General features: G+C 45.2%; 55 protein-coding genes and 4 pseudogenes (2 of these 59 running past the window's edge). 18 read left to right on the plus strand and 41 right to left on the minus strand.

Annotated features, from left to right (window positions below):
• Positions 1-107: the 3' portion of a transglycosylase domain-containing protein gene (locus BJQ97_RS16655; protein WP_160157433.1), read on the plus strand. It extends 1,939 nt beyond the left edge of the window; only the last 107 of its 2,046 coding nucleotides appear in the window; the start codon falls outside the window, past its left edge; its stop codon occupies positions 105-107.
• Positions 108-239: 132 nt separating this feature from the next.
• Here BJQ97_RS16655 and BJQ97_RS16660 read toward each other — a convergent pair whose 3' ends face one another.
• Positions 240-755 carry a YwhD family protein gene (locus BJQ97_RS16660; RefSeq protein WP_144329630.1) on the minus strand — a complete coding sequence of 172 codons (516 nt, stop codon included), beginning with the start codon at positions 753-755 and terminating at the stop codon, positions 240-242.
• Positions 756-774: 19 nt separating this feature from the next.
• Entirely contained in the window at positions 775-1,443 is a 669-nt protein-coding gene (locus BJQ97_RS16665; protein WP_144329655.1) for a site-2 protease family protein, read from the minus strand.
• A 131-nt stretch (positions 1,444-1,574) separates the two neighbouring features.
• Here BJQ97_RS16665 and BJQ97_RS16670 point away from each other — a divergent pair, with 131 nt between their 5' ends.
• Entirely contained in the window at positions 1,575-1,763 is a 189-nt protein-coding gene (locus tag BJQ97_RS16670) for a 2-hydroxymuconate tautomerase (RefSeq protein ID WP_066232289.1), read from the plus strand.
• A gap of 345 nt (positions 1,764-2,108) precedes the next feature.
• Here BJQ97_RS16670 and BJQ97_RS16675 read toward each other — a convergent pair whose 3' ends face one another.
• The 3 genes from BJQ97_RS16675 to BJQ97_RS16685 form a co-directional block, all read right to left on the minus strand.
• Positions 2,109-2,627, minus strand: a complete 519-nt coding sequence (locus BJQ97_RS16675; RefSeq protein WP_160157434.1) for a YwgA family protein — start codon at positions 2,625-2,627, stop codon at positions 2,109-2,111.
• Positions 2,603-3,940 carry an HD domain-containing protein gene (locus tag BJQ97_RS16680; RefSeq protein WP_160157435.1) on the minus strand — a complete coding sequence of 446 codons (1,338 nt, stop codon included), beginning with the start codon at positions 3,938-3,940 and terminating at the stop codon, positions 2,603-2,605. Before BJQ97_RS16680 ends, BJQ97_RS16675 begins: the two co-directional genes overlap by 25 nt.
• A 144-nt stretch (positions 3,941-4,084) precedes the next feature.
• Positions 4,085-4,312, minus strand: coding sequence for a YuzB family protein (locus BJQ97_RS16685; protein ID WP_011232879.1), 228 nt, complete (start codon positions 4,310-4,312; stop codon positions 4,085-4,087).
• 175 nt (positions 4,313-4,487) lie between these two features.
• On the opposite strand from BJQ97_RS16685, the gene BJQ97_RS16690 reads away from it, so the two are divergent.
• Positions 4,488-5,141: an RsfA family transcriptional regulator gene (locus BJQ97_RS16690; protein WP_160157436.1), complete on the plus strand. Its 654-nt coding sequence runs from the start codon at positions 4,488-4,490 to the stop codon at positions 5,139-5,141.
• A 163-nt stretch (positions 5,142-5,304) separates the two neighbouring features.
• Here the strand turns inward: BJQ97_RS16690 and lipL are convergent, their stop codons facing one another.
• Entirely contained in the window at positions 5,305-6,162 is an 858-nt protein-coding gene (gene lipL / locus BJQ97_RS16695; protein WP_144329626.1) for an octanoyl-[GcvH]:protein N-octanoyltransferase, read from the minus strand.
• A 124-nt stretch (positions 6,163-6,286) separates the two neighbouring features.
• Entirely contained in the window at positions 6,287-7,267 is a 981-nt protein-coding gene (pta, locus tag BJQ97_RS16700; protein WP_160157437.1) for a phosphate acetyltransferase, read from the minus strand.
• 240 nt (positions 7,268-7,507) lie between these two features.
• On the opposite strand from pta, the gene hemQ reads away from it, so the two are divergent.
• Positions 7,508-8,254 (plus strand): hydrogen peroxide-dependent heme synthase, encoded by a 747-nt coding sequence (gene hemQ / locus BJQ97_RS16705; RefSeq protein ID WP_011232883.1) that lies wholly within the window; start codon positions 7,508-7,510, stop codon positions 8,252-8,254.
• A 110-nt stretch (positions 8,255-8,364) separates the two neighbouring features.
• Positions 8,365-9,530 (plus strand): IS3 family transposase gene (locus BJQ97_RS16710; protein ID WP_160157438.1). Its coding sequence is split into 2 segments (ribosomal slippage): positions 8,365-8,623 and positions 8,623-9,530, totalling 1,167 coding nucleotides; the frame shifts between segments, so codons are not numbered across the junction.
• Positions 9,531-9,728: 198 nt separating this feature from the next.
• Here the strand turns inward: BJQ97_RS16710 and BJQ97_RS16715 are convergent.
• From BJQ97_RS16715 to BJQ97_RS16800, 20 genes and pseudogenes are all read right to left on the minus strand, one after another.
• Positions 9,729-10,850, minus strand: a complete 1,122-nt coding sequence (locus BJQ97_RS16715; protein WP_160157651.1) for an IS110 family RNA-guided transposase — start codon at positions 10,848-10,850, stop codon at positions 9,729-9,731.
• A gap of 45 nt (positions 10,851-10,895) precedes the next feature.
• Complete coding sequence (gene istB, locus BJQ97_RS16720) at positions 10,896-11,648, minus strand: IS21-like element helper ATPase IstB (RefSeq protein WP_021322668.1); 753 nt, start codon at positions 11,646-11,648, stop codon at positions 10,896-10,898.
• Complete coding sequence (gene istA, locus BJQ97_RS16725; RefSeq protein WP_160156529.1) at positions 11,645-13,150, minus strand: IS21 family transposase; 1,506 nt, start codon at positions 13,148-13,150, stop codon at positions 11,645-11,647. The genes istB (BJQ97_RS16720) and istA (BJQ97_RS16725) overlap by 4 nt, the downstream gene beginning before the upstream one ends.
• Positions 13,151-13,507: 357 nt before the next feature.
• The gene (locus BJQ97_RS16730; RefSeq protein WP_023633822.1) at positions 13,508-15,175 is read right to left on the minus strand and encodes an IS1634 family transposase; all 1,668 of its coding nucleotides are present in this window, start codon (positions 15,173-15,175) and stop codon (positions 13,508-13,510) included.
• Between the two features lie 414 nt (positions 15,176-15,589).
• A complete protein-coding gene (gene yfmH, locus BJQ97_RS16735) occupies positions 15,590-16,879 on the minus strand; it encodes an EF-P 5-aminopentanol modification-associated protein YfmH (RefSeq protein ID WP_160157439.1) in 1,290 nt (429 codons plus the stop codon).
• Between the two features lies 1 nt (position 16,880).
• Positions 16,881-18,146 (minus strand): EF-P 5-aminopentanol modification-associated protein YfmF, encoded by a 1,266-nt coding sequence (gene yfmF, locus BJQ97_RS16740; protein WP_160157440.1) that lies wholly within the window; start codon positions 18,144-18,146, stop codon positions 16,881-16,883.
• Between the two features lie 64 nt (positions 18,147-18,210).
• Positions 18,211-18,620, minus strand: a pseudogene (locus BJQ97_RS17810) (IS982 family transposase); the annotation flags it as partial.
• A 500-nt stretch (positions 18,621-19,120) separates the two neighbouring features.
• Positions 19,121-19,660 carry an IS630 family transposase gene (locus BJQ97_RS17985; protein WP_268892780.1) on the minus strand — a complete coding sequence of 180 codons (540 nt, stop codon included), beginning with the start codon at positions 19,658-19,660 and terminating at the stop codon, positions 19,121-19,123.
• Positions 19,657-20,187 (minus strand): IS630 family transposase, encoded by a 531-nt coding sequence (locus BJQ97_RS17990; RefSeq protein WP_201451656.1) that lies wholly within the window; start codon positions 20,185-20,187, stop codon positions 19,657-19,659. The genes BJQ97_RS17985 and BJQ97_RS17990 overlap by 4 nt, the downstream gene beginning before the upstream one ends.
• Before the next feature lie 611 nt (positions 20,188-20,798).
• Entirely contained in the window at positions 20,799-21,386 is a 588-nt protein-coding gene (locus BJQ97_RS16750) for a GNAT family N-acetyltransferase (protein WP_015375298.1), read from the minus strand.
• A 1,430-nt stretch (positions 21,387-22,816) separates the two neighbouring features.
• Positions 22,817-23,890 carry a CapA family protein gene (locus BJQ97_RS16755; protein WP_160155568.1) on the minus strand — a complete coding sequence of 358 codons (1,074 nt, stop codon included), beginning with the start codon at positions 23,888-23,890 and terminating at the stop codon, positions 22,817-22,819.
• Positions 23,891-23,988: 98 nt separating this feature from the next.
• Complete coding sequence (istB, locus tag BJQ97_RS16760) at positions 23,989-24,741, minus strand: IS21-like element helper ATPase IstB (protein WP_021322668.1); 753 nt, start codon at positions 24,739-24,741, stop codon at positions 23,989-23,991.
• Positions 24,738-26,243, minus strand: coding sequence for an IS21 family transposase (gene istA, locus BJQ97_RS16765; RefSeq protein ID WP_160155172.1), 1,506 nt, complete (start codon positions 26,241-26,243; stop codon positions 24,738-24,740). Before istA (BJQ97_RS16765) ends, istB (BJQ97_RS16760) begins: the two co-directional genes overlap by 4 nt.
• 186 nt (positions 26,244-26,429) lie before the next feature.
• The gene (locus tag BJQ97_RS16770) at positions 26,430-27,692 is read right to left on the minus strand and encodes an MFS transporter (RefSeq protein ID WP_160155569.1); all 1,263 of its coding nucleotides are present in this window, start codon (positions 27,690-27,692) and stop codon (positions 26,430-26,432) included.
• On the minus strand, positions 27,683-28,717 hold the full coding sequence (locus tag BJQ97_RS16775; protein WP_160155570.1) for a HesA/MoeB/ThiF family protein: 1,035 nt from the start codon (positions 28,715-28,717) through the stop codon (positions 27,683-27,685). Before BJQ97_RS16775 ends, BJQ97_RS16770 begins: the two co-directional genes overlap by 10 nt.
• Before the next feature lie 479 nt (positions 28,718-29,196).
• Positions 29,197-30,189 (minus strand): peptidase M16 family protein, encoded by a 993-nt coding sequence (locus BJQ97_RS16780; protein WP_160157441.1) that lies wholly within the window; start codon positions 30,187-30,189, stop codon positions 29,197-29,199.
• Positions 30,190-30,891, minus strand: a complete 702-nt coding sequence (locus tag BJQ97_RS16785; RefSeq protein ID WP_160157442.1) for a SagB/ThcOx family dehydrogenase — start codon at positions 30,889-30,891, stop codon at positions 30,190-30,192.
• Between the two features lie 202 nt (positions 30,892-31,093).
• Positions 31,094-32,932: a YcaO-like family protein gene (locus tag BJQ97_RS16790; protein WP_160157443.1), complete on the minus strand. Its 1,839-nt coding sequence runs from the start codon at positions 32,930-32,932 to the stop codon at positions 31,094-31,096.
• Positions 32,933-33,000: 68 nt separating this feature from the next.
• Positions 33,001-34,104 carry a radical SAM/SPASM domain-containing protein gene (locus BJQ97_RS16795; protein WP_160157444.1) on the minus strand — a complete coding sequence of 368 codons (1,104 nt, stop codon included), beginning with the start codon at positions 34,102-34,104 and terminating at the stop codon, positions 33,001-33,003.
• A gap of 396 nt (positions 34,105-34,500) precedes the next feature.
• On the minus strand, positions 34,501-36,117 hold the full coding sequence (locus BJQ97_RS16800; RefSeq protein WP_160157445.1) for a B12-binding domain-containing radical SAM protein: 1,617 nt from the start codon (positions 36,115-36,117) through the stop codon (positions 34,501-34,503).
• A gap of 847 nt (positions 36,118-36,964) precedes the next feature.
• Between BJQ97_RS16800 and BJQ97_RS16805 the strand changes: the two genes are divergently transcribed.
• Positions 36,965-38,134 (plus strand): ISL3 family transposase, encoded by a 1,170-nt coding sequence (locus tag BJQ97_RS16805; protein WP_160157446.1) that lies wholly within the window; start codon positions 36,965-36,967, stop codon positions 38,132-38,134.
• Positions 38,135-38,671: 537 nt separating this feature from the next.
• On the opposite strand, the gene BJQ97_RS16810 is transcribed toward BJQ97_RS16805, so the two are convergent.
• On the minus strand, positions 38,672-38,953 hold the full coding sequence (locus tag BJQ97_RS16810) for a hypothetical protein (RefSeq protein WP_160157447.1): 282 nt from the start codon (positions 38,951-38,953) through the stop codon (positions 38,672-38,674).
• 255 nt (positions 38,954-39,208) lie between these two features.
• On the opposite strand from BJQ97_RS16810, the gene BJQ97_RS16815 reads away from it, so the two are divergent.
• From BJQ97_RS16815 to BJQ97_RS16830, 4 genes are all read left to right on the plus strand, one after another.
• The gene (locus BJQ97_RS16815) at positions 39,209-40,462 is read left to right on the plus strand and encodes a DNA polymerase IV (protein ID WP_160157448.1); all 1,254 of its coding nucleotides are present in this window, start codon (positions 39,209-39,211) and stop codon (positions 40,460-40,462) included.
• On the plus strand, positions 40,459-40,806 hold the full coding sequence (locus BJQ97_RS16820) for a YolD-like family protein (protein ID WP_160157449.1): 348 nt from the start codon (positions 40,459-40,461) through the stop codon (positions 40,804-40,806). Before BJQ97_RS16815 ends, BJQ97_RS16820 begins: the two co-directional genes overlap by 4 nt.
• 62 nt (positions 40,807-40,868) lie before the next feature.
• Positions 40,869-41,186, plus strand: coding sequence for a helix-turn-helix domain-containing protein (locus BJQ97_RS16825; protein WP_236567311.1), 318 nt, complete (start codon positions 40,869-40,871; stop codon positions 41,184-41,186).
• Positions 41,183-41,983 carry an IS3 family transposase gene (locus BJQ97_RS16830; protein WP_160157450.1) on the plus strand — a complete coding sequence of 267 codons (801 nt, stop codon included), beginning with the start codon at positions 41,183-41,185 and terminating at the stop codon, positions 41,981-41,983. The genes BJQ97_RS16825 and BJQ97_RS16830 overlap by 4 nt, the downstream gene beginning before the upstream one ends.
• An 8-nt stretch (positions 41,984-41,991) precedes the next feature.
• On the opposite strand, the gene BJQ97_RS17995 is transcribed toward BJQ97_RS16830, so the two are convergent.
• Both BJQ97_RS17995 and BJQ97_RS18000 read right to left on the minus strand, forming a co-directional pair.
• A complete protein-coding gene (locus BJQ97_RS17995) occupies positions 41,992-42,531 on the minus strand; it encodes an IS630 family transposase (protein WP_268892780.1) in 540 nt (179 codons plus the stop codon).
• Positions 42,528-43,058 (minus strand): IS630 family transposase, encoded by a 531-nt coding sequence (locus tag BJQ97_RS18000; protein ID WP_201451656.1) that lies wholly within the window; start codon positions 43,056-43,058, stop codon positions 42,528-42,530. The genes BJQ97_RS17995 and BJQ97_RS18000 overlap by 4 nt, the downstream gene beginning before the upstream one ends.
• A gap of 84 nt (positions 43,059-43,142) precedes the next feature.
• On the opposite strand from BJQ97_RS18000, the gene BJQ97_RS18215 reads away from it, so the two are divergent.
• The 3 genes from BJQ97_RS18215 to gerQ all read left to right on the plus strand — a co-directional run bounded on the left by BJQ97_RS18215 (position 43,143) and on the right by gerQ (position 44,781).
• Positions 43,143-43,262: an IS3 family transposase gene (locus tag BJQ97_RS18215; protein WP_160157451.1), complete on the plus strand. Its 120-nt coding sequence runs from the start codon at positions 43,143-43,145 to the stop codon at positions 43,260-43,262.
• A 469-nt stretch (positions 43,263-43,731) separates the two neighbouring features.
• The gene (locus BJQ97_RS16845; protein ID WP_011232884.1) at positions 43,732-44,178 is read left to right on the plus strand and encodes a cell wall hydrolase; all 447 of its coding nucleotides are present in this window, start codon (positions 43,732-43,734) and stop codon (positions 44,176-44,178) included.
• Positions 44,179-44,196: 18 nt separating this feature from the next.
• Positions 44,197-44,781, plus strand: coding sequence for a spore coat protein GerQ (gerQ, locus tag BJQ97_RS16850; RefSeq protein WP_160157452.1), 585 nt, complete (start codon positions 44,197-44,199; stop codon positions 44,779-44,781).
• Positions 44,782-44,875: 94 nt separating this feature from the next.
• Here the strand turns inward: gerQ and BJQ97_RS16855 are convergent, their stop codons facing one another.
• The 4 genes from BJQ97_RS16855 to BJQ97_RS16870 all read right to left on the minus strand — a co-directional run bounded on the left by BJQ97_RS16855 (position 44,876) and on the right by BJQ97_RS16870 (position 47,413).
• Positions 44,876-45,247: a DUF423 domain-containing protein gene (locus BJQ97_RS16855; protein ID WP_144329621.1), complete on the minus strand. Its 372-nt coding sequence runs from the start codon at positions 45,245-45,247 to the stop codon at positions 44,876-44,878.
• Positions 45,248-45,835: 588 nt separating this feature from the next.
• Positions 45,836-46,135: a YwdI family protein gene (locus BJQ97_RS16860; RefSeq protein ID WP_044732876.1), complete on the minus strand. Its 300-nt coding sequence runs from the start codon at positions 46,133-46,135 to the stop codon at positions 45,836-45,838.
• Positions 46,136-46,152: 17 nt separating this feature from the next.
• The gene (locus BJQ97_RS16865; RefSeq protein ID WP_066232256.1) at positions 46,153-46,842 is read right to left on the minus strand and encodes a uracil-DNA glycosylase; all 690 of its coding nucleotides are present in this window, start codon (positions 46,840-46,842) and stop codon (positions 46,153-46,155) included.
• Positions 46,843-47,017: 175 nt separating this feature from the next.
• Positions 47,018-47,413, minus strand: coding sequence for a YkvA family protein (locus BJQ97_RS16870; RefSeq protein WP_160157453.1), 396 nt, complete (start codon positions 47,411-47,413; stop codon positions 47,018-47,020).
• Positions 47,414-47,541: 128 nt separating this feature from the next.
• On the opposite strand from BJQ97_RS16870, the gene BJQ97_RS16875 reads away from it, so the two are divergent.
• Genes BJQ97_RS16875 through BJQ97_RS16885 form a run of 3 tightly spaced genes read left to right on the plus strand, consistent with a single transcriptional unit; the run spans position 47,542 to position 49,107 of the window.
• The gene (locus tag BJQ97_RS16875; RefSeq protein ID WP_160157454.1) at positions 47,542-47,892 is read left to right on the plus strand and encodes an STAS domain-containing protein; all 351 of its coding nucleotides are present in this window, start codon (positions 47,542-47,544) and stop codon (positions 47,890-47,892) included.
• Positions 47,889-48,377, plus strand: coding sequence for an anti-sigma B factor RsbW (gene rsbW / locus BJQ97_RS16880; RefSeq protein ID WP_160157455.1), 489 nt, complete (start codon positions 47,889-47,891; stop codon positions 48,375-48,377). The genes BJQ97_RS16875 and rsbW overlap by 4 nt, the downstream gene beginning before the upstream one ends.
• Positions 48,337-49,107, plus strand: a complete 771-nt coding sequence (locus BJQ97_RS16885; protein ID WP_160157456.1) for a sigma-70 family RNA polymerase sigma factor — start codon at positions 48,337-48,339, stop codon at positions 49,105-49,107. The genes rsbW and BJQ97_RS16885 overlap by 41 nt, the downstream gene beginning before the upstream one ends.
• A gap of 24 nt (positions 49,108-49,131) precedes the next feature.
• On the opposite strand, the gene BJQ97_RS16890 is transcribed toward BJQ97_RS16885, so the two are convergent.
• The 5 genes from BJQ97_RS16890 to BJQ97_RS16905 all read right to left on the minus strand — a co-directional run bounded on the left by BJQ97_RS16890 (position 49,132) and on the right by BJQ97_RS16905 (position 55,607).
• Positions 49,132-51,042, minus strand: a complete 1,911-nt coding sequence (locus BJQ97_RS16890) for a SpoIIE family protein phosphatase (RefSeq protein ID WP_160157457.1) — start codon at positions 51,040-51,042, stop codon at positions 49,132-49,134.
• Between the two features lie 209 nt (positions 51,043-51,251).
• A complete protein-coding gene (locus tag BJQ97_RS17515; RefSeq protein ID WP_201451709.1) occupies positions 51,252-51,401 on the minus strand; it encodes a hypothetical protein in 150 nt (49 codons plus the stop codon).
• 285 nt (positions 51,402-51,686) lie between these two features.
• Complete coding sequence (locus BJQ97_RS16895) at positions 51,687-53,069, minus strand: glycine--tRNA ligase (RefSeq protein ID WP_160157458.1); 1,383 nt, start codon at positions 53,067-53,069, stop codon at positions 51,687-51,689.
• 288 nt (positions 53,070-53,357) lie between these two features.
• A complete protein-coding gene (locus tag BJQ97_RS16900) occupies positions 53,358-54,188 on the minus strand; it encodes a glycosyltransferase family 2 protein (RefSeq protein WP_160157653.1) in 831 nt (276 codons plus the stop codon).
• A gap of 222 nt (positions 54,189-54,410) precedes the next feature.
• Positions 54,411-55,607, minus strand: coding sequence for an MFS transporter (locus BJQ97_RS16905; RefSeq protein WP_160157459.1), 1,197 nt, complete (start codon positions 55,605-55,607; stop codon positions 54,411-54,413).
• Positions 55,608-55,987: 380 nt separating this feature from the next.
• On the opposite strand from BJQ97_RS16905, the pseudogene BJQ97_RS16910 reads away from it, so the two are divergent.
• Positions 55,988-56,182 (plus strand): annotated as a pseudogene (locus tag BJQ97_RS16910) (DUF4277 domain-containing protein); the annotation flags it as partial.
• Positions 56,183-56,390: 208 nt separating this feature from the next.
• Here the strand turns inward: BJQ97_RS16910 and BJQ97_RS16915 are convergent.
• Together BJQ97_RS16915 and BJQ97_RS16920 are read right to left on the minus strand one after the other, a co-directional pair.
• A pseudogene (locus BJQ97_RS16915) lies at positions 56,391-57,190 on the minus strand (ExeA family protein).
• Positions 57,183-57,363, minus strand: a pseudogene (locus tag BJQ97_RS16920) (IS481 family transposase); the annotation flags it as partial. The pseudogenes BJQ97_RS16920 and BJQ97_RS16915, both read right to left, overlap by 8 nt.
• Before the next feature lie 143 nt (positions 57,364-57,506).
• Between BJQ97_RS16920 and istA (BJQ97_RS16925) the strand changes: the two are divergent.
• Positions 57,507-57,671 carry the 5' portion of an IS21 family transposase gene (istA, locus tag BJQ97_RS16925; RefSeq protein WP_160155207.1) on the plus strand. 1,341 nt of this gene lie beyond the right edge of the window, so 165 of the gene's 1,506 nt are visible here — the first part of the coding sequence; its start codon is at positions 57,507-57,509; its stop codon lies beyond the right edge, outside the window.

The following is a 57,671-nucleotide window of genomic DNA, read 5'->3' on the forward strand; positions in this document are numbered from 1 at the left end:
TCGTCGGTACAGAACCGACCGACTATTGCACCGACCATTTGGAAAAGAAAAAGAAGAAAAAAGAAGACGGAAAAAGCTGGTTCGAGAAATGGTTCCCATGGTTTTAAGCAAAGAAAATCCCCTGCGTGCATACGCAGGGGATTTTCTTGTCCTAGTTTTCCTGTGTTATACATGTAGATTTAGTTTATCCCTTTTTCCAAACAAGAACAAGCCCTTGAACAAATATGTTCACAAAACCGTCACAATTCGCCTTCGAGCCCTTTTTTCAGTTCATCGCTCGAACGGTTCCACATCCCAATGTCGTGCCCTTTCAAAAAGTCAGCGAGCACCCGTTTTGATTTTGCGTCCATATGATCGACAATAATGTGCCGCTTTAGCGATTTATCGAGCCGGTTCACATGTTCCGGCAATAACTTATAGCCGCGGCGCGCCTCACGGTCGACCGTCATTTCGCACGCCGTCACCCCAGCGTAATACGGACCGTCCTCGCCGCGTTCGATCGTCACCCAGACGATCCAATACGGCTTGCCGTTTGGCACGGCGGAACGGTCCGGCAAAAACTTGATGCCGCGCTCAACGGCGCTGCGCGCATGCATCGCCCCCATATCGACAAACGCTTCGCCCGCTTCGACGTCAATGATGACCGGCGACACGTTTTCTAAGCTCAACGCCCCAGCGCCAAAGCCGCGGTGCCCGTCGGTCGGATCATCTTTGATGATATTAAAGCCGGTGGTTTTTTTCTTTTTTTGCTCCATTCCGCTTGTTCCTCCTTCCTTACATAAACAAATTGGCGACCAACGACTGCAAATTTTCCAATACAAACGGCAGCGCCACTTGAAACACCGGCTCAATCGTATATCGGTCAAGCGGCGTGAGCACAAGGATGAGAAAAATGAGCGCCCCGTAGCTTTCCCATTGCGTCATTTTCGCCCGCAGCCCATCCGGCGCCAAGTCTTCAATAATACGATACCCGTCAAGCGGCGGAAACGGCAATAAATTAAACAAAAACAAAACAGCGTTCAAGCTGATAAAAATTTGGAAAAACAGATCAAATCCAGCGGCGAACCAATCCGGCAGCGCCCGCATGATGCCGAAGTCGATCATCGCGTACCAAATGACAAATCCAAGCCCGGCAAGCACGAGATTACTCAGCGGCCCGGCAACCGACACGAGAACGCCGGCAAGGCGCGGATTTTTGAAGTAAAAGCGATTGACCGGCACCGGACGCGCCCAGCCAAATCCCGCGAGAAAAATAAGCAGGGTTCCAAGCAAATCCAAATGGGCAAACGGGGACAGCGTCAACCGCCCTTCGTTTTTCGCCGTCGGATCGCCGAACTTGTAGGCGACATATGCATGAGCGAACTCATGCACGGAAAACGCTAACGCCAGCGTCAAGAGCACGTACGGAATTTCGCTTAACGAATACGGCAAAATTTGATCCACTTTCATAAGCCCCTTTTCCTTATATTCACTATCTTTAGTATACATGATTAGCGGAAAAAAGTGGACTCAACTTCCTCACCCCGTGGTATAATAAGCGCGACAGCACCCGACAATGAAATGGAGGGACAACCGTGCCGTACGTAACGATCAAAATGCTTGCCGGCCGCACAGATGAACAGAAGAAAGCACTTGTTGAAAAAGTGACGGACGCCGTCGTCGAGACGACAGGGGCGAAGCGGGAGAGCGTTGTCATATTCATTGAAGAAATGACAAAAGACCATTATGCGATCGCCGGAAAACGGCTGAGCGATGCCGAGTAAGGCGAAGGGCGGGAGCGCTATGAGGCGCTCCCATTGCTTTTTGGAACGAAAACGAATATTATTATATTTGGTTTTCAATATTGTTCGTTTTTTAGGAGGTTGCCCATGATTCGCTTTCTACGAAAATCGGTTGACCGGAAAACAGAATTTCTCGCCGGCTTGACGACGTTTGCTTGCGGTGTTGTTCTTTTTGCAGCTGGCGTTTTTGGTGCATTAACGACAAGAAGGTATCCCGTTGTCTTCGGGACACCTTTTCTTTTCAGGATCAACCGGTCGTATTTTGGGCAACGAGGATTGCATGTTGAGGCAACTCCTTCTGCCGGCTGGCACATTAACAAAGCCCGCCTACACGCGGGCTTTGTTGTGGCATCGGCTGCGCAGCGTGTCAATGTACGCGTACGCCTCCTCGATTTCTTCTTCCGTATAGCGCTGTTTGCTTTTCAACACCGCAATTTTCGCTTTCACTTCGTCTCTCGGCAAATGTTCGAAATACAGCACGGTGGACACAAGTTCCAAAAAGCGGGCGTTTTGTTCATTCAACGCCTGCATGCATTCAGCAAGCCCCGGCATGTCCCAGTCGTAATGGCGCAAAAACTGCTCCCCCGCCTCGGTGAGCGTATAACGGTATTGCACATAACCGCTTTTTTTCTCTTTCACTTCATGTAAAAAGCCGAGCGCGCACAGCTCCTCGATGCGGCATGTCAGCTCTTCCGAATACGGGCCGTAAAAGTGGAAATCGAATTTCTCGTAAAACGGAAAGTCGAGCTTTTTCGCGATGTAAATCATTTTTTGCAGCTTTTTGCGGCCGGCAATTTCCCCCGCGGCGGCCAGCGCCTTCATCACTTTCGCATGCTCTGTGAGCACTCTCCGTCATCTCCTAACCACTTTAAAATTTCCATAATCTTTTTCTTCACTGTCCGCTTCGTCGACAAGTCTTCCAGGAAATCAGCCGGGAAATACAGTTTATGGTCGGTGCGCCGTTTCCCTGAAATGGCGTCAACGAGCACCGATTCACGCGACAGCTCGCGAAGCTCCCCGTTTGGCATCAACAAATAAATCGGCAGGCGCTCGCCTTCCTCGCCCGGCCGATAAAAGTCATACGGCAAATCGGACGACGAATCGACGACCAAGTAGTAGTCCGGGTCAATGCCCGCTTTTTTAAACAAACCGGTCAGCTCAATGAGCTTCGCCATTTGCTCGTTCGTCGGATGAAACTCCGTATATTTGAACAGGCGGCGGCGGACAAACCGCTGGCACAAATCGCTTAAAATCGGATCCCGTTCGTATTGCCATTGCTGGAAGTAAAACAAGATGACTGCCTCATCCAGCGCCAAGTAATCGCCGAGCGACACATTGCCGGCAAAAAACGACAAAAAGTGGACCGGCTTCGTCTGAAAACGATACCCCTCTTCATACAGCTTTTTCGCCCGATGCAAAATTTTCGTCAAAATGACTTCCGCACTGCGCGTCACGGGATGAAAGTACACTTGCCAGTACATTTGGTAGCGGCTCATGATGTAATCCTCAACCGCATGCATGCCGCTTCGTTTGATGACGACTTGGTCTTCGCGCGGGCGCATGACGCGCAAGATGCGTTCCATGTCAAAATAGCCGTAGCTGACGCCGGTGTAGTAGGCATCACGTAACAAATAATCCATCCGGTCGGCGTCAATTTGGCTCGAAATGAGGCTCACAACAAGCTTGTTCGGGTACGTTTTGGCGATCACTTCCGCCACTTTTTGCGGAAAATCGTCGCCCACTTTGCGCAAGGCGGCGTTCACTTCTGTATCGCCTAAAATGATGGCCTGTGTAAAATCTTCGTGGTCGAGGCGAAACACTTTTTCAAAAGAATGGGAAAACGGGCCGTGCCCTAAATCGTGCAAGAGCGCCGCGCATAGGCAAAGAAGGCGCTCGCGATGATCCCAATGATCGCGGCCGACAAACACGTCGTCAATGATGCGGCGGATGATTTCGTAAACGCCGAGCGAATGGTTGAACCGGCTATGCTCGGCGCCGTGAAACGTCAAATATGTCGTGCCGAGCTGCTTGATGCGGCGCAGGCGCTGAAATTCTTTTGTGCCGATCAAATCCCAAATCACTTTGTCGCGAACATGTATGTATCGGTGCACCGGATCTTTAAACACTTTTTCTTCGTCAAGCTGCCCGCCGGAATACATCGCATCCTCCTCTTCCGTCTCCAACATACATCTATTATACGCCGTTTCTGGCTGCAAAGAAATAGTTGACTTTTTTCTCCGCCTTTCTCCATTATTGACGGAAAAAACAAAAAATCACCTTCTTTCGGCAAAGAAGGTGATTGGTTACCGTTTTTTCAGCCTTTCGGCAATTTTATCGATCAGTTCGTCTTCCGTCAGCGCCGCCACCGGACGGTTGTTGACGAAGGCGAACGTCTTTTTCCGCCCCGGGCCGCAATACGACTGGCAGCCGATTTTGATGACCGCGTCCGGGTCCAGCTTTTTGAGGCGCGGAATCAATGTTTTTAAATTCGGCGCCTTGCAGTCGTCGCAAACGCGAAACTCATTCGCCATCACTCGTCATCCCTTTCTGTGGCGTTTGCTTTGTGTATTCTACCGCTTTCGCGGGAAAATTGCAAGTTGGCATGCTTTCACCCTTGTAATTTGCCAATCCCTTAAACTTGCAACGTATATTTTTTTTCCTTTTGGTCCACCCTTTTACTAGCATGGGAAAAAGGAGTGGAGAACAATGAAACAACGGCAAGACGCTTGGACGGAAGAAGATGATTTATTGTTGGCGGAAACGGTATTGCGCCATGTGCGTGAAGGGAGCACCCAGCTGAACGCGTTTGAAGAAGTCGGCGACAAGCTGAATCGGACATCGGCCGCCTGTGGCTTTCGCTGGAATGCCGTCGTCCGCCATCAGTACGAAGAAGCGCTGCAGCTGGCGAAAAAGCAGCGAAAAGAGCGGTTGCGGCTGCTGGCCAAACAAGGAGGCGCAAGAAAGCGGCGCCTGTATGAACCGCCGATGCCGTCATTAGAGGAGTTGGGCGATGTGATGCAGCTGCCGGCCGTCGTCCCATCCTCTCCGCCGCAACAAGTGACGCTCGACCAAGTAATCGCGTTTTTAAAAACGTTCCAATCGCATGAACGGAAGCGGGAGGCGCTCGTCAAGGAAAACGAACGGCTGCGCCGCGAAATTGAAGAATTAAAGCAAAAAAATAAAGAACTTGAAGAAAAGGTTGCGAAATTAGAAGAAAATTCGTCGACCGTTCAAGAAGATTTTGAGACGCTCGTGAAAATCATCAATCGGGCGCGCAAAATGGTGTTAAAAGAGGAAGAAGAGCGGGGGCTGAAATTCCGGATGGACCCGAATGGAAACCTAGAGAAAATCGCCGAGTAACGAAAAAGGATGCCGGGTGAAAAGCCGGGCTGATCCCAACACGCATTTGCGTGTTGGGATCAGCCCTTTTTTGTTGGCGAACGTCCATCATTCGCGCCAATGTTTGGCAGAGCATGGGCCGCGGTCAGCAGCGACGAAGCGCTTCATCGAAGCTAAAAGGGCTTTACGGCTCGACTTCTCTCATCGACTCTCCTGAAGATACGTTGGCATTTCGTTCGACGATGCGCGCCCAATACTGCTCATACCAATTCCATTCGCCGCCCTCGAGGGCAGACGAATATAGCTCGCCGCCAAACGACTGCAGCGTGCGCCAAAGGGCGACAAGCAGCTCATCGATCGACAACTCGCAGCCGAGAAGCTCAGACAGCGACGCCATGACAGCTGGGACAACATCGGGGTAGGCGAATTTCGTTTTCTCTCCTTGGCGGCCAATCTCATAAAAGCGGCGAATAAGCTCAGCCCGCGCGGCTCCGCTCCCGTTGACGCAAAGGTAGATTTGCACGGCAACGCCGCCGCGCACGCGCCGTTGGGAAATGCCAGCAAATTTTTTGCCGCTGATGCTCAAGTCATAGCTTCCCGGACAATACGAACCGACGACTTCCCCAGCCTCAACGCGGGCGCCGCGTGAGGCAAGCATGGCGGCCATGAGCGCGTACATCGCTTCATACCCTTGCTCGATGGCAATCGTGTTTTTCGTTTCCGGAAAAATGAGCGAAATATTCAACACCCCGCTGTCAAGGACAACGGCCAACCCGCCGGAATTGCGGACGACGACGCGATACCCTTCCTGGCGCAAAAACGAAACGGCCTCATCGATGTACGGAAGCTTCGTATCAGCGGCACCTAAGACGACGGTATTCTCATGCACCCACGTGCGGACGACCGCATCCGACTGTCCCGCACCAACCGCGGTGCATAATGCATCATCGATGGCAAACGATTGTTTTGCATCAAACAGCGGACCGAAATGCGACTGGTCGATGACCCGCCATTTCGGTCGATGCAGCAATTCATGGCCCATCGCGAGCAACCCCTTGCATAGATCATTCCAACTCTATTCATTATAACATAATCGCCATTAGCGAATGGCGCAAAAAGAACGAGGGGGCGCATGCCTCCCTCGTTTTTATCGAGCGGCAGCCCCGTCACTCCCCAAGCGACTGGGCAGCGGTGATGAGCGCAAGCTTATAGGCGTCTTCGGCGCTGCAGCCGCGCGATAGGTCGTTCACCGGCTTGTTCAGCCCTTGCAAAATCGGGCCGACCGCTTCAAAGTTGCCAAGGCGCTGAGCGATTTTGTAGCCGATGTTGCCCGCCTCGAGGCTCGGGAAAATAAAGACATTTGCGTCCCCTTGAATGACCGAGTCCGGCGCTTTCTTTTCCGCCACCTCTGGCACAAACGCGGCGTCAAATTGAAACTCACCATCAAGGATCAGATCCGGCGCCATTTCTTTCGCCAACCGCACCGCCTCAACGACTTTTTCCGTCTCCGGAGACGAGGCGGACCCTTTCGTGGAAAAGCTTAACAGCGCCACGCGCGGCTTAAGGCCGAACATTTTTGCCGTCCGGGCGCTCTCGACTGCGATTTCCGCCAAATCTTGGCTGTTAGGAGCAATGTTGATGGCGCAATCGGCAAACACATATTTTTCGTCGCCGCGCACCATGATGAACACGCCGGACGTTTTGCGAACGCCTGGCTTCGTTTTAATGATTTGCAAGGCTGGCCGGACCGTATCCGCCGTCGAGTGGGCCGCCCCGCTGACGAGGCCGTCGGCCGCTCCCGTATAAACGAGCATCGTGCCGAAATAGTTTTCATCGAAAAGCAACTCGCGCGCCGTTTCTTCTGTCACTTTCCCTTTGCGCCGCTCCACAAACGCCGAAACGAGCTCATCAAACCCGCCATAGCGGCGCGGGTCGACAATCTCCACCCCTTCAAGCGGCAAGCCAAGCGCTGCCGCTTTCACCCTTACGGCTTGCTCATCGCCAAGGACGATCGGCTGAAGCACTCGCTCCGCCGCCAAACGGCTCGCCGCCGTAAGAATGCGGTCATCCGTCCCTTCCGGAAACACGATTTTCCGTCCGGTTCCGGCCACTTTCGTTTTTAATGCCGCAAATAAATCGTTTGCCACGATTCATGCCTCCCTTAATGCCCAGCCGGCGTCTTTCGTTCGGAAACACGCCAGCCTTTTTCTACTATAATAAGCATACCTCTTTAATAGGGAAACGCAACGCCGGTAAGCCCTTCCAAAAAATAATTCACCTTTTGGAACAATTCAGTATACTTTCGCTCCGTGCACCAATGTCCGCGTTTTTGGGCAAACTATGATATAGTGATATTGTACATATTGATTTCATAAGGAGTGACGATGATGAGCGAAGCGGCCCAAACGTTGGATGGTTGGTATTGTTTGCACGATTTCCGCACGATTGACTGGAGCGCGTGGAAAACACTTCCAAACGAAGAGCGCGAGGCAGCGATCAGTGAGTTTTTAGCGCTTGTCGACCAATGGGAGACGACGGAAAGCGAGAAGCAAGGAAGCCATGCCGTCTACACGATCGTCGGGCAAAAAGCCGATATTTTGTTCATGATTTTGCGGCCGACGCTGGATGAGCTGCATGAAATCGAAACAGCGCTTAACAAAACGAAACTCGCCGACTATTTATTACCTGCGTATTCGTACGTTTCAGTCGTGGAGTTGAGCAACTACTTGGCGTCCGGCAGCGAAGATCCGTACCAAATTCCAGAGGTGCGCCGCCGTTTGTATCCAATTTTGCCGAAAACGAACTACATTTGCTTCTATCCGATGGACAAGCGGCGCCAAGGCAACGACAACTGGTACATGTTGTCGATGGAACAGCGGCGCGAACTCATGCGCGCCCACGGCATGACCGGCCGAAAATACGCCGGCAAAGTGACGCAAATCATCACCGGCTCCGTCGGCTTGGATGATTTTGAATGGGGCGTCACCTTGTTTTCAGATGATGCACTCCAGTTCAAAAAGCTCGTCTATGAAATGCGCTTTGATGAAGTGAGCGCCCGCTTTGGCGAGTTTGGTTCATTTTTTGTCGGCACTCGCTTGTCGGTGGAAAAAGTTCCTTCGTTCTTCCATGTATAAAAAAGAGGGGCCCAAACGCGGCAGGGTGGTATTATCCCCTACAGGTAGACAGTAAAAAAAGAGGACATTTGATATGATGTTCTTAGGAGTCTACCTGGGAGGGGATTTTTTTGGCTAAAAAAGGACAAACCTTTAACTCATATTCAGAAGAGCTTAAACGTGAAGTCGTTCGTTTGAAATTGGAGGAGGGATGGTCTTATCGACAACTTCGTGAACATTTTGGAATTAAGAGTGATGCACAGATTGCAGAATGGGTCAAGAAATTTCGAAATGGCGAGTCGTTTAAAGATCAACGTGGAGTATGGAATCGTAAACATTTTTCGAGTTTAGAAGAGGAAAATGCTTATTTGAAAGCACAGGTCGAATACTTAAAAAAGCGCAATCCAAATCTACATGGGAAGGAGTGGTCCTGAAAGCTGATCGGTTTCATATTATTGATGAACTACGAAAAAAACATAGACACCCACTGTCATGGCTGTTAAAAATTGCAGAGGTTTCAAGGGCTGGATACTACAAGTGGCGCAAGAACCATTCAAACATGTCAAGACGTTTGGAAGAAGACCTTTTGTTGAAAGAACATATTTTAGCTATTCATAAGTTACATCCGTACTATGGATATAAACGCATGACAAGGGCATTATCCAGAGAAGGGATCGTTGTAAATCATAAGCGTGTGCGACGTTTAATGAGGGAGCTAGGTATAAAATCGGTGATTCGGAAGAAACGACCTTTCTACGGCATTAGAGGATCTGTGGTATTTCCGAATGTATTAAACCGCGAATTCTGTGCGGAGATTCCGTTACAAAAACTCGTAACTGATATTACCTATGTACGTGTTGGAGATACATTTGCTTACTTGTCTGCGGTTTTAGATTTATATAACAATGAAATAGTCGCATGGGAACTTTCTGAAAGAAATGATCTTAATTTGGTATTAAACACCTTGAAACAACTGGAGGGGAAGCCGTTTGGCAAGAATGCTCTCCTTCATTCCGATCAAGGATTTCAGTACACGACAAAATCATATGAGAACCAGCTCAAAGAACTCAAGATTCAAGGAAGCCATTCGCGAAGAGGAAATTGTCATGATAATGCATGTATCGAAAGTTTCTTCTCACATTTAAAGACAGAGAAGTTGTATTTAGTGCGCCCAAAAACGATCGAACAGGCTTATCAGGCTATTCAAGAATATATTCATTTTTACAACCACAGTCGTTTTCAAGAAAAATTTAACGGTCTTTCCCCGATTGAATATCGAGAAAAGACCGCAGCTTAATATACTCTTTTTTTCATTGTCTACTTGACAGGGTTATGTGCAGACCTCTCTTTTTCTGTGAAAATCCATAAAACCCGGTCAACTCTGTATATCCTGTGATCAGTTTGGATACACTACAAATGGCCAAAAAAGACAACAGGAAAGCAGAGGTGCCTTATTTTTAGGCATCTCGTATATTCTGTATTCATTTTGGCTATACTAACTTACTTGTGGTCCCCAAAACGGTTCTTTTCGGGAAAGCATGCAGTAAATGGTGACAAGCATTCGGTGCGCGATCGCAACGAGTGCTTTTTTCTTTCCCCGGCGAGCCGCCAATGACCAAAATTTCGCCGCCAACGGTTGATTCCTGCATCGGGATAACGCCCATGCCGCCTCGCATAACGCGGATTTAATATGAGGATTACCCTTTACCGTTCGTGTACTTTTGCGTTTTCCAGCGCTTTCGTGATTTCCCGGGGCCACCCCAGCCCAAGAAGCGAGGCGCTGCGGTGTCGGGAACTGTCCCATATCCACTCCGATTTCGGCGATGATGACGGCGGCGGTTTCCTTTTTCACTCCAGGAATCGTCATCAGAAGATCCACTTCCTGTTGATACGGTTGTAAGAGATGGTCGATGCGTTGGTCCATCTCCTGAATCAAGCTTTCCAAATACTCGATGTGCTTCCACGATTGGCGAATCATGAACAACTCATGTTCGGTTAATGTCCCAAAGAGCGATTCCTGAATTTGTTGCTTTTTCCCTTTCATTCTTCCGTGAAGGCAAGCGTCGATATCGGCTTCTTCGATGTACCCCTGTTCCATTAAACGGGTCAAGAGTTTTCGGCCCGATACTCCGAAGATGTCGGAAATCACCGTACCCAGCTTGATATTGGAACACTCCAATACTTTATGAATTCGGTTTTTTTCCGCAATCAATTGACCCACCCACTTTTTGCGTAAACGGGTCAAGTCCCGCAATTCTCGAATTGGCGCGGGTGGCACAAAACTCTTTTCAATCAGTCCATAACGCAATAATTTAGCGATCCATTCCGCATCGGATACATCCGTTTTTCTCCCTGGGACATTCTTGATTCGCTGAGCGTTGGCCAAGGTAATGTCAAAGTAGTCCTCTAAAATGTTAAAGACCGGTTTCCAGTAAACCCCCGTACTCTCCATCGCTAGATGAGTGATTTCTCGATCCTCGAGCCATTTCAGGAGGCGAAACAAGTCTTTGGTAAACGTCGAAAACGTTTCGATCTCCTTTTGAATGTGGTCTTCTTCTCCCCAAAGCGCACAAACGACAATCGTTTTGGCATGAACTGTTTTTTGCAAGCAAAAAATGCAGAGAAGTGCAAGAAAAAATACATAGGCTTGCCAGCTCAAGACTTAAGGTTCCAGACCGGGGGAAGAGGACGGCTGGATCGCGGAGAGAGCGTTCCGCAGTCGATAGCTCTCTCCCGTAAAGGCCAGGATGTGGGCATGGTGAACCAAGCGATCCACCAGCGCAGCTGTCAAGCGGTTGTCCCCAAACACCCGATTCCACTGTCCAAATTCCAGATTCGACGTCACGATGACGCTTTTTCGCTCATAACAGTCGGCGATAATATGAAACAACAGCTCCGATCCTTGCTTTTGAAACGGCACATAGCCGAGTTCATCCAATATCAACAGTTCGCACGCATCGATGCTTCGTTTCAGCCGCCCGAGCGTGCCATTTTTCAATGCCTCTTCCAGCTGGGCGACGAGATCCGCGACGCGGAAAAACCGAACCTCATGGCCTTGTTGGCACGCCTGGATGCCGAGCGCTGTGGCGAGATGGGTTTTTCCTGTCCCGGGCGAGCCTAAAAGCAGAACGTTTTGCTTTCGCTCCAAAAAGCGAAGGTCACACAATTCCTTCTTCGATGTCGTGGTCGGCCAGTGGATGTGATCCGACCATTCGTAATCCTTCAGCCATTTCAACTCCCGAAACTTGGCTTTCTTGATCAGCCGGGCCTGTTTCGCCTGCTGGCGGCACGACAGCTCCAGCGCCAATACATCCCGCAAAAACTGCTCTTTCGTTTCGAACATCACCTCCTCGAATCGATCCGCGATATAGGCCAAATGCAGCGCTTTACAAATCTCTTTCACCTCTGCTCTCATCCCTGGACACCCCCTTCCCGAACGGGGTGAAGACGTTGATCATACACCGTTAAATCCGTTTCATAGTCGATCAGGACGGAAGGGGTGTACGATTCTTCCCACTTGGCCGGGTAATGGGATTGCTCGGCTTCCATCAACACCCCGATTTCATGAGGAGCCAAGTCCCATCGCTGACTCTCCTCGAGCCACTGGGCGATTTCATAAAGCGTGCAACGATCCAACAGCGCTCGCAGCCCTTTCAAACGGGCCGCCACCTGGGGCGGGGTGCCAGCCAGATACGTTCGGATCGCTTCCGGCAAGTACGCCCGGTATCGGGAATGCCCGACAACCCGGGGTTTGGTCTCCCACTCAGCGAAAATCTCTTTCCAAGGGATCTCGCGTTTCACGTTCGTATACGGCCTTGGCATCTCAAGATGTATGCCTCCGTCAGGAGAGAGCACAAAGAAACGATCCCACTCTTTTTTCACCAATACCCGGTTGGGGACGGACAGGCCATGGACGACGAACGCCTTCCCATCCACCATCACTTCTCCGTACTTATTCACGTAAGCGTGATCGAGGGAGAAGATCGGAAGATCTTGTTCCGGCAACGCCAACAGCTCCGGCCGCTCTTCCTGCCATAGCTCCTCTATCAACCGCCCCTTTTCATAATGAGGGCGGTTTCGGTCCTCGACCATCTTGCGATGCAGCCACTCCACCAGCTCCGGATCCGACTCGATCAACGGAGCCGGGACGAAACAAAGGTTGCGAGTGTAATAGACTTTTCGCTCCGCATTTCCTTTCTCATGTCCGCTGTATGGATTGCACACTTGTACATCAAACCGATAGTAGAGTTGAAATTTCTCAAAAGCCTCGGTGAATTGGCGTTCTCCCCCTTTTCGAATCGACACGATGGCCGCGGACAAATTGTCAATGCGCAATGCCTTTGGCACTCCCCCAGCCTGACGAAACAGCTGCGTCAACCCATGGAGGAAGCATTCACTGTTTTCCGCCGGCAGCGGATAAGCAAACGCAGCGTTGCTATACGGGAAGCTTACGATCAAAACCGATCGTTCTTCTTCCTTCCCCTCCTTCGTCACCACCGTCATCTTCCCGAAATCCACCTGCGCCTCGCCTGGCGGGTGCTCAAGTCGTTCATAGCGCTGTTCTTTCTCGAGTTTGAGCTGCGGTCTTCGTTTTTGCACGTACGCGCAAACGGTGCGATACGAGCCTTGAAATCCATGGTCACGACAAAGCGCTTCAAACATCGTCTTGTTCGTTCGCCGTTGTTTTCTCGGCAGCTTGGCATCCTCCTCCAACCAGTCATCAATGATTTGCCCGTATCCTTCTTCCTCCATCATCCCCTTTTTGCGTTTGATGGTTGGTTGGACAGAAATGCCGCCATCCGCGTATTTCTTGACCGTTCTCCAGTTATATCCCGTTTCGCGGGAAATTTCCGCAATCGATAACCCTTTCTTTTCACGCAGTTTTCTGATACGATTCATTTCGGGCATTGCCAGCATCCTTTCGCTCCTCCACTGTTTGGTTTATGTGTTCACAACTTCCACAGTAGAGGAAATGTTAGGGGCTGGCAAGCCTTTTTTCTTTGCCTTAGGCTCTGCACGTTTCGTTGCAGAACTCTGTATTTTTATTTTGCACTAAACAACCGGGATGAAAAAATCCTCCCGATTTTGGTCGAGAGGGTGCGAAATGTGAGTTTTATCCAAAATGTGTCAAGGAATAATAATTCCTTGATACTTTAAATTTTTATGTGAACCCGAGTTCGACCCCGAGTTCGACAGTCACTAGGCAAACAAAATGCCTCTCGCCCCTTGATACAAAAGGGATCGGAGGCATTTGGGCACACTTCGGGCGTGTATCTAGGTGCGAGGGTGGATGCCTAGAATCTTTGGAGGAGGTTCCAGCCCTAGAGCCGCAAGGAATAGCGCTTGTTTGGCCGTCAGTTCGGTTCGTTGATAAAGGTCGCCGTTTTTTGAAGAAAAATGTCCAAGCATGAGACGCTCGCATTCGTCTCTTACTTTCGGCCACGATTCATGAGTTCGGATCTCCACGATCCGAACCAGCAAGAGAGCCAGCCAACTGAGCAGCACATGCGCCCGGATACGGTCTTCCAAGCGATGATACATGGGGCGCAGCTCGAGTGTTGATTTCAACGTCCGAAAGGCCTGCTCGATATCCACCAGTTGCTTATACCCGAGCGCGACATCCTCGGCAGACAAGGTGTCATCGGAGGTTCGGATGAGATATTTGCCATCGTACTTTTCCGCTTCACGAACCGCTTGCTTGTCGATGCGAAGCGTTCCATCCTTCAATTGACGCAAGTATTTTCCGTAGGACGGATGGGAACGCAGCCGGCAGGTGGCCTTATGATGAGCTTCATTGGGGAGTTGGCGAAGCCCCTCCAACTCCTCTTTCAGCGATTCGAGCAGCTTTTCCCGTTCCTTGCGTTGGCGTTCGGCTTCGCTGGGATTGTACACGAGAACATAGCGCTGACGCGCTTCTCCGTCGCCCACGATGATTTCTTTGATATGCAAGTTCTCGCGAACTTGTTGGTAGCGCCCGCGACGGTTTAGGGCCTCTTCGACGGCGGCTTTGCCGGACCGCATTTTTTCGCCGACAATGTAGTGTCCCCCGGCCTGTTGCAAGATTCGCAAATTCTCTTCAGACGAAAATCCGCGGTCCATCACGCTGATCACACGCCCAAGCTTCCAGCCAATCAAGTCTTGTTTCACCTGTTTGATGACCGTCATATCCATCGTATTGCCAGGCCATACCCAAGCGCGAATGGGGACTCCTTCCCGGGTAACGGCCAGTCCAATGACGATTTGGACCAAATCGGGACGCTTATCTTTGGAAAACCCCTGCTTTCGAAGCGATTCTCCTTCTGGTGTTTCGGATGGATCCACTTCGAAGTACGACGAAGTCGTATCAAAGTAAATCAAATCGACTTCCAGGTTCAATAAATCGGCCACGGCATGGAACACTTGGCGTTCCAATTCCGGCTGCACAGCCAGCAGCTCATCCATCGCCCGGTACAACTGGTGGCTGGCGACTTGGGGAAGATGAGGGATATGCACGTCTTTCTCCACCCACTCCTCCATCGCCAACTTGCTTGACGGATGAAGGGCACGATTCGCCACCATGGCAAAAATCAGCCGTTCCAACGGAATCTGATGATGTCGGGAGGCAAACAAGGAGTGGAGAATCTCTCCCAATCCCAGTTGTCTCCAGAGCTGATCCAAAAGCCAAGCGCCACCAAGGCGTTTGCTTGATTGAAACTGAAAGTCATCCGACACTTCTCCTGTCAACGTCTCGATTTCCCAAGCCTGCTCAGGAGAAAGGAATCGCGAAATGCTTTTGGCCAGACGCTCCAAGACAGCGCGATCCACCTCGTCTTCGCGCCCAAACGAATAAATCACCTTCGCTTTCGCATATTTGGCCTTCGGATCCCATTCGTTGTGAGCAAGCTGGAGATACGCCACGGTCGTTCCATCTTTGTTTTTGCGTGTTACTCGCCGTATGTACATGCCTATATTATAACCGATATTCAGCTGTTTTAAAAGTTAAAATAAACAAGTCGTGTGCCTATGAAATTCAGTGTTTTTTTCTAGGATCCGCATCGCGAAATCTTTGATATAACAGCATTTTGGCCATTTTCATTTGCCTAAAATGGCCTCAAAACTGTCGAACTCGGGGTGAAAATCAGTTATCTTTTCGTTCATAAATTGTCAAAAGCAAGAAAAAAAGAGTTCTTGTTTAAAAGAACTCCTTAATTTTCTGTTCTTCTCTTCGAAGTTTTCGTTGCGTCCGTTCATAGTCATTCGTAATGGTAAGTCGTTTCATCTTTCGTCCACTCCCTTTCCGATCGAGTGTTTTGGAGCAGTATGGACAGAGTGTGGCGGATCTATAGGCATGTTAACATTACAAGGTGCATTTATATATTAATCTTTATTAGAAACAATTTGACAAAAAGTAAAATTCTCTTCATTAAAATATTGGTTTGAAACTTCTATCAAATTATCAATAGAAAGGGATTGCAAAGTATCAATTACCTCAAAGAAATTTATTCTATTGAATTTATATCTTGTAAATTGTTTCGCAATATCTTCAGGAGAGTTTAGCAAACGTAAGTATGAACCCATTATCTTATTTCGAATTCTATCGAAAACTTCTTTTGAAGGAGGATTGTACTTAATCTTTTGCGTCATATCAAATAACTTTTGGGCTAACCTATCAGGTTTACTTGTGTCTCCCCCTATCATAGAAAAACCAAACCCATATTCCTCCGTATGTCTATACGAAAAGTTATTGTTAATTAGCCCCTCATCGTATAATAAATCATAGTTTTCTGAATTTTTACCAAACAAAAACTCAAGAAGGATTTGAACTGATAATTCATGTTTAAGAAGTTTTATTCCTTTGTGTTTCGAATTATTATTTTTAAATCCTATCATACATTTTGGTGTCTTTATTGGCATTCTTATTGTTTTCTGCTTTCTGACAACTTCGGGCGGTTCTGACGGAAAAATCCTTCTAACTCCGTTAAATTTTTGATACGCTTTTTTCGCTTGGTTATTTATAACTAAATCAATAATTTCTTCAGGATTAACCGGTCCTACAATAAATAAAAGCATATTACTCGGATGATAGAACGTTTTATAACATTCGTATAACAGTTCCTTTGTTATTTTTGATATAGATTCTATCGTTCCAGTAACACCAAATTTAACAGGATGATTGTGATACATATTTTCTAGCGTTCCAATATAAACGAGCCAATCAGGATATTCATCGTACATTTTTATTTCCTGTTTAATTATTTCTTTCTCTTTTTCAACAGTGTAATCAGTCAAATATAAGTCTTGAACAAAATCAACCAAAGTGATTAAATTTTCCTTAATATTTACAAATGTAGAAACTAAATAAGTCGTCCTTGTAAATGTCGTAAATGCATTAACAGAGGCTCCTTGCTTGCTAAAACGTTGAAATACATTTTCTCCTTTACTTTCAAACATTTTATGTTCTAAAAAATGAGCAATCCCACAAGGAACCTCTATAGGTTCCGATTGTCCTATCGGTACAAAATGGTTATCTACTGAACCATACTTTGTTGTAAATGTAGCATATGTTTTGTAAAAATCATGTTTTGGCAATACATACACTTCTAAGCCATTGTCAAGAGTTGCTGAATAAAGTACCTCATTTAATTGTTCAAATTTGATTTGATTCATACTACTTGTTCCTTCCTTTTAAAAAGTAAACTGTATCAAGTTTGATTTTGTGAGCCATTTTTATGACATCAGACTCCGAAACATTATCAATCCCTAGTAGCCAATCTTCCATTGTCTTTTGACAATCGTTAACAACATTACGATAGAACATTTCAACAATACCTTTTGGATCATCTAAAATCCCCAAAAGTTGCGATTTTATTAAGGTCTTTGTTCTTTGAAAATCGGTCTTAGAAAAATCGCCACGTTTTAAACTTTCTAATTGTTTATTTATTATGTGTAGCGTTTTTTCATAGTTTTGAATCTCTATCCCAGCCATTAAAAACAATAATTCCTTATGACTTTCGTATCTGGAAGAAATATAATAAGCAAGGCTCTCTTTTTCACGGATGTTTGTGAGTAATTTGGAATGAGGGAATCCCCCAAACATCCCATTAAAAACTTGTAATGCATAATAATCTGAATTACCGTAATTAGTATAGGTTCTGTACCCTAGATGTAGTTTACCCTGTTCAACTTCTTGTTCATCAGTAACATAATTAACTTGTTTAACCTCTTTTTGCTTCGATTCAAAATCAAGTTTTACTACATTATTACGAATTTCATATTGAAGTAGCTTATCAACAATTTCTACATTTTTTTCATGGTTCACATCACCAACAATATACAAATCTATTTGATCTTCTAATATCGCTTGATGATAGTAATCATATAAACTTGACGAAGTTACTTGGTCAATCTGGATCATGTTACCGTAAGCATGAATTCTATAAGGTTCCTCCTTGCACATTTCCTCTATTAACCTCTTATTTGCAAAACGAATTTTATTATCATAAACAGAAAGGATTCTTTGTTTAAGTACTTGCTTTTCTTTTTGTATAACATCTTCATTAAAACTATCTTGATTTCTCCAAGGATTCATAACAATATAAAAAATGAGATTTAAAACGTGTTCAATCAATTGTGTTTTGGTAGGTAAATATTTTTCATTGACCGCTTCTATACGTAAAGTAATAATGTGAAACTCACCTTTTTTGTCGATACTTATATTCAATGTTGCACCATATAATTCATCCAATTTTTTTCTAATTTCTTTTTTAGCACTATTTTGTAGAACATAAGGAAGTATCGACCGAAAAGTAACTATATCTTCAGATATTTTTTGTTTTAATCGTAAAATAAAAGTATTCGTTTTAAACTTTTTTGTTTCAATGGTATGTAACGTTAAACCTCTCAATGCCTGAACTTGTTCATGGATTATCTTCATAGTTAAAAACAACCTCTCTTACGATAGATAACTAAATATCCGTGGTGCTAGTTGAACATTAACGCCTCACGTGATGACACAGCGCAAGAGGGACAAGATCTCCACAACAGCATAGGCATGATGTTGTCCGTGCCTCGCTAGTTGGTGACGGATCTATTAGAAAAACTCTATTTAACGGAAAAACGGAGCAACCGACAACAACAGTTATATCGAGAGCGTTCAGGGAACATCTCCCTAGTGAATAAGTTTCCAATGACATACTGATACCCTGCTCGTTCCGAAGTAAAACAAAACAACTTTCCAAGAATATGAATGGCGATTATGACCCATTTCCTTGCTTTAACAAATGACGATTTCAGCGCTACAAATACATTTAGAGCCGCCAGACAGTTGCGCTGATACCAAGAACAAGATCGCCGTATATTGCTTTTGAATTTCCGCTTGATCCGTTGTAAAATGAAGACGCTCTTGTATGGGATTTCTCCTTTCTAATGTTAGGTGAGCACTTTCATTTTAAAAGGAGATTTTCATACAAGGACTATTTTTATGCTCGTCTGATTTTATCTAGCACCACGGGTAACTAAACATCATGCAATACATATCTTTTTATATATATTCAGAATTTAACTTCTTCTTATAATTGATAACGCGGTAAAAATAGAGTGTAAATTAAAAATTTCCAATAATGATTTATAATTGTACATGTAACAGATAGCAATGAAATCTATACCAACGCGGCTGCTCTACCCCGTTAATCTTTAATTGATCAAATACCCATTCAACGCATTATGGAGATCAAACAGACACTTTTCAAATCCAGTTTTCAAGAAGACAGCAATCACATAACCATAGGCACCTTTTGTTTCTCCACTATTCCAGCGGTTAATCGAGAAAACAAAAAGAATTCTCACTTGTTCAACCGTTCTTTATACCTTTAAACTATATAAATGCACCTTGAAAAGTTAACTTTTCGATTACGCGGCACACCCCAAGCGCCGCAACACTTCCTCCGGGCGTTCCTGAATGTAATGAGCAAATCGTTGAACCGCTTGCAGGATCTCGTGGCGGTCTTTGTGAAAGGCGTTGGCGATCACCGTATCCTTCAGCCATTTCCACAAACGCTCGATCGGGTTGAGCTGCGGCGAGTAGGGCGGCAGATACAGGAAATGAAAACATTGTCCTTCTTCTCGCAAAAAGTCCTTCACCATTCGAGCGTGATGAATCCGGGCATTGTCCAAGACGAGCGCAATCATCCGGTTGGGATGCCGCTCTTTGAGCAGGCGCAAGAAATCCAAGAACGTCGTGGCGTTGGCGGCTTCTGCTTGGTGAAGCACGGTGTCCCCATCGTGGACGTTCACGGCGCCAAATACCGAAACATGGGCATGATGGCCGAATGTCGGCACACGTTTTTGACGGCCGACCTCGGACCAAGTGGATCGCAAGACATGATAAGAGCGGATATGCGTTTCATCGATGTACAGAAGAACGGCATCTTCTGTCTCCTTGGTGATCAAGTTTTTTTTATCAAATCCATTTGCTTTTCAAATTGCTTTTGCTCATCCGGATTCCCTTTCGCCAGCGTGTACGTAGGGCGAGTCCATGACAGACCTTGACGGTGCAGGAGTTTTCGCAGCGCTTCACGGGAAAGCCAAACACCAAAGTGCTTTTCGACATAGGATTGCAGGAGTTTGGTGTTCCACGCCGAAGCGACGTCCCAGCCCAGTTCCGCGGGAGTGGTGGTCAACACAAGCTGTTTGATCTCTTCCTGCTGTTCTTCGGTGAGAAACGGCTCCCGTCCGGGGGCGAAATCCCGATGAAGCAAGAGCTCCAGACCGCCTTCGTTGAACAGCGACACATAATGGGAAACGGTTTGTCGGCACACGTTGACCATGGAGGCCGCCTCTTTGCCCAAATAACCTTCCATGACCAAACGAACCGCCATCACCCGTTGGCGAAGAAGCGCGTTTTTGATTTTCCGTTCCTGTTTGCGAAGCGTCCGTGGCGTCCATCCGTGATCATGGGTGATGTTGAGACGTTTCATGAATGATCCCGCTCCTTTTCCATAGGTTTCCTTAGGAACAGGATAACCGGAGTGTGCACCGGTTATACGAAGGTTAACTTTTTAATGAGCATGTATATAGTAATACCGAGTTGAAATGACCCATTTTGTTTGGGGATCATACTACAAGAATGTTTCAAAGGGCCGTACCATCCACCATGATCACTTTCAGAGATTAAACACATACATCGTTTAAGAGATGATGATGAACATCAGAAAATTCTTGCTTTTGAAAGCATCGGCTGGTCCTTGAAAAGGTGGACAGATGAGAGACTCATAAATACATCAAAAATAGCAAAAACAGCGGAAGATGTTCATCAACTGCTACAAAGAATCGATCGTAAAGCACGTTTTCCAAAATAAACATTTAATCAATTGCCTTTTTAGACACCTGTGGTCTTCCCGCCACATAAGGTATTTCCAGAAAAAAGTTGATCGATGCATCGAAATAAAGCCTCTAAAAGAGGATCGATTTCATCGGTGTATTCGATCAAAGAATTGGAACTCTTGATAGTGTCACCCCTTTGAAGTTTTTTAGTAACTGTATATGATTCCCAATAAGAGTGGATTTTTTGTGTCCCTTTATTCATCCGTTATGCGTTTTGCAACCCGTTCCTTGATTTAAAATAATCTCGTTTTAGAATAGAGTATATAGCCATATCCCTAAATTTACCTTTAATATACCAATGTTCTCTCATAACCCCTTCAAATTGCATCCCTAACTTTTGTAAAACTCTTAAAGATTGAACATTTTCAATCATAGCAAATGCCTCAATTCTGTTTAATTCCATCTTGTCAAAACCAAATTCAATGATTTTATTAGCCGCTTCAACTGCTAATCCCTTCCCCCAATACTTATACGATAAAACAAAACCTATCTCAGCTTTATGATGATTGGGTAACCATTTAACTATATCAATTGTCCCGATCATTTTATTATCTGCTTTTGAAACGATTCCCCACGGAGCTAAACTACCTTCTTTATAAGACTTAATTACAAATTCTAAAAATTGAATTGAATCTTCAATGGTATGATGAGGTCTCCAAGGTAAATATTTGCAGTTTTCCGGATTTGACGCATAATCAAATAAATCATATGCATCATCTAACGTTAATTTTCTTAATATTAAACGTTCAGTAGTAAGTGTAGGCAAATCCCCAAATACATCTTTAATCTTCAAATTCCTCAACCCTTTCTATACCTATATTTTAATATTCCTTCTGTGTCTTAAAACACTTAATTCAAAAAAGTGTTTATCCACTAGACTCTCGGCATACTCGCATTATATACTACCCTGTTACGGCTTGAACATTAATACAAAACCGTGGAAATTCTTTATTACAGCTTATATACCTTAACTATATAGGTGCACATTAAAACATTAACGTTCATATAAGTGATTTCCGCTCTAGTTATACTGCTCCTAAACATCCCAAAAGGAGCGGGAATAACATGAAACGATTGAAAATCACTAATGATCTCGATGGACGTCACGAACACTTCGTTAAGAAGAGCGAAAAATCAAAAATATTCCCCTATGTTAACGCGTCATGGCCGTTCACCTCGTCATGGAAGGTTATCTGAACAAAGAGATCGCTTCCATGCTCAATCTGTGCTGCCAAAGTGAGGCGTTTTATGTATCCCTATTCAACGAAGGCGGGATCGATCTACTGCTCGATCGGAAACATCTGCCGGGCCGGGAACCGTTTCTAACGGCGGAATAGCAACAGGAACTGAAACAAATCATTTTGATCCACACACCAGCCGAACTCGGTTGGGACATTTCTTCTTCTTGGAATATGTGGATCATTCAGTCTTATACTCGAGAGCGCTACGTGGTCACCATGTCCCAGGAAGGGATTCGTAAACTTTTATTTACATCGAATGGGACTCTCTTGGAACTGGCTCACCTATACATCGGCGAAAGGCGATACCGAACCACGATAAGCGTTTTGTGAAACAAATGGAACTTATAAAAAACTGATTGATCCCAACACTGTTATTTTATATGTCGATGAGGCCCACGTCCGGCCCTATCAAGTCTTGCGGGCCACTTGGTCAGAAGCTGGCCGGCAAAAACAGGTGCCCACTTATGGCATCATGCCTACGTTTCTCTATTGGGTGTGGTGAATATCCTTAATGGAGACACCGTTCTTCACCGAGCGACAACTAGGAATGCCACGACGTTTTTGGATTTTTTAAAGACTCTGGAGAGCCGTTTATCCAGACAAGCTGATCGTGCCGGTGTTCGACAATGCACGCATCCACCATACTAGAATGGCCAAAGATTTCTTGCCACAAGAGGGAGATTTAGTTTCACTTTATCTTGTTGCCCCCGTACTCCCCATAGCTGAATCCCATCGAACGCGTGTGTAAATAGCTCAAAGACGCGGTCATTGCGAATATGTTTCACAATGACCAAATGTATATTGGTGACGTCATTACTCGGTTTATGGGTTACATTGATCAACACCCCAAAGACGTGTTTCGACGTTGAAGGGTATGCAGCATGATGCAAAGGTTAACTTTTCAAGGTACATTTATATAGTAATTTTTCAGCTTTTACTTATGTTAACAAAGCGAATGACTTATTGTTTAGAAATAATATTTTTAATTTAATTCAATACAAGCCGAATCTATCCAAGATATTTTCCTAATTCCAATAGATAGGTCAAGTAATTTAGAAAAAATTTCATCGGATTGTTGCTTATTCGGAATAGTAGGAACTCCTCTATCATTTATATGAACGGCTTGTACTTGTATATTTTTTGCATTATTTCCTTCAATACTCCAACGAACAGCTAACCCTTGGTAAAAAAATTCAGGATATTCACCTTTCACATCAAATGCAAAATTTCCCAAACCATAAAATATAGGATATCCATTATATATTTCAATACCACGGATATTGTGAGCACCATGACAAACTACACCTACAGCCCCATCTTCAATAAAAGTTCTTGCTAAATTTTTCAAGAACGATGGGGGTAAAAAACGATTTAAGTCTTCACTCTCATGACAATGTACACTAACAACAACATTTTTACATTTTTTAATTAACTGATTAACTGAACTTACTACTCTTTCTATATCTTTTTTATTTGCAACAAACGTAGTTGAATGTGTTTTACCTAACTGGATTCGATATCCTAGAAAATTAAAAGCTTGATCATTGATGTCAATGAATAACCGACTTCGCATGGCAATATTCCTTAGTTCAACCCACTCATCTTCAGGAAGGGTAACAACAAAAGAATGTCGTATATAACTTACACCAGGTCGTCCTAACACCTTACCGGTTGGATTAGAAGACATAGCAGTTTTAGGAAATGTCGTAGTCATTGCAACAAGACCATAGGATTTATCCTTATATTTCATGATACTCCCTCTAGTGGCTTCCTCTAGGTTGTTCCCTGCACCGGCAACAAGAATTCCCATATTTCTCAGTAATGTCAACGAATCTTTTAAGCAGTCGGTTCCCCAATCGGTTGCATGGTTATTTGCATGTGAGATAGCATTAAATCCCATATATTTAATAAATTCTAGAGTTTCACGAGTTGAATACAGCCAGTGTCCCCCACTCATCGGTGCAGGAATAGCCTTTTCTATATCAAGTACTATAGGTGCTTCTAAATTTGCTACTCTAAATTGTGCAGACTGAATAAAATTACTTAATTTATTCAAATGCTCTATATTTCTATGCCAGTCTTTATAGGTGTTTTTTGCAAGCAAAAAATGCAGAGAAGTGCAAGAAAAAATACATAGGCTTGCCAGCTCAAGACTTAAGGTTCCAGACCGGGGGAAGAGGACGGCTGGATCGCGGAGAGAGCGTTCCGCAGTCGATAGCTCTCTCCCGTAAAGGCCAGGATGTGGGCATGGTGAACCAAGCGATCCACCAGCGCAGCTGTCAAGCGGTTGTCCCCAAACACCCGATTCCACTGTCCAAATTCCAGATTCGACGTCACGATGACGCTTTTTCGCTCATAACAGTCGGCGATAATATGAAACAACAGCTCCGATCCTTGCTTTTGAAACGGCACATAGCCGAGTTCATCCAATATCAACAGTTCGCACGCATCGATGCTTCGTTTCAGCCGCCCGAGCGTGCCATTTTTCAATGCCTCTTCCAGCTGGGCGACGAGATCCGCGACGCGGAAAAACCGAACCTCATGGCCTTGTTGGCACGCCTGGATGCCGAGCGCTGTGGCGAGATGGGTTTTTCCTGTCCCGGGCGAGCCTAAAAGCAGAACGTTTTGCTTTCGCTCCAAAAAGCGAAGGTCACACAATTCCTTCTTCGATGTCGTGGTCGGCCAGTGGATGTGATCCGACCATTCGTAATCCTTCAGCCATTTCAACTCCCGAAACTTGGCTTTCTTGATCAGCCGGGCCTGTTTCGCCTGCTGGCGGCACGACAGCTCCAGCGCCAATACATCCCGCAAAAACTGCTCTTTCGTTTCGAACATCACCTCCTCGAATCGATCCGCGATATAGGCCAAATGCAGCGCTTTACAAATCTCTTTCACCTCTGCTCTCATCCCTGGACACCCCCTTCCCGAACGGGGTGAAGACGTTGATCATACACCGTTAAATCCGTTTCATAGTCGATCAGGACGGAAGGGGTGTACGATTCTTCCCACTTGGCCGGGTAATGGGATTGCTCGGCTTCCATCAACACCCCGATTTCATGAGGAGCCAAGTCCCATCGCTGACTCTCCTCGAGCCACTGGGGGATTTCATAAAGCGTGCAACGATCCAACAGCGCTCGCAGCCCTTTCAAACGGGCCGCCACCTGGGGCGGGGTGCCAGCCAGATACGTTCGGATCGCTTCCGGCAAGTACGCCCGGTATCGGGAATGCCCGACAACCCGGGGTTTGGTCTCCCACTCAGCGAAAATCTCTTTCCAAGGGATCTCGCGTTTCACGTTCGTATACGGCCTTGGCATCTCAAGATGTATGCCTCCGTCAGGAGAGAGCACAAAGAAACGATCCCACTCTTTTTTCACCAATACCCGGTTGGGGACGGACAGGCCATGGACGACGAACGCCTTCCCATCCACCATCACTTCTCCGTACTTATTCACGTAAGCGTGATCGAGGGAGAAGATCGGAAGATCTTGTTCCGGCAACGCCAACAGCTCCGGCCGCTCTTCCTGCCATAGCTCCTCTATCAACCGCCCCTTTTCATAATGAGGGCGGTTTCGGTCCTCGACCATCTTGCGATGCAGCCACTCCACCAGCTCCGGATCCGACTCGATCAACGGAGCCGGGACGAAACAAAGGTTGCGAGTGTAATAGACTTTTCGCTCCGCATTTCCTTTCTCATGTCCGCTGTATGGATTGCACACTTGTACATCAAACCGATAGTAGAGTTGAAATTTCTCAAAAGCCTCGGTGAATTGGCGTTCTCCCCCTTTTCGAATCGACACGATGGCCGCGGACAAATTGTCAATGCGCAATGCCTTTGGCACTCCCCCAGCCTGACGAAACAGCTGCGTCAACCCATGGAGGAAGCATTCACTGTTTTCCGCCGGCAGCGGATAAGCAAACGCAGCGTTGCTATACGGGAAGCTTACGATCAAAACCGATCGTTCTTCTTCCTTCCCCTCCTTCGTCACCACCGTCATCTTCCCGAAATCCACCTGCGCCTCGCCTGGCGGGTGCTCAAGTCGTTCATAGCGCTGTTCTTTCTCGAGTTTGAGCTGCGGTCTTCGTTTTTGCACGTACGCGCAAACGGTGCGATACGAGCCTTGAAATCCATGGTCACGACAAAGCGCTTCAAACATCGTCTTGTTCGTTCGCCGTTGTTTTCTCGGCAGCTTGGCATCCTCCTCCAACCAGTCATCAATGATTTGCCCGTATCCTTCTTCCTCCATCATCCCCTTTTTGCGTTTGATGGTTGGTTGGACAGAAATGCCGCCATCCGCGTATTTCTTGACCGTTCTCCAGTTATATCCCGTTTCGCGGGAAATTTCCGCAATCGATAACCCTTTCTTTTCACGCAGTTTTCTGATACGATTCATTTCGGGCATTGCCAGCATCCTTTCGCTCCTCCACTGTTTGGTTTATGTGTTCACAACTTCCACAGTAGAGGAAATGTTAGGGGCTGGCAAGCCTTTTTTCTTTGCCTTAGGCTCTGCACGTTTCGTTGCAGAACTCTGTATTTTTATTTTGCACTAAACATTTATAGGTCAATACAATATCTCCAACTGCCGAAAAACTATACATCACTTCATCACCTGAGTTTTAGAAGAGTTACTATTTAAGTCAGTAGGCAAACTAACTCCTCTAAGTTTTAGCAAAAAAGGTACTGATAACATAAGTGATATAATGCCCCACGCAAAAAATACCGTACTTACACTTAACTGATCTGCGAACCATGCACCTGCGACAGAAATAAGAGTAACTAATGTAGGAATAATTGTTGACATTATACTTGATATGCGCCCATTATACCGTAGATCAGTAAGTGATACTCGCAATGAATGTCGTGCATTATTTTCCACTGTTAGACAAGCTCCTAAAATAGCATAGGTAACCAAAGCTATAGGCATAGAATTTATTAAACCTAAAGCCATTATAACTACAGCACTCGCAATAAAAAATACCAACAAACGTGCAAATTCACTTCTGGTTTTTTTCCAAAATAAAGACAGGAAGCTTGCGACAGCTGCACCAAAAGAAAAAAGGGATAAGAAGAGGCTGTAATTTTCTACTCCCCCTTCAATTTGCACAACAAATTTTCCTGTAAGAGCTTGTATTAACTGAATACTAGCTTCTGGTATAAGACCTAAAAATGCAAGTATTGTAACACGAGGATTAGCTTTCAAATAATCATATAATTCTACCATTCCTTGTTTCCAATCTCTAATACTAATGGTTCTATTATTTGATACAGTTGTCGAAGATTCTTCAAGTTCCTTAAACCCCATCCATAACAAATATGCCGATAAAAGATACCCGATTCCACATAGTAATATTACACTGGTTAGAGATATATGTGTGGTAATTGTTAAAGAACCTAGAATCCCAGCGCCCATAATGATTGAAGTTGTGAAGCTAGAAAACCTGAAACGATTACTATTGTTCATCATTTTATTGTAAGCTGTAAAAAAGGCGGGAAAGTAAAATTTATTTACAATCCCTATTAACAGATAAAATATATAAATTATGAGAAGAAATAGAGATTGGTAAACCAATAATGGAGCCACTATAAAACATATACCCGCTCTAATAAACAAAGTCCAGAATATAATACTCTTAAGCTTTAACTTATCTGCTAAAACACCCGCGATAGGGGAAAAAGTCCATCCACTTAGTAATTTAATAGCGGCAATTATAGAAACTGCAAAAGTTGATTTAGTCATTTCCAAAACCGTCCATAAAACCAGACCATCTCGCAAAGCAACTGTAAAATATTGAATTGCTTCAGAAATGTTAATGTAAATTAGTGAACGAGTTTGTTGTGAAAATCGTTTACTTAGTGACATCCACAATTCTCCCCTATAATTAGTTGTGTTGTTGAGAAATCACTATAGTTAATTGCAATAATTGAGTCAAGAACCTCAACTTCTTGAATCTTACAAAAGTATTTAAGAATTTGATCTGCACTGATAGCAGCACAAATAAAGTTATGAGGCGCCCAAGCTGGATGTAATTGTGACATCCAAGACAGGTTGGAAACTATTTGTTCTGTTATATTTTTGTCTGTTCCAAATTGTATAGTAATACAATCGTAACAAGGAGTCTGACCTGGAATGCATAAGGGGCCAATCAATGCCGGTTTTGCCATTAGATGTGGAATTTTATTTCGCAATGCCCACTTGCTCACTATAGATCCTAAACGAGTTGGAGGCCCACTAATACCAGCAATACATTTAACACCACTAAGCATATCTAAATCTGATTCTTTCTTGATGAATTTGTTAATAGTCTCAACTTTAATATATGGGTTAATAGAAAGTAACTCTCTTTTTGCCGCTTGAACCTTTGGTAATCCAATATGCTCTTTACGATAAAGGAGTTGACGGGACAAATTACTCTCTTCCACTACATCTCCATCTACTAAGATCAAATGACCGATACCTGCTCCTGCTAAAAGCATAGCCAATGCTGTTCCGTAACCCCCAACTCCAATAATAGCAACAGAAGCATTACGTAAACGCTCCTGAAAATCATAGCGCGAAACTTTATTATCTTCATAATGAGACAGATAAAGTAATTGTCTAGAAACATAACGTAAATACGAGTCATTAAAATTATGAGTACAATCTTCTTTCTCTTTTTCTAATACTCCGAGATTATAAAGCTGCGAAAAAGAATTATAAAGTTTAGGATTATCATTAGATATTTCTATACTCTTTCCATTTGCTAGTTCAGAAAATAATAAGTCATGGTCAGTATCACAAGTAACCGTAACTTTCTTTTTAGCAGGTGTTTGTATCTCTATAAATTGGTATTTATTTTCAGAAATCTTTATAAGTAGATATCCTATTTTTAATTTATACTTATCCATGAATAACACTCCTAATTTTTTCTGTGAAAATAACGGGTCGATGGACGGTTACTTTCATGCTTGGTTAGCGAGCAAGGCTCGCTCATGGACGTTTTATTCACAACTAAACCAATACTGATTTTCCAACAATTGCATTTTTTATTAACTTTACAAAAGTACTATAATCTATCTGCTGCAACCTTTTTAATAGTTCTAAGGGATGATATTTATAAGGATTACGAGCCAAGCTCATATGTGCAATGCTATATAGATGCAACGAAAAAGTTTAACATATCCTTGACGGAAAAGAGGCTTGTCCATTTTTCGACTGTCGAAGGCAAGCCACAGGCTTGCCCCCGTCACGCTTTGGCGTGACGGAAGACCGAACAACCACCCGCTTCACAGACCCATACATGGGTCTAGAAGCGGGGTTGTTCGGTCACCCGACAGTCGATCAAATGCTCGGTAAAAGCGACAAATGTTAAAGCTTCAAATTGCATCTATATAGTTATAATTCGTTCTGGGTGAACGGATAAATCTAATAGTTCGTATTCTAAGTAATTCTTTGCTCGCTCAAAATCAATTTGAGATATATAATAACCAGGATTCTCTATAAAATTAGAAATTTCATTTATCAGTTTTTTGTCAATAAAAATTGGTAAATCAAACCAAATAAGACCAAAATCAAGAAATGACTCAGTCTTTGGAAAAAAATGATTTATGCCATAATTATTATGAACAAGCTTTTGAATGGGTAACAGCCTATGATACTTAAATAATGCACAAACTAGCATTTTACATATCTCTTCATCCCTAAAATTGTAACCCCTTGTAGCAATCCCTAGTTTATAATTACGCTGTTCTACCATTTCTTTTGAAATCAATGTATTGTTTGTAGAAGATACCTGTAAAGAAGGAGGAGTATATGATTTTAAAGAATTTGAAGCTTTAAATTGATCCCATGGATTTATTGCACCAATAGACACACATGTGCATTTGAATTTTTGTAAATAATCCCAAAAACTTCTTAAAGATTCCGTTGTTACGTTATTAATATCTTCTAGAGTTCCAAATGGGGAACGAGTAACATGACACTCTCCAAAAATAGCTTTTCGAAGAGTATTCATAGATAAATTAGAACTCCTATTTAATTTTTTAATGATTAACTCCTTTATTTGATTTATCTCATTAACAGAAATTTTATACTCATTTGAATAAATAAATTCAAAGATGAATCTTATTATCTGTTTAGTTATACTAGTAGGAAAATTAAGTTGAATATATAAGTATTCAGGGAACAGTCCTAATCCAAATTTACCTCCGTATGTATTAAGAGCTGATTTTTCACTAAATTTCTCGAACTCGTTATAAATTAAGTGACCAAATACCGCTGTATGACTAGGCCAAAGTTGTCCTTCTAAAGCAGGCCCTCCAGGCACAATGATAGCCATATACATTATAGGAATATCTTGTGAAAAATGAACTGAACGCATTTAATTATCCTCCAAACCTAAAAACATAGAATATATAACGACTTCTTTTGTTGGATCAAGATTTAGGTAACCCCCTAATTTTAAATCATTGAATCCTCCACATACAACAGTACCTACATTTATTTCTTTAGCTACCAAAGAAATACTTTGTGCAAGATGACCTGCTTCCATCAAACCGTAACGATATCCTCGATCGCCATATTTAAGAGTAACTTTATCCAATCGTAACGTAATGTATAAAATTACAGAACAAGTTTCTACCATCGGAGCGTGAAAAAAAACTTCCTTTAAATCAGATTCGAAACCTTCTAATATTTTCAACAATTCATGAGAATAAGGGTCATACATGTAAACTCCCTGAGATAGACTATCAACCGATTTAACATGAACATATATTCTTAGTGGGTACAGAGCCCCAGCAGAAGGAACAACACGCCGTCCTGAACTAGGATTATGCTGATAACATGCTAATAGTGTAGAAAGATTAATTAAAGATATAGGTTCTCCATTAAATTCTCTAACGCTTCTTCGACCAAGTTGAGTGTTTATTTCTTTACTAGGTTGTGGCATCTCTATAGAGCTAACATCAGGATAACCATCATCAATTTTTGCTCTCATAATATTTTCTCGACTCACATAGCTAATCCTAGTTATCGCAGTACTCCAATGAAAAGTGACACAAGAGTCTCGTTTTAAATTCATCTTAATTATCTCCTCATATATTAAATTTAGAGATTATTTTTAAACAAATTTCCAGTTCGCTAGTTGCTCTTTGACAACTGAGTAGGCTGGCTTAGGTGAGGGGCCCCTCCCAATACAGTGAATTGAACTTTTCATGCTATTCTTGGATAGTCATCTTGTGAATCATTGGCGAACCTATTCTCTCCTTTGTGACTTTGACTTACTAAAACGGCATTGGAGGTATCTCATCTAATTCTTTAAATAGTTTTCTCTTTGGAATATATTTATTATCCTTTATAAACCCAATAAAATCCGGGCTCCACATTCTCAGCACGCATAGACCTTTTTGTCTAGCTTGTATTGGCGTAATATCTCTAACGTAAATTCTACAATTTAAGTTTCTAACTAAACTACTAATTTCTAAATCTTCATTAAAATAAATATTACTCATATCCTCAATTGGAGCATTAACAAGAAACCTAGGTAATTGATTTAAATAATTCATTGCAGGATGTTTTTTACCTTGCCTTAATTGTTCTTTAATATATATACGCATCAAACTAGCTTCTAAAATTGCCTTGTCACATGCTAATTTGAAATTTAATTCAGCAGCACATCCGAATGATATAAATTCTTCGTCCGAGAGAACCGACAAAACAACAGGAATATTCAAATTGTTTTTAACATAATATAGTTTTACATTCAATCCAGCTGCTAAGCACGCATTACGAATATCTCTTGAAGTTCCTTGTCGTACATTAACTTCAATAAACTGCCCCCCTGATATCCACTGCCTAGTAATTGAATCTCTTTCGTAAAGTTCTAACAGGGCAGATGTAAAAGCCTGTTTATAAGTTTGATGGGCGGCCGTCCCCGATGACCATCTTGGACCACCGTAAAGAGAATTTTCATACATATCTTTCCCCAGAATTAGATTGGCTGGGACGTATTCTCTGCAACCTGTTTTTACATTTATCATTTTTATCCATGAGCAAACTGTATCCATTTCTAACTTTTTATACCGAAAGTTTTCTTGATGATATTGTTCCTCGGAGAAATAATTAAAATCTGATAGATTTAAACTGGTATGATGTTTATTAGTAATCTCTCTCCATGATGTATATCGAACTCCAGATGGGATAACATTTAGATATGCAAATCTTTCAATACATTCAGAAACGGTTCTCGTATAAGCTTTGTTATAATCAATGTCAACAGCTCCACCATGTATAAGTTTATCATTTGTTACTATTGTACCTGATAGGTACACTAACTGTGGATTTCGTCCATAAGTTTTCATTGGACCAATTCCTTTAATTAAACCACACTGTTGTCCAACAATCTTATTTCCCCTTATGAAGTCACTATTTGGATAGCATGTACATCTACCAACTCCGCTTACATCTTGAACTGCTATATTTAGTTTTTGGCTATCAAATATTAATACACGACCAATTATATTATTATTAATAACATGATTAAGGATTATTGGTGTTAACCCTGATGCAACATTAAATAATGAATTAGATAATGAGCTTAAAATTAAAACATCATTTTTTTTACTAGAAATTTCACGAAAACTAGGAATATTACATTTTAAGCGATTAAGATAACAGATTGAACAAGGATATACATCTTTAACGAAATATGGTCCAAACAGAATTTTTCCGTTAAAGACATGTGTTACAAACATTTTCTTTATCTTTGATCTCTGAAAAGACGTAAGAATATCTTGAAATATATGATTTCTTTTACATGTAAATAAAGAAATTACTTCAGTTTGAACATTGCTTAAAATTTTGTCAATATTCTCTTTTGGCTTAATCGTTATTATGTGTTTAACAATAAACCCCACTTCTTCAAAGCAAGTGAGAAGCAAAGAAGATAAGGAATCATCATCAATTAAAATAGATATTTCAACTTTCTCTTTGTTTTCAAATGATAAGGCACTAATACGTTCTAGTCCTTGAATTAACTTATCTTGTTCTAAAGCTTTCTGATTCCAATCTTTTATTTTGATTTTGTTAATCACCTTCAAAAATTCATTTTTGTTTACTTTCAAGCGTCCATCTTCCCCTAACACTATTACATCATTACCTATTTGATATACAGAACATGAACTTTTAAGACTTACCAATTCTCTCTCACCAGCCCAAACCATTCCGTAGGCATTGTCTGTTGAACATGTTTGTCGCAAAATTTACATATAGAAAATTCTACTGGTTCGCGAACCGTCTGGAACCACCTTCTTAAAACCTCGACTGGTCCATCAGTATCAAGATTGGCCAACTTATGTTTACCCTGTATATCATTAGAACATGGTAATACATCTCCGTTCCAACTAATGAACAATCCTTTTACAATATAAGTACATCTATTTGATAACTTTTGACCGCGGGATTGATAAAGTGTGTTGGGAGGTACAAATCCTCCTCGTGAAAAACAAGGAATAACTCTTACAAGCCCACGTGATAAACCAATACTCTCAAAGAAATTTTTCAACTCGTTAATCTCATCTCTGTTAATGTCCATTTCTACGACATTTATCGAGATTCTATCAGGAAATTCACGTATACAGTTGATTAAATTTTCTGTAACTCTATGATGCAGTTTTGCTCCCATAATTTCATTGTATTTAGTAGGATTTATAGAGTGATATGATATTTGAATGTGATCTAATCCTGAATCAAACAATACTTTTAATCTTGCTGGTGAAAGTGTACTACCATTACTAACAACTACAATAGGTACATTTTCGCCAACACGATATCTCATCTCTTTAACCCAATCTGGAAGATGTCTAAGCAAAGTTGGTTCACCTATACCTTGAATTATCACACCAGACACTTTTGTTCTTTCTAATAGATTGAGAAAAGAATTGAATGTCTTTTCGGACATATTTCCTAACGGCCTTAATTTTTCACGAGGACACATAATACAATTTGCATTGCAATGGTTTGTAACTTCTAATTCAATAGATGGAACTAAGGGCTTCATCTCTTCTACCACTAATAAATACCCTGCTGAGATTAACTGTTCAATTAACTTACTAGTACCTGGATATCGTTCTATATACTTAGTTACTTCTATGGGTTTATGAAAATCTAACAATATCTTAGTAACTTCTTCTATTGCCATCACTCTTGGATAAGAAATTGATCCAAGTCGTCGATAAACTTCTTGACCATCTTCCAACTTATCTAAACAAATAAAAGGAGCAGTTACAAGTCTCATTTATCTCGTCCTTTCTTGTGCATTCGATTCACTTTCAAACGTTTTTGAACCCAGTCCCAAGTTCCTACAAGAGATAGCTCTTTATCATAAATAGATATAGTTGGAGATACCTCAATAGCAGATTTAAATGCTGTTCTATTTGGAATAAAGTATAAAAAAGCTCTCTCAACAGCAGAAGTAAACTTATCATGTATGTGTGTTTTCTGCAAAGAAAAAATACAGAGTTTTGCAAGGAAAAGTGCAGAGAATTACAACTTGACATGGAGCCTCTGGGGGCGTGATTAAAAAACTAGGAAGCCAGCAATATCAAGGACTGGCTATGCCTAAAAAGGCTATCACACCCCCCACTCCATGTAAAGTTGGCCTAAGCCAAATTCTCTGCAGATCTCTGCATTTTTATTTTGCAATAAACAGTATGTGTTCGTATCTCCGAAATAAGCCTCGCAATCTATTCTTTAGTACTTCGGGATTGATTTCTTCTGCGGATCCCCTCATTCTATAACTATAATAAATCGGATAAGCTTTATTTTTATCGGTTATTTCTTCTATACCAAATTGTTTTGGAGAATTATACACTGGTGTACCCCTTTCTAAATGAAAAACACCAACTGCGGCGAAATCTAATATATCCTTATTTTTTTCAATAAACCTAAAGGTATCCTCAGATTGTTCTTCTGTTTCCCCGGCAAATCCAATAAAAAACATAGCGGCCGTAAATATGCCATAATCATGACATAGCCTGTAATACTCCTCTGCTACTGACAAATCTATACCTTTACGTAGAGCTTTTAATATCTCTTCATTACCGGATTCTATTCCATTCACAAGAGCGATACACCCAGCCTCTTTCATTAGAGCTACTGATTCTTTATTTACAAAAGCTTTTTCTGCCCTAGCTTCACTTATCCATTTGATATCAAGCTTATAAGAAACTATTTGTTCAGCTAGCCTTTTCATAATTCTCGGTGGCAATGCTTCATCACAAATATAAAAATTTTTAGCACCATATTTATTTACTAGGTTTAGTATTACGTTAATAGCATATTCAGATCCTAGAGATTGATATCCTAAGCCGTATCCTTCGTGATGAGCACAAAAGGTACATTTTCCCCAATAACATCCTTTTGATGTTAATATTGGGAATATTGGGGATGGAACGGGATATTTATCAAGAGGAATACCATCGAAGTTCGGTATTGCGGTTAGCTGTTTCCTTCTAGTTAAGTCTTCTTTATACTCATTTGGACGGGTTGGGATAAGAATATTGCATCCTACTTCATTGATATCACCAGATACATATCTAATAATTCTAGCTAAAGCTTCTTCCCCTTCATAAAAAACTATAAAATCACAGTATTTTCTAATAACATCGGCTTCAAGAATCATTTCAATCTTATAATGAGTAATAGTTGTACCACCAAAAATGACTTTTTTCTCTGGGTACTTCTCTTTAATAAGTTTGGCAAATAATAAACTAGGCAAAAATTGTTCTGAATATGTAATAGAGAATCCAATGATATCGTATGTTTCAACTTTATCAAGATTAGCTTGTATATATTTGTACAGTATTGATAAATCATATTTTGAAACTAAACTATCAATCTGTCCTAATTCATTAGGTAATTTTTGGGTTATCCCCTGTAATTTATTGAGATGGCGTTCTAAATCTAAAACACATGAAAGCATAGATTTATGAAAACGTGCTTGTCCTATTTGGTGATATGTATTTTCATCCTTTAATGCTGCGAGACTTTTTGGAACTTGTTCTTTTAAATAGTTAGAAATAACTAGATAATATAAACTTTCATGATTATCAATATGATTTTTAAGTGATTCTCTTGCTATATCTATGAATTTAGGACTCCAAAGATATGAGAGATAATCAATATTCATATCCCATTGATTTACGTCCAATCCCTCAATTTGTTCAAGATACCCTTTTAATAATGGGGTCGATAAATAAGGCTGATAGAAATATCCATGAGGGGGGAAAATTAACAAAGTCTTAGTCATTCCCAAATCTCCCTTAGTATTTTTTATAATTATTGTAACTTTAATTGAATATATGTTGAAAAAATCTCTATTCAAAGCGCGTATGTATATGTAAGATTTAATACAGTTAATTGTCAATCTGAAAGTAAGAAAATAACCTAATTTAATCACATTTGACTTAACAAAAAACAAAATTTCCTTTACCCGGTTTCATTCGTCGCAACAATACACGTATTCTAAAAATTATTTATTGAAAATCCATTTCTAGAAATCTAGGTTATTCGTAGACTTATAAATATTTTTATAATTTTTTACAAATAATATTAAACCCTCTTGTTTATTGCAAAGAAGTACTGAGATTTATCGAGAATTGGGTCTGTACCAACTTTACATGGAGTAGCGGGCGTGATCGCCTAGGTGAAGCCGACCTTTGATATTGCTGGCTTTCCGGCTTTTTTATAACGCCCGCAGAGACTCCATGTCAAATTGCAATTTACTGCATTTTAATTTGCAAAACTGTGTATTTTGTCATGGTTTTGTTTATAAAGGATGTTAATCGTCACAGCACATTAAGACTACAGAGAAATTTTCTAATTCATCTGATTCAACATCGATAACAATTGACATGTCTAATGTTTCTTGAGTGTCTTTCATAAGTATCACCTCCCCTCAAATAGTATTTTATATTGAGAAAAATCAGAAAATCAATGGTCTTTTTTGTCTAATATTGTCTATTTTTGTATTTATATGGCTCTTCACCACAAAATGTACTTGACAATCAGGTTGTTTTCTGATCAAGGGTACAAAAAATGCGAAATTTCCTGTATGGTAAAGGTGACCAAACCATCAACCATGGAGGAAATTTCGCATGCAATCTCAGTTTATCAAAGATTTGATCACTTTACCAGGCTTTCTTATTCATGGAGAACGAAAAGAGGGAGAACGATGGATTTTTGAACTTTCCCTCCCTCCTCATTGTCCGATCTGCCCGACTTGCTTCGGACGGACAACCAAAATATCATCGAAACGAAAACAATGGATTCATGGCTATACAAATACGGTCGGTTTATTTTGGATTGAACTTCCCATAGAAAGACGGCGTTGCCAAGCCTGTTTTCTGACGTTCACCGTTTCTTATCCGGGACTTCCGTCTCACAGTATCGCGACGGAATCGTTTCAACATTGGGTCGCCCAGTTATGCATCGGAAAAACGATTCAAGAAGTCGCTCGCTTGTTACAACTCGCCTATACGACAGTAGAACGCTGGTTTTATCAATATGCCCCGGCTCTTTTACCAACATCGAATCCTACAGTAGTATGTGTGGATGAATTCGCTTTCCGAAAGGGACATGATTACGGAGTAGCGGTGATGGACACACAGACTCGGAATGTCCTTTCCATTGCTTCTGGAAAAAATGAAGAAGCCATTGTGGAGGCGCTTCAACCCGTCGCCTCCAAAGTGAAGTATGTTGTCAGCGACTTGGCTCCTGCCATGAGAAAAGCCATTGAAAAGGTATGTCCAAAAGCCATCCATGTTCTTGACCACTTCCATGTGATTCAGTTATTCACCGATGCACTGGAACGTTGTCGCAAATACCTTGCCAAAGGCGGAACCAAACATGGAAGCGTTCGCCGCGTGTGCCGATGGTTAAGCCAACGTCCAGAAAAATTAACAGAAGAAGAGAGACAGGAAGTTCGACAATGGTGCCAAGAAAGTGCTTATTTACGTGATGTCTATCAAGCACTTCAACATTTCCGTTACGTATCCAAAAGCCAAACAAGAAAGCAAGCCGAAACTCGTTTGACCCAATGGTTTGACCGGTACCTTTTTAGCGACTGTGCCGCCGTACGCAGGATTGCCAAGGCACTCATCACTCGAAGAGACGCAGTGCTTTCTTGCATCGTTTTTTCTTACTCAAATGGTCCAATGGAAGGAATCAACAACAAAATAAAATTGATCAAAAGGCGAGGATATGGGTATCGAAATATCCAGCGTTTTACTTTGCGTGTCCGTCTAGAGACCTCTATCACATTTTAACGTAAAAATCAAGTACATCTTTTGGTGATGAACCAGTCTATTTACTATAGTTAATTTCGAAAATATAGAAGTAGATTCAAGCGAATTACATCATTTTCATATCTATAACTTTTGATTATAAGGAACCTTTACTAAAAACAGGTTCAATTATAAGAAATGTAGATAGCTACTTATCTTAACCTTCTAGCATATTAGTGTATCGTTGTCCAGATTTTATCCCATCTTGGTAATAAGGAGAATATTAACAGGCAACGGTAAAATTACAAAAAATTGCTTATTCATTTCTGATATTTGGATTTATATATATCGTTTATAAAGTAATTCGCAAGCGATAAATTCAATCTTCAACAAACGGGGGCTTTAGTTCAACAAGGAATAAAGCAAAGGACTAATAAACCGTCCCTCTTTCTTTTGGTGAAATATCAACACTATTGTTTAACAGAGCCAATGAAATAAAAAAAACCGATTTCCCAGTCAGGGAATCGACTTTGAGAACTCTTATTTCAACTAACCCACCTAATAGTTTAAGAATATTTTTTATGGTTCACTAATCCCCATTGCCAATAGCAAAAGAAAAGCAACGGCCAAAACCGCTCCATTTCCTATCAAGCTGATAATTAGCAGAAAGAAACGTTTAGTCATCAAACACGAGAACGCCGCGAATAAAATACCAATAATTGATAAGATACCATAAATTGTGATCACGAAATAAATATCAGCATTTGGACCTCTTTCGATATAGAAAATAATGATACTTATGATTACAGGCAACAAAGACGCGACACCTAATATATTTCCTACTTTTTTCTTGTCTAACACTACAAAACCCCCCTCTGTTGATAATAACTTTTTGAATTATAGCCATCCGTTAATTCAACAAGAAATCACCTCCACTTTCCAACATTATACATTATGTAAAGACCGGAGCAATCCGGTCTTTTTATTTTTGTCTAACAATTCCTCTCCCTGCTTATCTCCTTCTTTTCCCAGTTTTCACTTGACTTTTTTAACAAAATATAAGAACATATATTCGTAAATCAAACATATGTTCTTATAAAAGGGGTCTTTGCGTCGATGTGCTTCGATATTTCCTGGCTGCCAAAACATAAAATGTTGTGCATCGATATGAAGAGCTTCTACGCTAGCTGCGAATGCGTCGATCATGGACTGGATCCTCTCGAGGATTACGTCGTCGTTGTCTCAGATAAAAATCGAAGCGGGAGCGTAGTTTTAGCTGCGTCTCCGAAAATGAAGCAAGATTACGGAATCAAAACAGGAAGTCGTCTATATGAAGTTCCTCGCCGTAGCCATATCCATATTTTTAACGCCCGCATGAAGCGGTATTTGGAAATCAGCGTGCAAATTACAGAATTGTTTTCCACCTTTGTCCCTTTTGAAGCGATCCTCACGTACAGCGTTGATGAGAGCTGGATAACCCTAGACGGTACGGAAAAGCTGCATGGATCCCCCATGGAAGCGGCCCAAAAAATACGAAGCGCGATCTGGGATCAATTCGGTTTGCCTTCCTGCATTGGTATCGGTCCAAACCGTTTCATCAGCAAAGTCGTACTTGATGTATACGCCAAAAAACAAGGAATCGCTGAATGTACGTATGAAGAAGTTCCGAAAAAATTATGGCCAGTTCCGTTACGGGAAATCTGGGGCATTGGCAGCCGAATGGAGAAACATTTGAACAATATGGGAATGTACACGCTTGGAGATGTGGCAAACAGTTCCCTGGATCGCTTACGGAAACGGTTTGGCGTAATAGGAGAACAGCTCTACTATCATGCTTGGGGAATTGACTTAAGCCCTCCTTTTATCGACGCAAGGACCTTCCCTCAAAAAAGTATCGGAAAAGGAATTACATTACTGCGCGACTACTGGCGGGAAAACGAAATTTTAACAGTTGTGTTGGAGCTTTGTGAGGAAGTAGCAAAACGAGCGCGTGAAATCGGGAAAGTAGGACGCACCGTTTCGTTTAGCGTGCGCTATTCGCATAATGAAGGAGGATTCCATCAGTCCGTCACCCTCGACACCGGCACGAACTTAACAATGGATATCTACCGCATTTGCAAGCGGATTTTCCATAAGTTTTATGACGGGCGAAGCGTGCGCGTCATTTATGTGTCCCTTGAAAACTTAATGGATGAGGAATGTTTGCAGTTGTCCTTTTTTGAAGACAGAACAAAAGAACGCGCCCTTGCCAAAGTAATGGACGCAATCCGCGATAAATTTGGTCCCAACGCGCTATTGCGTGCCGTCAGTTACACGCCTGGAAGCGTTGCCCGCATCCGCAACAACTATATAGGAGGGCATCAGGCATGAACCATCGCGATCGTGGAATCATCAAATACTCGCCCTTTTTAATGCCAGAGCACCGCAAAATGCTAAAGGAGCTGCGTGAAAAAGAAGTGCGAATCCATACCTCCTGTCACGACGAGCAACAATATGAAGAATGGAATCGGATCATTTTCGAGGCGATGGAGTTTGCTTCTTATCTCTCGATTCAATACATACATAATTATCGTTTATGCTGCGTCATCGGTCGTGTTCATTACTACGATCAGTCAAACCAAATATTGCGATTCAAAGAAAAAGACAGTGGGAAAATCCATTATATCCACGTTTCATCGATTAAGGAAATAAAAATAGCCCCTTCCTCACCATGATATTATCCCTCTTGTGTAGACAGTGTAGAAAAAGGACACACTGCTATACAGGAGGGATTTTTTTGGATAAATCAAATGCAAAATACAAAAGCTATAGTTTTGAATTGAAATTACGTACAGTCATGATGTATTTGAATGAACAATTAGGCTATCGAAAAGTGGCCAAGAGAATGGGAATAAAAGATCCTAAAAGGGTACGTATTTGGGTAAAGAACTATCAACAGTATGGAGAAGAAGGATTAAAAGAACGTAGAGGAAAAACCATTTCCTCTAAACGGGGACGGCCTAGAAAGAAACCACTAACAGTAGAAGAAGAAAATCGAAAACTCAAAGCAGAAAATGAATTCTTAAAAAAGTTTATTGCTTTGAAAAGGAGGTGAAAACCAGAGACAGAACCGTCTTCTATTCCATCATTCATGATCTTAGTTGTTCCTATCCTATTTCTTTGTTATGTAAGATAGCATGTGTTTCAAGAAGCGGTTATTATAAGTGGCTGAAACGAAGAAATGTAACCACAGTGAGAGATTTAAGAAATCAGGACATCATGAATTTGATCGTGGAAGCCTATGAAGTATCCAATGGAACCTATGGTTATCCAAGAGTAAAGGCATACATTTTGCGGGAGTACGGGTGGAGAATCAATCACAAATGTATTTATCGTTTAATGAAGCAGATGAATCTTCAGGCGAAAATTCGTAGAAAAAAGCAAGTGTATAGAAAAGGTTCGGAAAGAATTACGGTATCGAACGTATTAAATAGACAATTTACAACGAGTAAACCAAATGAGAAATGGGTGACAGATATTACCTATCTCCTTTTAAACAACCAACGTCTATACTTATCCGTTATATACGATCTCTTTAACAGAGAAATTATTTCGTATCGAATCAGTAAAAGAAATGATGTTCAGCTAGTTCTTGATACCTTAGACGAAGCAATAAAAAAACGAGATGTGAATGGAACCATTTTACACAGTGACCAAGGGTTCCAGTACACATCCCATGAGTACCACGCAGCTCTTCAACAACATGGTATCATTCCAAGTATGTCCAGAAAAGCAAACTGTTTAGACAATGCTTGTATAGAAAACTTTTTTAGCCATCTAAAAACAGAATGTATATATCTTGGGGAATTTCACTCCATGGATGACCTATATAAATGCACCTTGAAAAGTTAACTTTTCGATTACGCGGCACACCCCAAGCGCCGCAACACTTCCTCCGGGCGTTCCTGAATGTAATGAGCAAATCGTTGAACCGCTTGCAGGATCTCGTGGCGGTCTTTGTGAAAGGCGTTGGCGATCACCGTATCCTTCAGCCATTTCCACAAACGCTCGATCGGGTTGAGCTGCGGCGAGTAGGGCGGCAGATACAGGAAATGAAAACATTGTCCTTCTTCTCGCAAAAAGTCCTTCACCATTCGAGCGTGATGAATCCGGGCATTGTCCAAGACGAGCGCAATCATCCGGTTGGGATGCCGCTCTTTGAGCAGGCGCAAGAAATCCAAGAACGTCGTGGCGTTGGCGGCTTCTGCTTGGTGAAGCACGGTGTCCCCATCGTGGACGTTCACGGCGCCAAATACCGAAACATGGGCATGATGGCCGAATGTCGGCACACGTTTTTGACGGCCGACCTCGGACCAAGTGGATCGCAAGACATGATAAGAGCGGATATGCGTTTCATCGATGTACAGAAGAACGGCATCTTCTGTCTCCTTGGTGATCAAGTTTTTTTTATCAAATCCATTTGCTTTTCAAATTGCTTTTGCTCATCCGGATTCCCTTTCGCCAGCGTGTACGTAGGGCGAGTCCATGACAGACCTTGACGGTGCAGGAGTTTTCGCAGCGCTTCACGGGAAAGCCAAACACCAAAGTGCTTTTCGACATAGGATTGCAGGAGTTTGGTGTTCCACGCCGAAGCGACGTCCCAGCCCAGTTCCGCGGGAGTGGTGGTCAACACAAGCTGTTTGATCTCTTCCTGCTGTTCTTCGGTGAGAAACGGCTCCCGTCCGGGGGCGAAATCCCGATGAAGCAAGAGCTCCAGACCGCCTTCGTTGAACAGCGACACATAATGGGAAACGGTTTGTCGGCACACGTTGACCATGGAGGCCGCCTCTTTGCCCAAATAACCTTCCATGACCAAACGAACCGCCATCACCCGTTGGCGAAGAAGCGCGTTTTTGATTTTCCGTTCCTGTTTGCGAAGCGTCCGTGGCGTCCATCCGTGATCATGGGTGATGTTGAGACGTTTCATGAATGATCCCGCTCCTTTTCCATAGGTTTCCTTAGGAACAGGATAACCGGAGTGTGCACCGGTTATACGAAGGTTAACTTTTTAATGAGCATGTATATAGAAGCAGCTGTTCATAAATATATCGAGTTTTATAATAATAGGCGCATTCAAAAGAAACTCACATATCTTAGCCCTGTACAATACAGAAAGAAGGTATGTGCATAACACAAGGAATCACTGATGACTAGAATAGCTCCTCCATCAGCTTGTCTACCAATTAGTTGATGGGCTGTCAGTGTCAAGTGATTTCCTTGACACTGACAAAGCCCAATCAACTATGATTGATGAAGCTGATGAGAGGGTCTTTTTAAACACTGTCTACTTGACAGGGATATGTCCAGGGCCCCTTCGCTTATTTTCCTGTTCTTCAAGCAACCGGCGAGCTCCTCCCCCTGAAAGGTCAACCAAACGAGCGATTTCTTCCGCCGTCATCCCTTTGCACATCATGTTACGAGTCTTTCTTGCGCAACGGGTTTCCCTTTTTGGTCAACCTCCCCTGTTTCTGTCATATCCAGCCCAACTGCCCCATACATATAAATCAGAAATTCCTCCGAGAAATCGCCTGTCTGTCACCATTTTCCTGTTCCATCAATAGCCTATTACTGTCGAAATTCACAACGACTGAGGTGACGATATGGGTCAGATCGCTCCCTCCATTGTAGCCCACACAGAAGAAGAAGTGAAGTTGTTGGCTCGGCTCATGCGAGCCGAAGCGGAAGGAGACGGGCGGCTTGGGATGCTCATGGTCGGCAACGTCGGCGTCAACCGCGTCATCGCCGACTGCCTTGACTTCCGCGGCATCCGCTCTATCCGGCAAATGGTGTTTCAAAGCCCGGGCGGCTTTGAGGCGGTGCAAAAAGGGTACTTTTACCAACGGGCGCGCGAAGTGGATATAGGCCTAGCCCGCCAAGTGCTCCGCGGTTGGCGCTACCACCCAGCGACAAACGCCCTTTGGTTTTTTAAACCACCTGAAGGTCAACCGTGCCCACCGCAATGGTTTGGCCAGTGGAACGTCGGCCGCTACAAATCGCATTGCTTTTTTGCACCGACTCCATCCGACTGCCCACGTGTCTATTCTTAATATTGAGGAGGGTTCTTTATGCCGAACAATCCAGAAAATCAATTTTATCCACTTGATGAGGAGCAACAATCATTTTATTATTCGCCGTTCGGTCAAGAACGGCAACAACCGTATGCATCCTATCCATACGGCTATCCGTATCCGCAGCCGTACTATCCGGCGGCGTACCCGTATTATTACTATGCACAAGCGGCTGCCGCTCCAACGATGGCACCGGCGACAGCCGCCTCTCCAACGTTCGGTTTGCAGGCGCCGACGTTTACCGCCCCGACACCAACGCCGACCACCGCCGGACCATCGATTCCAGGGATGCTGCCGATTGAAGAATCGTACATTGAAAACATTTTGCGGTTAAACAAAGGAAAAGTCGCCACGATCTATGCGACGTTTGAAAACAACCGTGAGTGGAATGCCAAGGTGTTTCGCGGCGTCATTGAAGCGGCTGGACGCGACCATGTCATTTTAAGCGACCCGCAAACGGGAACGCGCTATTTGATCCCGATGATTTATCTCGATTACGTCACATTTGAAGGAGAAATCGCCTACGAATATCCGTTTGCCGGTGCCTCCGCCACGCCGCTCGCCTCCTATTCGCCGCGCTGAGTGCAAGCCGATGAGCAGGCTGCCCCCAAGGTAGCCTGCTTTTCATCCGATGCGACGGCATCCTGCTCGGGGTACACCTTGCCCTGCGCTTCGTTTACAGCCATTTGAACGCCGCATAGCCGATCATCACCCAGGCGACCAAAAAGGCGACGCCGCCAAACGGAGTGATCGCGCCAAGCGGCTTAATCTGCGTTACACTTAATACGTACAAGCTCCCGGAAAACAACACGATGCCGGCGAACATCACCCAGCCCGCCGCACCGATCAGCCCGACATTTGGCGCCTTGCCAGCGAGCAATCCGACAACAAACAGCCCTAATGCGTGGAACATCTGATATTGGACCGCCGTTTTCCAAATCTCCAAATAACGATCCGGAATCTTCCCTTCAAGCCCGTGTGCGCCAAACGCTCCCAACGCCACAGCCAAAAACGCGTTGAGTGCACCGAGGATGATCAACGATTTCATCACTCACATCCGCCTTTCTCATCGAAGTTTCCTCTTCCCATTATAAACGAGGCGCCCTCCGATCACAAATCGATAGCGGCAAGGGAGTCAGTCAAGGATTTATGAGCAATGTTTCTTTCACATTTTGTTTTTGACCTCTTTTAACGTAATTTCCGAAAGAAGTCTCCCGCCTCAAGGAACGTGAAGGGCACAGCCCAGTGAGTAGGCGGGAGATGAATTTCGGTTGCCAATCGCCAACGAATAGGATAGTCTATGGTTAGAACGGACACCTTCGGAATGAAGGGAAGCGTAAAGGGGTCTTGTGTGTGGCTTACCGTTCAGCAAACACGCACAAGTCGCTTGAAGCCTCCACCTCTAAGCGAAGTGTAGGTGGCGAGTAGTTCGCCATGGAAAAATTCGCGAGAACGGGTTAAAAATCGTGCCCCCTGTTGTCACCACCAATTTGACAGAACAAGCAAGTTGGAGCGCTACTGACCGAACGCGCAAGCCAGAGAACCGCTTCTCGTTCTCCAGCGCCAAACAGAACAAGCCGGTTAAGCTGGAAAACCCGTGGAGAAAACCGCTCTACGGGTTTTCTTTGTCTCGTCTTCAAAAATCCAACAACGACTCCCCGTTCGCCTCATCGTCAATGTCTGGAGAACGCCCGCCAACGGACACCCCCCCAACTGAAAGCCCGCTCCCAGCTGAAATCGGCCCGCCAACGACAAGCGGACCTGTAGGGACAGACGGAGTAGACGGTTGCGGCTGGCCAGCTGTTTCGAGCATTAAGTCGCATAAGGCACGGATAGCGGCGACGTGTTCACGCATCCGTTGCGGATCATTGACCGCCTTGGCTTTGCGCAATTCGTCTTCAATTTTGGCAACGACAGCAGCAAATGAAATAGCCATGATTTCTTCCCCCTTGCTCATTCGGTGCGGACGCCGATGTTTTCAATTTGCCAGTCGATCGGTTCGCGTCCGTGCTCAGCTAAAAACGCATTCGTCCGCGAAAACGGTCGATGGCCGAAAAAGCCGCGCGCGGCGGAAAACGGGCTTGGGTGCGGCGCTTCGATAATGAGATGGCGCGGGTTTGTAATCCGTTCTTTTTTCTCCTGAGCGTTCCGGCCCCAAAGCAAAAAGACGACCGGATCGTCTTTTTCATTGACGAGTTCAATGACGCGGTCGGTGAAATGTTCCCACCCTTTGCCGCGGTGGGAGTTTGCCTGGCCGCGCCGGACCGTAAGCACCGTGTTTAACAATAGCACCCCTTGCTTCGCCCATTTCACGAGATAGCCGTTATCCGGTATGTAGCAGCCAAGGTCGTCATGCAGCTCTTTGAAAATGTTCGCCAAAGACGGCGGCACCGGCACTCCCGGCTTGACGGAGAAACTAAGCCCGTGCGCCTGCCCCGGGCCGTGGTACGGGTCTTGCCCAAGCAGCACAACTTTGACGTTCGCATACGGCGTATAATGAAGAGCGTTGAAAATATCATGCATATCGGGATAGATCGTCCGCGTTCGGTACTCTACTTTTAAAAATTCGCGCAGCTTCAAGTAGTACGGTTTTTGAAACTCCTCTTCAAGCAGCGGAGCCCAGTCGTTTTTGAGAATCGGCATTGTAAGCAACTCCTTTTGCCGTCGGCTTTTTTCCTTTTATCATTGTAACCAAAAAGCCCCCAGCGTCAAAGCGAAGTGAAAGTTAAGACCTTGGCAACAGCAGCGGAACCTGCTTCGCCAAAGGAACATGTGCAAATCCCCTGCCTCAGCCATAGGCAAAAAACTGAAGGGAAGATCAAAATATATCAAGTCCAGCCCACGAAATCAACCAGCGGAGCAGCCAGACGCCAAGCCAGACGTACAAAAGGATGATCAGCGCCCCAGCCACCCAGCTTGTCGGCTTGCCGCGCTTGGCGAGCTCTTCCGCCCGCGCCTGGTGTTCGGCGACGATGTCGTTCGGGAGCCATTTCAGCGCCAAGTAAATGCCAAGCGGCACAAGCAACAAATCATCGATATACCCAAGAACCGGAACGAAATCGGGAATCAAATCGATCGGGCTGAACGTATATGCCACAACGACCACCATAAACAGCCGCAGCCAAATAGAAACGCGCCGGTCGCGAACCGCAGAATACAAGACGAATATGCCCCGTTTCAGCGCCCTTGCCCATTCTTTCCACTTTGTGAACATCGCGTTCCCCTGCCCTTTCCTGTTTCATATAGTATAAAATATGGGTATAGTAGTGTAAACATTGCAAGGTGGACAACCTTCCCGCGCCATCATCAAGCCAAATTATCGATCATTTGAGGTGAACGACCATGGACAGGAAACGATTTTACGTTGTACATGAAGAACAGCCAGACCGGCATGTTGTATACATAAAAGGCGAGCTTGATTTGGCGGCGGCCGAACAGTTTCAACGCGCCGTCGAGCCGCTCGCTGGCGATGCGTCAAAGCCGCTCGTCATCCGCCTTGCAGAATTGACGTATATCGACAGCACCGGCATCGGAATGTTTGTCGCGCTATTAAAAATGCGAAAAAAGCAAGGGGCGCCATTTATGATTGAGAACGTGCCGCCGAAAGTGCAACGCTTGTTTGATTTAACCGGCGTATCTTATTTGTTTTCGGCCATGAATGACACGACAGAAAGGGTCGAGGGGCAATCATGAAGGAGCATGAAACCGTCGTACAGCTGTCGATTCCAGCTGATGCGCAGTTTATCGATGTCGCGCGTTTGACGCTATACGGGCTGGCTGCCAAGATGGGGTTTTCCTATGAAGAGATTGAAGATATGAAAGTGGCCGTCTCAGAAGCGTGCAACAACGCTGTTTTGCATGCGTACAACGGAACGGGTGGCGTCATTCATCTCTGTTTCGAGATGCGCGCTGATGCGCTTTCGATCACCATCAAGGACGAAGGCAAAGGGTTTGATTACAAACGAGTGTCCAAACAAACGGCGCCCCTGTCCTCGAAGCCGCTTGAAGACGTCAAAGCGGGCGGTCTCGGCCTGTTTTTGATGGAAGCGCTCATGGACGATGTCACCGTCACCACAAAGGGCGGAACGGAAGTCCGCCTGACGAAATTCCGCCATCACGGCGAAGGAGAGCATGCCCATGACTGTATATCCCCCTCCTCTGTCCAAGAGCAAGCTTGACGCCCTCATTTCCGCCTATCAACAAACAAAAACGGAAGAAGCGGCGACCGCCTTGCTCGTGCGCTTCGAGCCGCTCATTGCGGCCGCGGCGCGGAAAATGGCGCGCAGCCGCCCTGACTTTTACGAAGACTTGTTTCAAATCGGACGGCTGTCGTTTTTGCGTCTTCTTGACCATTACGATCCCAAGCAAGGAACAAGCTTTGAGTCATATGCGATGAAAAGCTTGATCGGCTACATGAAAAACTATTTGCGCGACAAAGCATGGTACATCCAAGTGCCGCGCAAGGTGAAGGAAAAAGGAAGCAAAGTGCAGCAAGCGATCGATGAATTGACCGTCAAGCTCGAGCGGTCCCCGACGATCGATGAGATCGCCGGCCACTTAGGTTTATCGGTCGAAGAAACGATCGAAATTTTGGCCGGACGGGATCATTACCAAGCCGTTTCGCTCGATGCCCCGGTGCAAGACGGGGAAAAGGATGCGGCGACGATCGGTGAATTCGTCGCTGATGAAGCGAACGAAATCGAGTCATTGATTGAGCGAATGGACTTGGAGCAGGCGATCGGCAAACTGAGCGAGCAAGAACAAATCGTCATCGACGCCGTCTTCCGGCGCGGGGAAACGCAGCGCGCGCTCGCTGAGCGGCTCGGTGTCTCGCAAATGACGATCAGCCGCATTCAAAAGCGGGCGATCGCGAAATTAAAACGGCAGCTTGCCGCCTATTCGTCATAGCGGTCAAACATAGCGCCGCCGGTGCTAACGGCGGCGCAGCAGCAACAATGTCTGATCATCTTTTGGCTCGTATCGATGATACGCTTGAATATGCTCGTACAACTCGCGCACGATCTCCGGCGCCGGCTGATCAAGGTTGACGCGGGCGACCATCGCGGCGAGAACGGAAAAATCATCGTCCGCCTCTTCGGTACGCTTTTCCGTCACCCCGTCGGTGTACAGCAGCACAAAATCGCCTGGTTCGAGCACAACCGATTTCGTCTCAAACGAAAATTGCGGAAACAAGCCGAGCGCACAGCCTTTGGCGCCTAACGGCACGCATTGCTTCGTTTTCGCTCGATACCAAAGCGCCGGTTCGTGTCCAGCGCACGCGTACGAGAACGTATGCGTTTTTTCGTTGTAATTGCCGACAAACATCGTGACAAACATCGACGGCTCGGTGTAGTCGTAGGCGAATCGGTTCAGCAGGTCAAGATACACGTGCGGCTGCGTTCCGTAATGGACGGTCCGGTCCAGAATAAATTTCATCAGCGTCATGAGCATTGCCGCTGGAATGCCTTTTCCAGATACATCGGCAATACCGACGGACACGGATGTTTGATGGACAGCAAAGTGATAAAAATCGCCGCTCAACACTCGGGCAGGGACGCTGAGGACGCCGATGTCGATGTACGAAGGCAAGTTCACTTTCGAAGATGTCTGCAAAAGCGATCGCTGCATATTCGCGGCAAGCGACAGTTCAAAGTCGAGTTGTTCGCGTTCGCGCTCAAGCCGCTCTTTCTCTTTTTTCTCCGTCATGTCGCGCAAGACGGCGACAAGCCCCGCCAGCGCACCGTTTTCCAACACCGGCGCCAGCGTATAACCGACCGGCAGGCAAACGCCGTCGCGGCGGCGAAACGGCTCCTCCTCGACGCGGATGACCTCGCCGCTTTTCAGCCGTTTGACAACGCGGCGCAGCTGCTTCCAATCCCACTTGTCGCCGTCTGGCCCCGCGAGCGAGACAAACGAAAACAACGGCTTGCCTTTCGCCTCTTCCAACGTGGCGCCGATCAATCGGCTCGCCTCCGGATTCATCCAAACGATCTGCCCGTCGCGATTGACCATCAGCAATCCTTCTCCAAGGGCGTTCGCCATCATCTCAAGCTGTTGTTCGCGGTGCTTCAGCTCCAGGTACGGCTTTTCCACTGTTTCCACATACATGGCACGCACGACATACAAAAATCCAGCCATTTCATAAAACTGCCCCCATAGCCCGTACCCGCTGCCAAGCACAAACAGCCATTGGCCGAGGGCAAATAATAGAAACGCCATAGACCAGTATAGAGAAGCGGGAGCCCTCCCTTGGCGAAAACGCCGCCATGCGAAAACGGCCGCCGCTGCATCAAGCAAACCGACCGCTCCTTCCCCGGCGCGCCACCAAAACGGCCAGCGGCTCGTCCCATGCGCCGGCCAAAATGGGAACGTGATGTGAATGAACAAACTAACAACCGCCGTATACAAAAACGCGGCCAAAAACGACTGCCAACGTTGCCCGCTTTGCCGTTCCATCACCTCATCGCGCCGCGAAAAGAGAAAGAGCAGCCCCCAAGCAAGCGTAAAGCGGGCAGCGAGCGAAAACAGCGCCGCCAAAACGTCATCCTCTGTGAAGGAAAGGACAAAATGAACAGAAAAGAGCGCCCCCGCAGAAAAAAACAACGCCCCCATCATGAGCCGTTCCGTTGACAGCGTATGCGGAAATACGGCCCATCCTTGCAAGGCGACAAGCCAACAGACGACAACAACGGCAAACCCTAAAGACAGAAGAATAGGATGATAGAATTCGAGCAAAAGCGGCAGATGACCGCCAGCGAACAGAAGCAGGCCAAACAGCCCGGCCGCCAGCGCTGCCGCTATACTGTGTCCACGCGTCGGGCGATATCGTTGATCCTTGTTCACAAATGGTGAACCTCCACTCCTCACTGCTATATGGCTTATTATACCATACGTTGGACATCCGTCGCATACGAACGTCGCCGCCTCCTCAGTTTCGCTTCCGCCGCTGGAACAACAAAAAAGAACGCTCTCTAGACAGAAGCAACTCAAATGTCAACCCATTTGAATCAAAAAAATTGCCTTACTAAGCAGGCCATGTCAGTACAGACCGGTTATTCTCCTTGTTCAACGACAAACAGGTTGCCGCTGATTTGTTTTTGTATTTCATCCGTAAGCGTAAACGGTTCGCTTTTGACAACGTTTCCACCACTGCTAGGCGGATGCCCACTCCCATCGTAGTAGATCGGTTTCTCTTCCATCATGTTTGACCCCTCGATTGTTGTGGGATGCAAGAACTAGTCTATATAAGTTGAAATTTTGTTTTACATGGCATTGTTCACTCTTCTTGTCACCATGCCAGCTTGTCAGGTGATAAAAACAGGACATGGAGGTCGGAAATTCTTTATTACAACCTATATACACTCCTATTTTACATTTATACAGCAAAAGTTCGTTATTTTTCTTAAAATTTAAACAAAATACCAGTCTCATTTCCATCCCCTTTTCACAAAAACACCGAGGCTCCATCGATGCCCCGGCGTTTTTCATTAAAAGGCGATTTTTTGATCCAAAAAAGCTTTTAGGTCGCTGATCGGCAACCGCACTTGTTCCATCGTGTCGCGGTCGCGAACGGTGACTTGGCCGTCTTGTTCAGACTCGAAATCGTACGTGATGCAAAACGGCGTGCCGATTTCATCTTGGCGGCGGTACCGTTTGCCGATCGAGCCGGTTTCGTCATAGTCGACCATGAAATGTTTCGCCAGCTCTTCGTAAATGCGGCGCGCCCCGTCAGCGAGCTTTTTCGACAGCGGCAAGACGGCTGCCTTGTACGGCGCCAGCGCCGGATGCAAATGCATCACCGTCCGGGTCGTGCCGTCTTCCAGCTGTTCCTCGTCATAGGCGTCGATCATAAACGCAAGCGTGACGCGGTCGGCGCCAAGCGACGGCTCAATGCAGTACGGGATGTAGCGTTCGTTCGTTTCTTGGTCAAGGTAATGGAAATCCTCGCCCGAGTATTCCATATGCCGCTTTAAGTCGTAATCGGTGCGCGACGCGATGCCCCACAGCTCGCCCCAGCCGAACGGGAAATGGTACTCGATGTCGGTCGTAGCGTTGCTGTAGTGGGACAATTCTTCCTTCGCATGGTCGCGCAGACGAATGTTTTCCTCGTTCATGCCGAGCGACACCAGCCATTCCTTGCAAAACTGCTTCCAATACTCAAACCACTTCAGTTCTTCGCCCGGCTTGCAGAAAAACTCGAGCTCCATCTGCTCAAACTCGCGCGTGCGGAACGTGAAGTTGCCCGGCGTAATTTCATTGCGGAAGCTTTTGCCGATTTGCGCGATGCCAAACGGCAGCTTTTTCCGCATCGTGCGCTGGACGTTTTTAAAGTTGACGAAAATGCCTTGCGCCGTCTCTGGGCGCAAATAAATTTCATTGGCGCTCGATTCGGTGACGCCTTGGTACGTTTTGAACATTAAGTTGAACTGGCGCACGTTCGTGAAATCGCGGCTGCCGCATTCCGGACAGGCGATGTCGTATTCGCGGATGAGCTCATCCATTTTCGCAAGCGGCAAACCGTCGACGATCATCTCAATTCCTTTTTCCTCGAGCGCCTGCTCAATCAACTTATCGGCGCGATGGCGCGCTTTGCACTGTTTGCAGTCAACCATTGGATCGTTGAAATTGCCTAAATGGCCGGACGCTTCCCACGTTCTCGGGTTCATCAAAATGGCGGCGTCGAGCCCGACGTTGTACGGCGACTCTTGAACGAACTTTTTCCACCACGCCCGTTTGATGTTGTTTTTCAGCTCGACCCCTAGCGGGCCGTAATCCCACGTGTTCGCGAGCCCGCCGTAAATTTCCGACCCTGGAAAAACGAAGCCGCGATGCTTGGCGTGAGCGACGATTTCTTCCATGGTAACAGCCATTGTTTTCATCCTCCTCCAATTTCGGTTTCCAACAATCAAAAACGCCCTCGCCCCTAGGCCTAACGCCTAGGGACGAGAGCGTAGCTCCCGCGGTTCCACCCTAGTTGATGCGCCGACAGCACATCCTCTTTTTTCCATTCCCGCTCCGGACTGCCGTTTCATTAACCGTCTTCACCGGGCTCCCACCGTCCCCGGCTCGCTTCGGAAGAGAGGGTTAACTACTATTGATCCGTCATCGCGATCCATATATGATTTGTCCACTATCATAGCAAACCAAAAAGACCGATGTCAATGGTCGCGGCCATTTTTTTGCGCCCAAAACCGCGACACGACCGGCTGTCCGTCCCAAATGACTTCGCTGTCCGCCCGGCGCTTCGCGACATCCGGCTCGTCAAGCAAAAGCCAAAAGTTTTTCACCGGCAACTCGCCAAGCCCGTGCTTCTCGCAAAGCCGCCGCAAATACTGACGCCGCTTGTCGTCTAGCTGTCGCGACACGTTGTCGCCGTCCGGGCTGAACGCATATAAAACAGTCGCCGCCGCGACACGGGTGACGCGACATACCGCCGCCGCGCGCAAAAAGAAGTCCCAATCCCAATAATGGTGGACAGACGGGTCAAAGCAGCCGATCTCGTCATGGAGCGATTTTCGATACACGCTTCCAGACGGGACGTACGTTGAAAACGTTCGCATCGCTTCCAAATCATACTCATAAGCAAACAAAAAACGGGCGGTTGGGATGCGTTGGTCATTTTCCATCCGATACCGGACAATTTCCGCATCGGCATAGGCGAAGTCCGCATGCTCGAGCGCCGCCACCATCCGCTCCAGATGGCACGGCAACACTAGGTCATCGTCGTCGCAAAGCATGATGCATTCCCCGCGCGCCACCTTCACGCCCGCATTGCGAGCCGCGACATGTCCTTCGTTGTCGCGGCGGTCGATGACACGGATGTCGAGCTCCGGATACAAGGCGGCGACATCATGAACCGGCTCGCCGCCGTCGTTGACGATGATGACCTCAGACGGCTTGTACGTCTGCCGGCTTAACGACTCAAGCAGCTCGGCAAGCGGATATAGGCGATTATACGTCGGAATGACGACGGACACGGACGGACGCAAAATCGATTCACCGCCTCTCGCGCTGGCTTTCCCCTTGGCGTTCACGAACCAGTCTCGACGCACGCCGGTCCGTTTTTTCCAAAATAAAAAAGGGGCTTACCCTTAAGGTATCGCCCCCACCGTTCGTTTGTCAACTTCGGAGCGCCCCCGGCGGATGCCGCAGTCAAAAATCAGCCCCCTCATCAGGACGTCCGACTCGGAACTTCCGGACAACAAGTTCATTCAAGCGAGTTCTTGTTGCTTCGTTTCGCTTCCGAGCACGGCGACCGCCAAGGCCGCAACGAGAACTGACAAGCAAAACAGTGTGAAAATGGCCGTCACCGACACACCTTGGCCGACGAGAGAGCCGACCAACAGCGGGCCAAAAATGCCGCCGGTGCGTCCAAACGCCGCCGCCATGCCCGCCCCTGTCGCGCGGATGGAGGTCGGATACTGCTCCGGCGTATAAGCGTACAACGCTCCCCAAGCGCCGAGATTGAAAAACGACAAGAAAATGCCGGACACCATCAGCCCAACGAGCGACTCAGCCGTGCCGAAAAAGTAGGCGCTCAATGCTGTGCCAAGCAAGTACGTGACCAAGACAAATTTACGCCCCGCCCGCTCGATCAGCCATGCGGCGCTGAAATAACCCGGGAGCTGCGCCAGCGTCATGATGAGCACATATTCAAAGCTTTTAATTAAACTAAACCCTTTCATCACCATGACACTCGGCAGCCATAAAAACATGCCGTAATACGAAAAGACGACGCAAAACCAAAGCAGCCAAAGCATCACCGTCTCTTTCCGATAGGGAGCGGACCATACTTTGATGATGCTATTCCACACCGTTTCTTCTTTTCGCGCTGCCGCAAACCGCGGCGAATCCGGCAGGCGGAGGCGCAAATAGATCGCATACAGCGCTGGAATGGCCGCCAGCCATAACGCCGTTCGCCATCCGTAAGCGGGTATGACAAAATACGAGATGAGCGCTGCCAACAGCCAACCGCCCGCCCAAAAGCTCTCAAGCAGCACGACAACCCGGCCGCGGTCCTTAGCCGGCACCGCCTCCGAAACGAGCGTTGACGCGACCGGCAGCTCGCCGCCAAGCCCCATGCCGATCAAAAAACGGAGCGCCAAAAACGCCGCCAGCGTCGTCGTCAGCGCCGACAGCCCGCTGCCAAGCGAGAACAGCAACAATGTAAAAATAAAGACGTTTTTCCGGCCGATCCGGTCGGCAAGCAGTCCGAACAAAAGCGCCCCAACCGCCATGCCGATCGAGTTGACGCTGCCGATCCAGCCAACTTGCCCGGCCGTCAAATTCCAGTCTTTTTGCAAGGCAGCCATAATAAACGACAACATGCCAACATCCATCGCGTCAAACAGCCAGCCAAGGCCGGCGATGCCTAACAGCTTGCGCTGGGAAATCGTCGGTTCGTTCATGTGTATCCTCCTGTCATTATCGATGTAAAGACATATTTATTATAAAAGAAAATCACCCACCTGTGCACTATACGGTTGATAATTTTTGCGAAAAATCCGCTCCAAAACTTGAATAACAGGATCAAACACCAACATCGCGATCCAGCCATCGTTCTATGGTTAGAACAAAAAGTTCCGCTAAAATCAGCTGCCATGCTTTTCATGATAGGCACCAGTAGAACCTTTTGGCAAAGCATCAAATCCTTTCTTCGTTCCCTCGTTCATGATGTTGATTTCGACCTCACATTTCGTACCCTTCCGACGAAAATCAGGAGGATTTTTTTCATTCCGATGTCGAATGAATCCTTGACACACAAGGAAAGTGAAGGAGTTTTTCTCTCATGGATGTGCAAATCGAATCGGTCTATCGCAATTCTTATTTGAATATCATAAGTGCTCTATTCAAAAAACTGGGTTTCCCCCAATCGATTGACCATCTCGTTCCCGTCGATCCGCAGTGCCAGACTCGAGTCAACGATGCTGTTCAAGCCATTCTCTACAATATGTTTGACGGCCGGCAAGCCCTCGTTCACTTGGTGTAAATTGTCACATTATTTCAGAATCCCTTTTTCAAATTATTTCAGATGGATTCCGAAATAATGTGCAAAATTTTTGCGGATTGTTCCGGATTTTGCACATTCTTTCGAAACGGTTGCACGCTCTTTGAGATGAAGATTTCCAGCGCGCCTGATGGACCGATGGAAAAGAGAAAGCACAAAAGAGGCCGATTCGGCCCCTTTCGTGCTAATACCCCATTTCCTCTACGGCCATGCGCACCACTTCTTCGTCAATGACGTCCTTTTTCAGCTGACGCCCGTACAGCAGGCAAGTCGCAACCAATGTGTTGATCACCCGAGGCCATCCCCGCGACTGCAGGGCGATCGCCTCCAACGCCGATGGGGTGAAGATCGGCTGCTTTGCCCCAGCCTGTTTCATCCGATGCTCGATGTAGCCCGTCACCTCTTCCTTCTCCAGCGGCCCCATCCGATATCGCATGATGATCCGTTGGTCAAGCGGACGGTGCTGATTGAGCCGCAGCTTCCCCTGTAAATGGGGTAGCCCGGCCAACATCAAGATAAATGGGTTGGTCGAATCCATCTCAAAGTTGAACAAGATGGCGATGTCCTGTAAAAAGGCATCCTTTGCGAAATGCATCTCATCCAATATGAACACCGGTTTGATCCGCCGTTCATGATACAATCGCTCGATCGCTTGCTGGATTTGGCGGAAGAGGTCCACCTTGCGGTATTTCGGTTCTTCCCCCAACCCAAGGGCCAGCCCGCGGTAAACATCCATCACGCCTCCGGTCGATAACGGGAAGTAGACCACATGATACAAAGAAGGGGGCAACGATTCCTTCCACGCCCGAAGGGCGAACGTCTTGCTCCCCCCGGCTCTCCGATCAACAGCCCGATTCCCAGCGTTCGCTTCACGTACTCCAGCGCCCGCAGCGCTTCTTGAAACGCCGCCCCTTGATACGCCTCAGACGGGTCGGTTTCTTTCGCAAATGGCTCCCGCGAGAGGGAATAAAACGTTTTATACATCCTGTTCGCCCTCCTTCGCCGAAACCGCCGCAAACGGCGACCGGTGGGCGCTTTACATAGGCATTGTCCTCCATACGCACCCGAACGGCCTCCGCCACCCGTTTGCCCTCTTCGTACACATAGACGCCTCGTTCGTCATAGCGGAGCTCAATCGATTGCCCAATGAACCGAGGCTGTTTAGTGCAAAATAAAAATACAGAGTTCTGCAACGAAACGTGCAGAGCCTAAGGCAAAGAAAAAAGGCTTGCCAGCCCCTAACATTTCCTCTACTGTGGAAGTTGTGAACACATAAACCAAACAGTGGAGGAGCGAAAGGATGCTGGCAATGCCCGAAATGAATCGTATCAGAAAACTGCGTGAAAAGAAAGGGTTATCGATTGCGGAAATTTCCCGCGAAACGGGATATAACTGGAGAACGGTCAAGAAATACGCGGATGGCGGCATTTCTGTCCAACCAACCATCAAACGCAAAAAGGGGATG

This window comes from Geobacillus sp. TFV-3 (assembly GCF_009901865.1).
GTDB lineage: Bacteria > Bacillota > Bacilli > Bacillales > Anoxybacillaceae > Geobacillus > Geobacillus thermoleovorans_A.

Bases quoted from the DNA above. Each gene is read 5' to 3' on its own strand.
- BJQ97_RS16660 (WP_144329630.1), bottom strand. From the start codon at position 755: ATGGAGCAAAAAAAGAAAAAAACCACCGGCTTTAATATCATCAAAGAT.
- BJQ97_RS16680 (WP_160157435.1), bottom strand. From the start codon at position 3,940: ATGTATTCCGGCGGGCAGCTTGACGAAGAAAAAGTGTTTAAAGATCCG.
- BJQ97_RS16685 (WP_011232879.1), bottom strand. From the start codon at position 4,312: ATGGCGAATGAGTTTCGCGTTTGCGACGACTGCAAGGCGCCGAATTTA.
- BJQ97_RS16690 (WP_160157436.1), top strand. From the start codon at position 4,488: ATGAAACAACGGCAAGACGCTTGGACGGAAGAAGATGATTTATTGTTG.
- lipL (WP_144329626.1), bottom strand. From the start codon at position 6,162: ATGGGCCATGAATTGCTGCATCGACCGAAATGGCGGGTCATCGACCAG.
- hemQ (WP_011232883.1), top strand. From the start codon at position 7,508: ATGAGCGAAGCGGCCCAAACGTTGGATGGTTGGTATTGTTTGCACGAT.
- istB (WP_021322668.1), bottom strand. From the start codon at position 11,648: ATGAGAGCAGAGGTGAAAGAGATTTGTAAAGCGCTGCATTTGGCCTAT.
- istA (WP_160156529.1), bottom strand. From the start codon at position 13,150: ATGCTGGCAATGCCCGAAATGAATCGTATCAGAAAACTGCGTGAAAAG.
- BJQ97_RS16730 (WP_023633822.1), bottom strand. From the start codon at position 15,175: ATGTACATACGGCGAGTAACACGCAAAAACAAAGATGGAACGACCGTG.
- yfmH (WP_160157439.1), bottom strand. From the start codon at position 16,879: ATGAATCAAATCAAATTTGAACAATTAAATGAGGTACTTTATTCAGCA.
- yfmF (WP_160157440.1), bottom strand. From the start codon at position 18,146: ATGAAGATAATCCATGAACAAGTTCAGGCATTGAGAGGTTTAACGTTA.
- BJQ97_RS17990 (WP_201451656.1), bottom strand. From the start codon at position 20,187: ATGAAACGTCTCAACATCACCCATGATCACGGATGGACGCCACGGACG.
- istB (WP_021322668.1), bottom strand. From the start codon at position 24,741: ATGAGAGCAGAGGTGAAAGAGATTTGTAAAGCGCTGCATTTGGCCTAT.
- istA (WP_160155172.1), bottom strand. From the start codon at position 26,243: ATGCTGGCAATGCCCGAAATGAATCGTATCAGAAAACTGCGTGAAAAG.
- BJQ97_RS16770 (WP_160155569.1), bottom strand. From the start codon at position 27,692: ATGTCACTAAGTAAACGATTTTCACAACAAACTCGTTCACTAATTTAC.
- BJQ97_RS16775 (WP_160155570.1), bottom strand. From the start codon at position 28,717: ATGGATAAGTATAAATTAAAAATAGGATATCTACTTATAAAGATTTCT.
- BJQ97_RS16780 (WP_160157441.1), bottom strand. From the start codon at position 30,189: ATGCGTTCAGTTCATTTTTCACAAGATATTCCTATAATGTATATGGCT.
- BJQ97_RS16785 (WP_160157442.1), bottom strand. From the start codon at position 30,891: ATGAATTTAAAACGAGACTCTTGTGTCACTTTTCATTGGAGTACTGCG.
- BJQ97_RS16795 (WP_160157444.1), bottom strand. From the start codon at position 34,104: ATGAGACTTGTAACTGCTCCTTTTATTTGTTTAGATAAGTTGGAAGAT.
- BJQ97_RS16800 (WP_160157445.1), bottom strand. From the start codon at position 36,117: ATGACTAAGACTTTGTTAATTTTCCCCCCTCATGGATATTTCTATCAG.
- BJQ97_RS16805 (WP_160157446.1), top strand. From the start codon at position 36,965: ATGCAATCTCAGTTTATCAAAGATTTGATCACTTTACCAGGCTTTCTT.
- BJQ97_RS16815 (WP_160157448.1), top strand. From the start codon at position 39,209: ATGTGCTTCGATATTTCCTGGCTGCCAAAACATAAAATGTTGTGCATC.
- BJQ97_RS16820 (WP_160157449.1), top strand. From the start codon at position 40,459: ATGAACCATCGCGATCGTGGAATCATCAAATACTCGCCCTTTTTAATG.
- BJQ97_RS18000 (WP_201451656.1), bottom strand. From the start codon at position 43,058: ATGAAACGTCTCAACATCACCCATGATCACGGATGGACGCCACGGACG.
- BJQ97_RS18215 (WP_160157451.1), top strand. From the start codon at position 43,143: ATGAGCATGTATATAGAAGCAGCTGTTCATAAATATATCGAGTTTTAT.
- BJQ97_RS16845 (WP_011232884.1), top strand. From the start codon at position 43,732: ATGGGTCAGATCGCTCCCTCCATTGTAGCCCACACAGAAGAAGAAGTG.
- gerQ (WP_160157452.1), top strand. From the start codon at position 44,197: ATGCCGAACAATCCAGAAAATCAATTTTATCCACTTGATGAGGAGCAA.
- BJQ97_RS16855 (WP_144329621.1), bottom strand. From the start codon at position 45,247: ATGAAATCGTTGATCATCCTCGGTGCACTCAACGCGTTTTTGGCTGTG.
- BJQ97_RS16860 (WP_044732876.1), bottom strand. From the start codon at position 46,135: ATGGCTATTTCATTTGCTGCTGTCGTTGCCAAAATTGAAGACGAATTG.
- BJQ97_RS16865 (WP_066232256.1), bottom strand. From the start codon at position 46,842: ATGCCGATTCTCAAAAACGACTGGGCTCCGCTGCTTGAAGAGGAGTTT.
- BJQ97_RS16870 (WP_160157453.1), bottom strand. From the start codon at position 47,413: ATGTTCACAAAGTGGAAAGAATGGGCAAGGGCGCTGAAACGGGGCATA.
- BJQ97_RS16875 (WP_160157454.1), top strand. From the start codon at position 47,542: ATGGACAGGAAACGATTTTACGTTGTACATGAAGAACAGCCAGACCGG.
- rsbW (WP_160157455.1), top strand. From the start codon at position 47,889: ATGAAGGAGCATGAAACCGTCGTACAGCTGTCGATTCCAGCTGATGCG.
- BJQ97_RS16885 (WP_160157456.1), top strand. From the start codon at position 48,337: ATGACTGTATATCCCCCTCCTCTGTCCAAGAGCAAGCTTGACGCCCTC.
- BJQ97_RS17515 (WP_201451709.1), bottom strand. From the start codon at position 51,401: ATGATGGAAGAGAAACCGATCTACTACGATGGGAGTGGGCATCCGCCT.
- BJQ97_RS16895 (WP_160157458.1), bottom strand. From the start codon at position 53,069: ATGGCTGTTACCATGGAAGAAATCGTCGCTCACGCCAAGCATCGCGGC.
- BJQ97_RS16905 (WP_160157459.1), bottom strand. From the start codon at position 55,607: ATGAACGAACCGACGATTTCCCAGCGCAAGCTGTTAGGCATCGCCGGC.